The organism is Methyloceanibacter methanicus (assembly GCF_001723285.1).
Classification (GTDB): Bacteria; Pseudomonadota; Alphaproteobacteria; order Rhizobiales; family Methyloligellaceae; genus Methyloceanibacter; species Methyloceanibacter methanicus.
The window spans coordinates 111267-167906 of record NZ_LPWG01000011.1 but is presented as its reverse complement, the minus strand read 5'-3'; the positions used below and the strand labels follow the sequence as shown (position 1 = coordinate 167906).

General features: G+C 63.6%; 53 protein-coding genes and 4 pseudogenes (2 of these 57 running past the window's edge). 26 read left to right on the top strand and 31 right to left on the bottom strand.

Translation table 11 applies throughout. The features are described from left to right. The 3 genes from AUC68_RS08280 to AUC68_RS08270 form a co-directional block, all read right to left on the bottom strand. Positions 1–516: the 5' end (the start) of a hypothetical protein gene (locus AUC68_RS08280; protein WP_069437202.1), read on the bottom strand. Its footprint begins 1449 nt before the window's first position; the window shows 516 of its 1965 coding nt (coding positions 1–516); it begins with the start codon at positions 514–516; its stop codon lies off the left edge, out of view. Positions 517–534: 18 nt separating this feature from the next. After that, positions 535–1323 (bottom strand): MotA/TolQ/ExbB proton channel family protein, encoded by a 789-nt coding sequence (locus tag AUC68_RS08275; RefSeq protein ID WP_069437201.1) that lies wholly within the window; start codon positions 1321–1323, stop codon positions 535–537. A 233-nt stretch (positions 1324–1556) separates the two neighbouring features. Next, positions 1557–3065 carry a bifunctional aminoglycoside phosphotransferase/ATP-binding protein gene (locus AUC68_RS08270; RefSeq protein ID WP_083240556.1) on the bottom strand — a complete coding sequence of 503 codons (1509 nt, stop codon included), beginning with the start codon at positions 3063–3065 and terminating at the stop codon, positions 1557–1559. 380 nt (positions 3066–3445) lie between these two features. On the opposite strand from AUC68_RS08270, the gene AUC68_RS08265 reads away from it, so the two are divergent. Continuing rightward, entirely contained in the window at positions 3446–3913 is a 468-nt protein-coding gene (locus AUC68_RS08265; RefSeq protein WP_158008277.1) for a MarR family winged helix-turn-helix transcriptional regulator, read from the top strand. After that, positions 3910–4299, top strand: a complete 390-nt coding sequence (locus AUC68_RS08260; RefSeq protein ID WP_069437198.1) for a YidH family protein — start codon at positions 3910–3912, stop codon at positions 4297–4299. The genes AUC68_RS08265 and AUC68_RS08260 overlap by 4 nt, the downstream gene beginning before the upstream one ends. On the opposite strand, the gene AUC68_RS08255 is transcribed toward AUC68_RS08260, so the two are convergent. From AUC68_RS08255 to AUC68_RS17690, 3 genes and pseudogenes are all read right to left on the bottom strand, one after another. Then, positions 4294–5649: an alpha/beta fold hydrolase gene (locus AUC68_RS08255; RefSeq protein WP_069437197.1), complete on the bottom strand. Its 1356-nt coding sequence runs from the start codon at positions 5647–5649 to the stop codon at positions 4294–4296. The two genes, AUC68_RS08260 and AUC68_RS08255, sit on opposite strands and share 6 nt — an antisense overlap. 303 nt (positions 5650–5952) lie before the next feature. Beyond that, positions 5953–7470 carry a glycoside hydrolase family 15 protein gene (locus AUC68_RS17695; protein WP_342027476.1) on the bottom strand — a complete coding sequence of 506 codons (1518 nt, stop codon included), beginning with the start codon at positions 7468–7470 and terminating at the stop codon, positions 5953–5955. A gap of 3 nt (positions 7471–7473) precedes the next feature. Then, positions 7474–8189, bottom strand: a pseudogene (locus tag AUC68_RS17690) (glycoside hydrolase family 15 protein); the annotation flags it as partial. A 271-nt stretch (positions 8190–8460) separates the two neighbouring features. Between AUC68_RS17690 and AUC68_RS08245 the strand changes: the two are divergent. Together AUC68_RS08245 and AUC68_RS08240 are read left to right on the top strand one after the other, a co-directional pair. Beyond that, complete coding sequence (locus tag AUC68_RS08245; protein ID WP_083240598.1) at positions 8461–8739, top strand: TetR/AcrR family transcriptional regulator; 279 nt, start codon at positions 8461–8463, stop codon at positions 8737–8739. Beyond that, a complete protein-coding gene (locus AUC68_RS08240; protein WP_141701163.1) occupies positions 8706–9029 on the top strand; it encodes a hypothetical protein in 324 nt (107 codons plus the stop codon). The genes AUC68_RS08245 and AUC68_RS08240 overlap by 34 nt, the downstream gene beginning before the upstream one ends. Positions 9030–9405: 376 nt before the next feature. Here AUC68_RS08240 and AUC68_RS08235 read toward each other — a convergent pair whose 3' ends face one another. From AUC68_RS08235 to AUC68_RS08225, 3 genes are read right to left on the bottom strand one after another with little or no spacing between them, the layout of a single operon-like run. Then, entirely contained in the window at positions 9406–11829 is a 2424-nt protein-coding gene (locus tag AUC68_RS08235) for a fatty acid cis/trans isomerase (protein ID WP_069437194.1), read from the bottom strand. A gap of 11 nt (positions 11830–11840) precedes the next feature. Further along, a complete protein-coding gene (locus AUC68_RS08230; RefSeq protein WP_069437193.1) occupies positions 11841–13685 on the bottom strand; it encodes a glycoside hydrolase family 15 protein in 1845 nt (614 codons plus the stop codon). 12 nt (positions 13686–13697) lie between these two features. Continuing rightward, positions 13698–14465 carry an SDR family NAD(P)-dependent oxidoreductase gene (locus AUC68_RS08225; protein ID WP_069437192.1) on the bottom strand — a complete coding sequence of 256 codons (768 nt, stop codon included), beginning with the start codon at positions 14463–14465 and terminating at the stop codon, positions 13698–13700. A gap of 194 nt (positions 14466–14659) precedes the next feature. Here AUC68_RS08225 and AUC68_RS08220 point away from each other — a divergent pair, with 194 nt between their 5' ends. The 4 genes from AUC68_RS08220 (at position 14660) to AUC68_RS16965 (ending at position 17387) form a co-directional block, all read left to right on the top strand. Then, a complete protein-coding gene (locus AUC68_RS08220) occupies positions 14660–16084 on the top strand; it encodes an FAD-dependent oxidoreductase (protein WP_069437191.1) in 1425 nt (474 codons plus the stop codon). 118 nt (positions 16085–16202) lie between these two features. After that, positions 16203–16706: a DUF4339 domain-containing protein gene (locus AUC68_RS08215; RefSeq protein ID WP_069437190.1), complete on the top strand. Its 504-nt coding sequence runs from the start codon at positions 16203–16205 to the stop codon at positions 16704–16706. Further along, the gene (locus AUC68_RS08210; RefSeq protein WP_158008276.1) at positions 16595–17164 is read left to right on the top strand and encodes a hypothetical protein; all 570 of its coding nucleotides are present in this window, start codon (positions 16595–16597) and stop codon (positions 17162–17164) included. The genes AUC68_RS08215 and AUC68_RS08210 overlap by 112 nt, the downstream gene beginning before the upstream one ends. Positions 17165–17225: 61 nt before the next feature. After that, entirely contained in the window at positions 17226–17387 is a 162-nt protein-coding gene (locus AUC68_RS16965) for a hypothetical protein (RefSeq protein WP_193407080.1), read from the top strand. A 59-nt stretch (positions 17388–17446) separates the two neighbouring features. On the opposite strand, the gene AUC68_RS18180 is transcribed toward AUC68_RS16965, so the two are convergent. The 3 genes from AUC68_RS18180 to AUC68_RS08200 all read right to left on the bottom strand — a co-directional run bounded on the left by AUC68_RS18180 (position 17447) and on the right by AUC68_RS08200 (position 19632). Beyond that, positions 17447–17578: a hypothetical protein gene (locus AUC68_RS18180; RefSeq protein WP_280138542.1), complete on the bottom strand. Its 132-nt coding sequence runs from the start codon at positions 17576–17578 to the stop codon at positions 17447–17449. A 136-nt stretch (positions 17579–17714) separates the two neighbouring features. Continuing rightward, positions 17715–18944, bottom strand: a complete 1230-nt coding sequence (gene hemA / locus AUC68_RS08205) for a 5-aminolevulinate synthase (protein WP_069437188.1) — start codon at positions 18942–18944, stop codon at positions 17715–17717. Positions 18945–19245: 301 nt separating this feature from the next. Further along, the gene (locus AUC68_RS08200) at positions 19246–19632 is read right to left on the bottom strand and encodes a response regulator (RefSeq protein WP_069437187.1); all 387 of its coding nucleotides are present in this window, start codon (positions 19630–19632) and stop codon (positions 19246–19248) included. A 629-nt stretch (positions 19633–20261) separates the two neighbouring features. Here AUC68_RS08200 and AUC68_RS08195 point away from each other — a divergent pair. The 3 genes from AUC68_RS08195 (at position 20262) to AUC68_RS08185 (ending at position 23624) form a co-directional block, all read left to right on the top strand. Next, a complete protein-coding gene (locus AUC68_RS08195; protein ID WP_083240555.1) occupies positions 20262–21731 on the top strand; it encodes a porin in 1470 nt (489 codons plus the stop codon). 295 nt (positions 21732–22026) lie between these two features. Next, the gene (locus AUC68_RS08190) at positions 22027–22812 is read left to right on the top strand and encodes an ATP-binding cassette domain-containing protein (protein WP_204376989.1); all 786 of its coding nucleotides are present in this window, start codon (positions 22027–22029) and stop codon (positions 22810–22812) included. Further along, entirely contained in the window at positions 22809–23624 is an 816-nt protein-coding gene (locus tag AUC68_RS08185) for an ABC transporter permease (RefSeq protein ID WP_069437184.1), read from the top strand. The genes AUC68_RS08190 and AUC68_RS08185 overlap by 4 nt, the downstream gene beginning before the upstream one ends. Positions 23625–23640: 16 nt before the next feature. On the opposite strand, the gene AUC68_RS08180 is transcribed toward AUC68_RS08185, so the two are convergent. The 6 genes from AUC68_RS08180 to AUC68_RS08160 form a co-directional block, all read right to left on the bottom strand. Next, positions 23641–24393: an ABC transporter ATP-binding protein gene (locus AUC68_RS08180; protein WP_069437183.1), complete on the bottom strand. Its 753-nt coding sequence runs from the start codon at positions 24391–24393 to the stop codon at positions 23641–23643. After that, complete coding sequence (locus AUC68_RS08175; protein ID WP_342027473.1) at positions 24353–24901, bottom strand: ABC transporter permease; 549 nt, start codon at positions 24899–24901, stop codon at positions 24353–24355. Before AUC68_RS08175 ends, AUC68_RS08180 begins: the two co-directional genes overlap by 41 nt. Then, positions 24871–25101, bottom strand: coding sequence for a hypothetical protein (locus tag AUC68_RS18365; protein WP_342027472.1), 231 nt, complete (start codon positions 25099–25101; stop codon positions 24871–24873). The genes AUC68_RS08175 and AUC68_RS18365 overlap by 31 nt, the downstream gene beginning before the upstream one ends. Positions 25102–25148: 47 nt before the next feature. Further along, the gene (locus AUC68_RS08170) at positions 25149–26138 is read right to left on the bottom strand and encodes an ABC transporter substrate-binding protein (RefSeq protein ID WP_244500445.1); all 990 of its coding nucleotides are present in this window, start codon (positions 26136–26138) and stop codon (positions 25149–25151) included. Positions 26139–26433: 295 nt separating this feature from the next. After that, positions 26434–27114 carry a response regulator transcription factor gene (locus tag AUC68_RS08165; protein WP_069437181.1) on the bottom strand — a complete coding sequence of 227 codons (681 nt, stop codon included), beginning with the start codon at positions 27112–27114 and terminating at the stop codon, positions 26434–26436. Continuing rightward, positions 27111–28706 (bottom strand): sensor histidine kinase, encoded by a 1596-nt coding sequence (locus tag AUC68_RS08160; protein WP_069437180.1) that lies wholly within the window; start codon positions 28704–28706, stop codon positions 27111–27113. The genes AUC68_RS08165 and AUC68_RS08160 overlap by 4 nt, the downstream gene beginning before the upstream one ends. A 532-nt stretch (positions 28707–29238) precedes the next feature. On the opposite strand from AUC68_RS08160, the gene AUC68_RS08155 reads away from it, so the two are divergent. Then, complete coding sequence (locus AUC68_RS08155) at positions 29239–30144, top strand: hypothetical protein (protein WP_069437179.1); 906 nt, start codon at positions 29239–29241, stop codon at positions 30142–30144. A gap of 159 nt (positions 30145–30303) precedes the next feature. Then, positions 30304–31242, top strand: coding sequence for a pyrroloquinoline quinone biosynthesis protein PqqB (pqqB, locus tag AUC68_RS08150; protein ID WP_069437178.1), 939 nt, complete (start codon positions 30304–30306; stop codon positions 31240–31242). On the opposite strand, the gene AUC68_RS08145 is transcribed toward pqqB, so the two are convergent. The 10 genes and pseudogenes from AUC68_RS08145 to AUC68_RS16770 form a co-directional block, all read right to left on the bottom strand. After that, the gene (locus AUC68_RS08145; RefSeq protein WP_069437177.1) at positions 31239–31895 is read right to left on the bottom strand and encodes a CHAD domain-containing protein; all 657 of its coding nucleotides are present in this window, start codon (positions 31893–31895) and stop codon (positions 31239–31241) included. The two genes, pqqB and AUC68_RS08145, sit on opposite strands and share 4 nt — an antisense overlap. 35 nt (positions 31896–31930) lie before the next feature. Beyond that, a pseudogene (locus AUC68_RS18690) lies at positions 31931–32236 on the bottom strand (CHAD domain-containing protein); the annotation flags it as partial. A gap of 96 nt (positions 32237–32332) precedes the next feature. After that, positions 32333–32941: a thiamine phosphate synthase gene (locus AUC68_RS08135; RefSeq protein ID WP_069437447.1), complete on the bottom strand. Its 609-nt coding sequence runs from the start codon at positions 32939–32941 to the stop codon at positions 32333–32335. Positions 32942–32952: 11 nt separating this feature from the next. After that, on the bottom strand, positions 32953–33741 hold the full coding sequence (locus AUC68_RS08130; RefSeq protein WP_069437175.1) for a thiazole synthase: 789 nt from the start codon (positions 33739–33741) through the stop codon (positions 32953–32955). Between the two features lie 27 nt (positions 33742–33768). Further along, the gene (thiS, locus tag AUC68_RS08125) at positions 33769–33966 is read right to left on the bottom strand and encodes a sulfur carrier protein ThiS (protein ID WP_069437174.1); all 198 of its coding nucleotides are present in this window, start codon (positions 33964–33966) and stop codon (positions 33769–33771) included. Beyond that, a pseudogene (locus tag AUC68_RS08120) lies at positions 33944–34963 on the bottom strand (FAD-dependent oxidoreductase). Before AUC68_RS08120 ends, thiS begins: the two are co-directional and overlap by 23 nt. A gap of 69 nt (positions 34964–35032) precedes the next feature. Next, entirely contained in the window at positions 35033–36781 is a 1749-nt protein-coding gene (gene ggt / locus AUC68_RS08115) for a gamma-glutamyltransferase (RefSeq protein ID WP_083240596.1), read from the bottom strand. Between the two features lie 59 nt (positions 36782–36840). Next, positions 36841–40461, bottom strand: coding sequence for an error-prone DNA polymerase (locus tag AUC68_RS08110; RefSeq protein ID WP_083240552.1), 3621 nt, complete (start codon positions 40459–40461; stop codon positions 36841–36843). After that, positions 40458–41969 (bottom strand): Y-family DNA polymerase, encoded by a 1512-nt coding sequence (locus AUC68_RS08105; RefSeq protein WP_069437445.1) that lies wholly within the window; start codon positions 41967–41969, stop codon positions 40458–40460. The genes AUC68_RS08110 and AUC68_RS08105 overlap by 4 nt, the downstream gene beginning before the upstream one ends. Then, positions 41926–42765: an ImuA family protein gene (locus AUC68_RS16770; RefSeq protein WP_158008274.1), complete on the bottom strand. Its 840-nt coding sequence runs from the start codon at positions 42763–42765 to the stop codon at positions 41926–41928. Before AUC68_RS16770 ends, AUC68_RS08105 begins: the two co-directional genes overlap by 44 nt. A gap of 452 nt (positions 42766–43217) precedes the next feature. On the opposite strand from AUC68_RS16770, the gene AUC68_RS08095 reads away from it, so the two are divergent. The 11 genes and pseudogenes from AUC68_RS08095 to AUC68_RS08045 all read left to right on the top strand — a co-directional run bounded on the left by AUC68_RS08095 (position 43218) and on the right by AUC68_RS08045 (position 51566). Then, positions 43218–43952, top strand: coding sequence for a class I SAM-dependent methyltransferase (locus AUC68_RS08095; protein WP_204376987.1), 735 nt, complete (start codon positions 43218–43220; stop codon positions 43950–43952). A 226-nt stretch (positions 43953–44178) separates the two neighbouring features. Then, positions 44179–44745, top strand: coding sequence for a L,D-transpeptidase (locus tag AUC68_RS18175; RefSeq protein ID WP_069437171.1), 567 nt, complete (start codon positions 44179–44181; stop codon positions 44743–44745). Positions 44746–44995: 250 nt separating this feature from the next. Further along, positions 44996–45169, top strand: a complete 174-nt coding sequence (locus AUC68_RS08085; protein ID WP_069437444.1) for a Flp family type IVb pilin — start codon at positions 44996–44998, stop codon at positions 45167–45169. 169 nt (positions 45170–45338) lie between these two features. Further along, complete coding sequence (locus tag AUC68_RS08080; protein WP_244500444.1) at positions 45339–46022, top strand: DUF1007 family protein; 684 nt, start codon at positions 45339–45341, stop codon at positions 46020–46022. Then, entirely contained in the window at positions 46019–47128 is a 1110-nt protein-coding gene (locus AUC68_RS08075) for a nickel/cobalt transporter (RefSeq protein WP_158008273.1), read from the top strand. Before AUC68_RS08080 ends, AUC68_RS08075 begins: the two co-directional genes overlap by 4 nt. Positions 47129–47254: 126 nt before the next feature. Then, positions 47255–47915: pseudogene (locus tag AUC68_RS08070) on the top strand (peroxiredoxin). 60 nt (positions 47916–47975) lie between these two features. After that, complete coding sequence (locus AUC68_RS08065; protein ID WP_069437169.1) at positions 47976–48401, top strand: NUDIX domain-containing protein; 426 nt, start codon at positions 47976–47978, stop codon at positions 48399–48401. 65 nt (positions 48402–48466) lie between these two features. Further along, positions 48467–49516 carry a ferrochelatase gene (hemH, locus tag AUC68_RS08060; RefSeq protein WP_069437168.1) on the top strand — a complete coding sequence of 350 codons (1050 nt, stop codon included), beginning with the start codon at positions 48467–48469 and terminating at the stop codon, positions 49514–49516. Between the two features lie 60 nt (positions 49517–49576). Beyond that, entirely contained in the window at positions 49577–49963 is a 387-nt protein-coding gene (locus AUC68_RS08055; protein WP_069437167.1) for a hypothetical protein, read from the top strand. A gap of 148 nt (positions 49964–50111) precedes the next feature. After that, positions 50112–51098 (top strand): SPFH domain-containing protein, encoded by a 987-nt coding sequence (locus AUC68_RS08050; RefSeq protein WP_069437166.1) that lies wholly within the window; start codon positions 50112–50114, stop codon positions 51096–51098. A gap of 12 nt (positions 51099–51110) precedes the next feature. Beyond that, complete coding sequence (locus AUC68_RS08045) at positions 51111–51566, top strand: NfeD family protein (protein ID WP_069437165.1); 456 nt, start codon at positions 51111–51113, stop codon at positions 51564–51566. Positions 51567–51576: 10 nt separating this feature from the next. Here AUC68_RS08045 and AUC68_RS08040 read toward each other — a convergent pair whose 3' ends face one another. Then, entirely contained in the window at positions 51577–51810 is a 234-nt protein-coding gene (locus tag AUC68_RS08040) for a hypothetical protein (RefSeq protein WP_069437164.1), read from the bottom strand. Positions 51811–51950: 140 nt separating this feature from the next. Then, positions 51951–53465 (bottom strand): glycerol-3-phosphate dehydrogenase, encoded by a 1515-nt coding sequence (gene glpD / locus AUC68_RS08035; RefSeq protein ID WP_069437163.1) that lies wholly within the window; start codon positions 53463–53465, stop codon positions 51951–51953. 151 nt (positions 53466–53616) lie between these two features. Between glpD and AUC68_RS08030 the strand changes: the two genes are divergently transcribed. Then, the gene (locus AUC68_RS08030; RefSeq protein WP_069437162.1) at positions 53617–55272 is read left to right on the top strand and encodes a B12-binding domain-containing radical SAM protein; all 1656 of its coding nucleotides are present in this window, start codon (positions 53617–53619) and stop codon (positions 55270–55272) included. On the opposite strand, the gene AUC68_RS08025 is transcribed toward AUC68_RS08030, so the two are convergent. Further along, positions 55269–56210, bottom strand: a complete 942-nt coding sequence (locus tag AUC68_RS08025) for a KpsF/GutQ family sugar-phosphate isomerase (protein WP_425283221.1) — start codon at positions 56208–56210, stop codon at positions 55269–55271. The genes AUC68_RS08030 and AUC68_RS08025 overlap by 4 nt on opposite strands. Positions 56211–56522: 312 nt before the next feature. On the opposite strand from AUC68_RS08025, the gene AUC68_RS08020 reads away from it, so the two are divergent. Beyond that, on the top strand, positions 56523–56640 hold the 5' portion of the coding sequence (locus AUC68_RS08020) for a hypothetical protein (RefSeq protein ID WP_069437160.1). It continues 428 nt past the right edge of the window; the window shows 118 of its 546 coding nt (coding positions 1–118); its start codon is at positions 56523–56525; the stop codon falls past the right edge of the window.

Sequence of the window (56640 nt, the reverse complement as noted above, 5' to 3'; positions counted from 1 at the left end):
GACCAGTGCGAGCAGCTTCTCGTTCTCTTCTGTGAGGCGTGCGACCTCCGCTTTGAGGGGTTCGACTACCGCCCGGAGTTCTTCGACCTCCGCGGTCAGCTTCTCATTCTCCTCGCGGAGGCGTTCGTTCTCCTCCCTCAAAGGCGCAAGCTCCGCCTCCAGCTCGGCGACTCTCGCCTCCAAGCGCCTGATCTCGCTGAAGGCCTTGTTGATCAGCCCTCTGAGTTTTGCCAGAACCTCCGCGCGCAGTGTCGTCGTGGCTGTGATCTTTTCGAGCTCGGCGCGCAGATCCTCGACGGTCTTGCTTGGGTCACCCAGTTGCGTGGAGACTTCGTCGAGCTTTGCGTCGAGCAGCTTCAATTGACGCAAGAGCTCCGCGGCATCGTCTTCGGTCGAGTCCGGTGTGTAGTAGGGCAGAAGTAGCAGCATCAACACGAGGAAGGCGCCCATCGCCTTCGTCACGACCGCCATCAGCGAGATATCGAAGGTCTCGATCGTGCGATGAGGACGGCGCATGAGTGAGCCCTACCTCGCTCACTCGTGCGTATAGACGCGATTGACGAGGTTCTTCAGGCAGTAGTCCGCTGCGCGGTTTAGCGTGAGCTCTTCCCGACGCTGCACCACATTCTGCAGGAAAACGAGGACCGCGCTGAGCACGAGGGCTATGATCGTCGTGTAGAACGCGACGGCCAAGCCGGCGGTGACCTTGTCGAAGGCGATGGCGCGCGAGTCCTTCATGCCCTCCAGCGAAATCGAGATGCCGACGACCGTGCCGATAAATCCCGTTGTCGGGATGAACCAGACGAGAAAGCGAGAGGTCTGGTAAGACAGGTCGACGCGGTGGGTCATCAGATCGAGCGTGCTCGTGAAGATCGCCACGGTCTGATCGAGAGACTTGCTCGTCATGAGCTGCAGAACCGAAAGATCCAGCAGTCTCGGCAGGAACGCGTACTCGTCCGCCTTCAGTCCGGCGACGCGGCGCCGGATCGGGCCCAGCTCGTCGATCTGCAGGATGGTGTTGTCGTCCTCCGGCAGCAGCTTCATGCGCAGATAGACGCTCTCGCGCGACGTGGCGCGCCAGCGCGCCCAAAGGTCACCGAGCCCGACCGCCGTCATCACATACATCAGGTTCTGGATGGTGAAGGGATAAACGGGCCAGAAGAACGACTTGTCCGAATAGTCGAACAAGAACACGGCCATCTCGGAATTCAGGCCGAGCAGCGGGGCGCCGATCGCAATGAACAGGCACGCGAGCGCGACGGCGACCGCAATCGCCGGCAGCGACCCTCTGAAAAGACGTCGGTCGGACGAACCCTCAGCCATTTGCTGGCTATGTCCCCAAGCACCCGTGGCCCCGCGCAACCTCAGTTTGCCGCAGAGATCATGGACGGGCAAGCCTCCCCTCCGGTTCGGAACACTGCCAACGTGCCGCGCATGATAGCGTTGAGGGTGGCAACAGGGTAGCGAACGCAAGAGGCCGATGCAGGATACCAAAGAGTCCGCGAAACCTGGCCGACATGCGCTCTCCTCTTAAGGGGGCGACCGAGACCCGGGGTCTAGTCCCTCAGACGGTTCAAGCAGCGTTCGACGACCACCGCCACGGAACCGCTGGCATCGATACGGTCAAACGCCATCGGTCCAAGGTCATAGGCGAGTTGTTCACGAACGACGTCCGCGGTCGCGTCGGACACATCGCCGACCCGATCTGTGACGCGCTCCGTCAGGACCTCGGCCGGTGCATCGAACCAGAGCCCGGCGAATGCGGCGCCGTGATCTTGTGCGACGGCGGCAATCGCCTCGCGCTCTGCGGGCCGCGCATGGACCGCATCCACGATGACCGATCTGCCGGCTTCGAGCACAAGTGCCGCCCGCTTTCGGCACAGGGCATACACGAGGTCCGAGATCTCTTGTGTGTAGGCTCTTTCGGGTAGCCGCGCGGTGGGGGCCACGCCGAACAACCGTTTGCGCTCCGCGTCGCTCCGCACAATGACCGCACCGGGAAACGTTCCGATCCGCGGCGCGATCGCACGCGCAAGGGTCGATTTTCCGCTCCCCGAAAGGCCACCCACGGCAATGAGCGAGGGGAGTCGGGATCGAGAAACCGAAGCGCCAAAACGGAGATAGTCCCGTGCCTCCTCTTGGGCCGAGTTGGCGTCCGAGAGGGCGGTCAGTTTGGCACGCAAGAGCTCGACCTTGCCCCGGATCACCGCACGCAACGAGAGGAACAAAGGCAGCGCGGCAAGGCCGGCGAGATTTCCCGTGCCGCCGTCGTCGAGATAGCTGTTGAGGACGGCGTTGGCATGGACGCCGAGACCATGCTTGCCGAGATCCATGAGCAGGAAGGCCAGGTCGTAGAGCACGTCGATGGTCGCCAGACTGTCATTGAACTCGAGCGCATCGAACAGGACCGGCCTGCCGTCGATCTCGACGATATTCCGAAGGTGCAGGTCGCCGTGACAATGCCGAACGAAGCCGGTCCTGGCCCGCCGCTTCAGAAGCGGCCCAAGTCTTTCGAACGCCGAACGCGTCCGCCGCACCAAGTCCTCGGCCAGGTCTTGCGGAACGATGCCGGGAACGCATCCCTTCAACACGTCTTCGTGCTCGGCAATGATCTTCTCGAGCGGAAGAACGGCCTGGTCAATCGTGAGGATGCGGTCGGCCGAGCGATGGAGGGCGGCGATCTCCAAGGCCGTCTCCCCCATGGCCACTATGGAGAGGCGCCCCTCGCGCGCCATGCGGTCATAGAGGTGCTCCTGGCCGAAGCGGCGCATGACCAACACCCATTCGACCGTCTCGCCATCGCCCCGAAGGCTCAGCGTCCCGCCGGCGTCGCGTGCCAGGGGAACCACCTCCAAATAGACCTCGGGTGCCGTTCGGCGGTTCAAACGGAGTTCGTTGAGGCAGGCCTTGTGCCGCTTCTCGAGGGTCGAAAAATCGAGAAACGGGAGCTTCACCGATCGCTTGATCTTGTAGGCAAAATCGCCCGCGAGGAACACGAACGAGGCGTGCGTCTCGATGCGCTCGACCGTGGCGGGCGCGGGATCGTAGGCGCCGGCCCGGGACATGAATTCTACGGCTTCGTCCTGTTCCAAAAGCGTGCGGCCCGCCAGTCAGTTGCGCTGCCGTTTCCTTAGCACAAGAGCCGATGGGGGACCGCACCGCTTTGGCAGCCCCGAAAGCCTCGGCCGTCCGGCACAATCCTGTTGGTTAGGTCGGTTTGGTCGTCGCCTTGCCGGCCGGGTTGCCGGGAAAATAGCGTTTGCCGATCGGAACAAGCACGCCCGCCATCAGGACGACGAAGCTCTGTGTGTGTTGCGATGGGCGCGCCCGTTTCCGGCGCAAATCGCCAAGCCCGGAGTGTTGGCAAAAGCCGTAAAAGTACTTGACTGCTCAAGTATTCATACGGTAGTATGTGGGCATGAACGAAACGACGAGAGAAGATGCCGTGCTGGTTTTGCTTGATGTCGCCGCCAGGATCGAGCGGCGTCTGGACAATGCGCTTTCGATGACGCGCGGGATTTCCTTCAGCGAGTACAGGCTTCTCAAGGCGCTCGCCGGCGCCGGGACGCGGGGTGTGATGCGTGTCGACCTGGCCGAGGCCGTGGGGCTGACCGCATCGGCCGTCACGCGCGCCCTGAGGCCCTTGGAGAAGATCGGCGTTGTTGCCACGGAGAAACACGAGCGGGACGCCCGGTGCAGCCTGGCGACGTTGACGCCTGCCGGTGCGGAGCTGTTGAGCGACGCGGAGCGTGTCGTTGCCGACGGGCTCGACGCCATTCCGATGAAGGGGCTGTCATTGGAGAGGCTCGTGGCTTTGCAGGCGGAACTCGCCAAGCCCCGGCAAGCGCCCGCCCGGCGCGGCATGATCCGGGCTCATAGGGATCCGACGAGCGGCCAGGAGGGGGCATCATGATCAAATCCTATACGGACCATGCGGCCAATGAGCGGACCTTTCTGGCTTGGTTGCGAACGGGCGTCGCCGTCATCGCGTTCGGATTTCTGATCGACCGCTTCGATCTCTTCGTGGTCACCATGTCCGATGCGGTGTCGATCAAGCCGGAGCACCGCGCGCAGCTCGAGAGCATGTCGAGCCAGCTTGGCCATGGCACGGGCCTGTGGTTCATCCTGGTGGGGATCATCTTCATCGTCGCCGCGACGGTCCGCTTCGTGCGGACCCGCGCGCTGATCCTGGACGAGGAGGTTCACACGCCCGGGTACATGATGGAATTCATCCTGGCGGTGATTCTCGCCGGGCTCATTGTCGTCGCCAGCATTCCGCTGGTGGTCAGCGCCCTATAGGAACGGGCTGAACGACGCGGCGCTCGGCCGTACGGGTGTCGTGACCTTGGCACAGAGCCGCGGGCGGAAATAGCATGTGCCGTTCGACTGGCCGGCATTGGCGCCAATGCCCTCCTGGGCGAGTTCGGACTTGGCGCCAAGATTGAAGCGGTACTCGACGGCGGCATCCGGCGCCCACCCGGAACAGGTGACACGGACGACGCCGCGATAGGTTTCGTCGCACTTGTTGCGAATGCGGAATGTCTTCCCCTTCGGCGAGAGCTGAATGCGCAAGCAGTGTGGGGGCAGCTTGCTGCAGGCCGAGTTCACGCCGCCCGTGTGTGTACCCAATTCCGCGATCCACTGCTTGCGAATCCTGGCCGCCGTATCGAGATGGCCGATCACCTCTGCAATGACGGTCTGCGGCGCATCGAGCATTAGATTATGGCCAGCGGTGACCGTGCGCATGCGGTAGGGGCCGTCCATGAAATTGCCCGTTGCGATCGCGGAGGCGCGGCTGAAGGCTTGGTCTTCCTGGCCCCAGAGGAACAAGGTCGGCGGTCTGACCTTGCCGGCGGGATCCAGAGACCGGAACTCGAAGGCCCGGTACCAATCCAGGGCGGCGTGCAAAGCGCCGGGTTCGCTGAACACGCGGCGGTATTCGGCCACCTGTTCCTTGGGATGGCGCGACCACTTCCAGTGGCCCAGCAGCGCCGCACGATCGAATCCCATCACCAGTTCGGGAATCACCGGCAGGCGATAGAACAAGACATAGCTGCTGGCCGGCCATTGCGGGCTCGGGGTCGACAAAGCCTCGGAGAGTGCCAGCGGGTGCGGCATCGACAGCGAGGAGAGGCTGAGAATCCGCTCTGGATACCGGTCGGCGAGTGTCCAGGCGATTGCCCCGCCGAAATCGTGGCCGACGACGTGGAACTTCTCGAACCCGGCGGCGTCGGCGATCGCGAGCACATCGTTGGCGAGTTTGCCCTTGGTGTACTCGTTCTCGAACTGGGGCCTCGCCCCCGGGCTGTAGCCCCGCTGGTCGAATGCGATGGCCCGATAGCCTGCTTTGCGCAGCGCGGCGAGCAAGGGTTCCCACATGATCGAGGTTTCCGGGAAACCGTGCAGCAGGATGACGCCTTCGCCGTCTCGATTTGCGCTGCCGGCAATCCGGGCCCGGAATGTCATGTCATTGGCCCGGATTCGCACCAAGCCGTCCTCGGTCCCGTCGAACAGGGGGAGGGCCTGAGTCATCTCGGCATGGCAATCGGGGCATGTCGGCGCGAGGACAAGCCGGTCGATCGCGTAAGCGGCCGTGAGCGGCAGGAGCGCTAAGGCTGCGATCAACCAGACTTTCTTCAAGTAGATCATAGGACTTTCTGGCCCGTCTGAGCGTGCTGCACAAGTGTAAGTTCACGAGAGTCCATGACGAATCACCACGGAAGTGTAAACGCGCAACACTTTACGTCCCGCCTCGGCGGATGATGGCCTCGTCTGTTGTCGGCTGCTTGGCCTGCGTGGCGGCACGACAGACACACCTCTCCGGCGATTCATGCATGGGCAGCTAAGCGGGGACCGTGGCCGGTTCGCCTTCGACGGCGACTTCGAAGTTCCGGCCTTCCCAGGTCCCGCTCTCTGGCCAGTAGAAGGTGAATTCGATCGTGTCGCCTGGGCTTAGCGTGTCTGTCGGCAGCTTGGCGACGTGGACTCCGAGAAGGGTGTCCTCGGTATCGATGTCGCGAATGTTGCGCCAGCCGTTGATGCCGAAATGGATGAGTGCGGGCGCCGTGACCGCGACATACAACGCCCGGTTGGCTGAGATCCGGTTTGGGCGGTAGCGCGGCCCCCAGATCTCGTAATCGAGCTTCGGCCGGACGCGTGGTAACGGGCCCAGGCGGCTTGGGGCCGGTCGACCGGGCGTCCCGCCGCCAGGCTGTGGCACAACTTGGCGAATTCGGCATGGGTCCAGACCAGCGGCATGGCCGAACCGCTCGGTTTGCCGGGATAGAGGCCGTGCGCCGGAATCGGGTCGGAGTCCCAGACCTGCTCCGGCATGAGGCCGACTTCGTTCGACATGGCCATCATCGCCTCGATATAGGGCATGACGTCTTCACCGGCACAGAGCGCGTAATGGCCGCGTTCGCCGGTCAGGAGCGGCCAGCCTCGCCCATGCCCGGCGCCATCGAAACCGGATCCGTCGGCGTGTTCGCCATAGCCGTCGTCGTTGTAACGGTGCCAGACCGGCCCCGCGGGCGTATCGGTCTTCAACAGATGATCCATGACCGCGATCGTATCGGTGATGAAGGGATTGTCGGCGGCGCGCAGCCCGTAGCGGACGAGTTGCAGGCAATCGGTGGAGACCTGACCGCTGGCCGGCAGGTTGGGGTCTTGGGAGAGATTCTTGATGACCACGGGCGCCGCGCCGGCATTGGCCGTGCCGAGGACGTCGAGCGGCACCGTGCGGATGAAATAGCCCTTCACGCCGAGCTGGTCGGCGAGCGGCGTCCCGCGCACGAAGGCCCAGTCCTCGAGCTTCGCATTCCAGTGGTCCGCCACGCGCAAGACATGGGCCTTCGCCGCCCCGTCGAGATGTCCGGCCGCTTCGACCAGGGCCGAAATGGCCACGGCGATGGTGAACATGTTCAGCCCGGAGTCCTCCTCCCAGCGGTCCTGGTCGGTGGTCGGACCCATGCGGCAGATGAAGCCTGCCGCACGCGCAATCATGCTCTTGACGGGGATGTCGTCGAGCGCGCCGTGACTTTCCAGAGCGGCCGCCAGCAGGATCGGGAAGGCGGCCTCGTCGAGCTGGACGCCTTGCCAGAAGGGACGGCCGCCGAGCCATTGGTTCTGGAACCAGTGACCGTCCTGATGTTGCGTGGCCATCAGATAGCGCAGCACTTCCCGCGCATCCCGGAAGGAGCCCATGGCGACAAGCGCGCCGGCCGTCTCCACGAGATCGCGCGGCCAGACCAGGTGATAGCCGCCGCGGCTGGTGCTGGTGTCGCCCCATGGCACCGAGAGGCTGGCAATAGCGGCGCCGCGAAAGGTCTGGTCCTGGTGGACCTTGATGACCGTGGCACTGAGCGCGAGCCGGTCGTCGATGCCGCCGCCGAAGGTGGCCGGCCGCCGTTCGCGCAGCCAGTCCTGCCAGGCTTGGACGTTCTCCTCTACTTCTTCCTCGAAATTGTCCATGAGAGCCGAGGCGGAGAGCGTGGCTGCGGCCTCCTTGCTGGCGGCGAAGCCAAGCGAGAGCAGGCCTGCCGGCGCGAGTTCGCCCATCAGCGTCACCGCGCCGGGACCGGCTTCGTCGAAGGTCCAGGTCATGCGGCCATTGCGGTCGAAGTCCTGCCAGCCGTCGCTCACGCCGAGGCATCCGGCCGAGCGGCGGCCAAGAGCGTCCGACCCGTTCGGGCCCGTGGCGGTGAGGGCGAGGGCGAAGGGTCCTTGCTCGGCCCAAAGGACGTTGCGCCCGTCATGGGTGGCCACATAGCCCATATTGTTCTGGGCATCGTCGCCGAGCCGCGCAGCCAGCAGCACATAGGGCTTCAGGCTCGCGTCGCCCTCCAGCTTGTAGCGGATCAGCAGGACGTCGCGCCGCTGGGACGGCGATACTTCCGCGGTGAACGTGAAGCGGGGATGCCGGTGCACCACGGTCGCCGAGGGGACGCCGGGTGCGGCCAGGGTCACCGTGTAGTCCCCGTTGCGCCGGAGCTCGACCCAAAAGTCCTTGTCGTCGGCGACGATGAAGCCGAGATCTTGATCTGCGGGATGTCGACGCGCGGGTAGTACAGCTCGGTCACGATGCCTTGGGCGAGCGTGTACCAGAGCCGGGACGAGCCGAGGCTTCGGCCGACGATGTCCTTGCGGGCCGGAGCCCAGGTCGGCGTGCAGGGGCCGTTGGGTGCTTTCATTTGGGTCTACCGTTCGTTCGGGAATACGCGGGTGGCCGGAGGTCGCTGACGCGGATGTCAAACACGCATCGTGATCGAAGACCGCAATACTGGCAACGAAGTCCTTCGATAAGATGACACTTCGACGATGGGTGCGCGGACGACCCGGGACGGCGTGACGTTCGCGCCGACGAGCCGCCGGCGGGGTCGGCCCGCAGGGTGGCGCAGCCTGCTGCGGCGCAATATTGACCGCTCGGTCACGTATTCGCACTATGCGGCCCGAGGGGATGCGATGGGCCGCCCAAGAGAGTTCGATATCGATAAGGCGCTCGACCGCGCCATGGGGGTGTTCTGGCAGAAGGGCTATGAAGGCGCTTCGCTGCAGGATTTGCTTCAGGCGATGCAGATCGCGCGCGGCAGCCTCTACAAGGCCTTCGAGGACAAGCACAGCATCTATCTGGCCGCGCTCGACCGCTACGACCGGACGGAAGTCGAGACGGGCACGGCCTTCCTGAGCGATCCCGGCGCGGCGACGGTATGGCGAAAATTCGGACCATGCTGGAGGCCGTGAAATCCGACAAGATGCGCCGCGGCTGCTTCATGTGTAACGCGGCCATCGACCGTGCGAGCTTCGATGCGGAGGTCGAGGCCAAAGTGGGCGCCATGCTGCATCGTCTGCAGGAGGCGATCGCCACGGCCCTCAAACAGAGCCGGCACGGCCAGCGCTGGTCCGGGAAGCGCCGCAACGCCACGGCGGCCTCGCTCCTGAACGCCTATATGGGACTGCGGGTGCTGGCGCGCGCCGGATACCCGGCCAAAACGCTTCAGGACATCATCGACAAGGTTTTGGACGGCGTCTAGCGGCGCAGGACACGCGGCTCGGCGGCTCACGACGTCATCACGCTTTAGTTATAGACCGAACGGTCTAAAAACACGCGCATGTGAGCGTTTGTTAATTGAACGAGCGGTCCCAAACCCAATATCACTGGTCGTACGGAAACACGAACTCACACGAAGGAGTACGACAATGCTGAAGACGATCCTAATTTCCCTGGCTTTGGTCACTGCCGGTGTTGCCCCCGTGGCGGCTGAAGGCTTCCCGAATCCCTATCTGACCACGATGGACCGATAGGCAGTGCAAAGAGGGTGATCGCTTATTCCCCCCGGGCGATCACCCTCCTTTTTTCGTTGTCCGGTGGCTGTCCCAATCAAGGCAACACCGCAGGGCGTCACCCGTCTAATAGACCGAGTCGAAAAGGTCGTAATAGGACAGGTCCAAATAGCCCGCATAGATTCCGCGGTGCTTCTCGTTCCAATGGGTGAACCAGTCATAGGTCTCCCAGAACCTCGGGCTGTTGCGCAGAATGCCGTAGCGGTCTCGCAGCCGGTTCCAGTCTTCCAGACTCTGAACGTCGCGCAAGCCGCGCAAGAAGTCCCCGGACTGTTCGAGCGTCATCTCCAAAAAGTAATTGGGGAAGCCGCCGATCAGGGTCGGATAGATGCTCATCGTATACAGGTGCGGCAGTTCCTCTCCGTCCTGGAACAGGATTGTATCCTGGGTCTCGTAAACGCGATTGGCGATCAGCGAGTAGACGCGCGCGTGGCCTTCTGGATCGTTGAGCCGCAAGAGAATGACGCTCGGCAGGAAGCGCGGAAACTTGTAGGCCTGCGTTTGGGTGAGAAGCGAGGCGGCGGCAACCCAGTCGTCGTAGCTCTTGATGGGTGCGTCGAGGGAGACTTTCGGCTTCTTGTGCGGATTCAATAGGTCCGGCGGTCCGCTGACCTTCTCCCCCATATGCTCTTGAATATCGTCAATGAGGCTGAGCAAGGGGTCGCGCTTCGATGTCTTGATCTGTGTCGGCTGTTCTTCCCCGGCGAAGGGCTCCAGCGCGAGCGCAACCTGCCCCAGACCCCGGGTCCAGTCGTCCCGGTATTTTTGGCGTTGGGCCTCGGGCAGGAGGAGAAGGAAATTGTCCTCGAACTCCTGGCGCAGGTAGTTGAAGAAGATCAACGTCTCGAGCTTGGGAAGGTCGCCGGACCAATATTCGAAATTGGCAACGGTATCGTAGTAGATGCGTTCGAACCCGCTATAGTCCATGAGCCAAAGCGTGCGGGGGATGCCGCCTTGCCGTCCCTTCATGACCGAGACGTTCGATTCGTGGCGCAGCACGGTCAGCCAGGCATTGGGGTTCTCTTTGTCCCCGTTCCAGATCGCGTCGATCGTATATCCGTCGGGCTGAAGCCTCTCGAGCGCGGCACCGTAGGCGGATTCGTACTCATCGTTGCCGATGAGCGACCGGTCCATGAAGTTTTCCCAGGTCTCGAGCCCGAGCTTTGGATCTTTTACGGACACGTCGTATTTCGGGTCGACGAAATAGACCCAGAACTGATCCTTCACCGCGTAGGTTGCGGTCTGACCGAGGCAGACCGGGCCATAGGTGATCCCCGACACGATCAGCTCCGAATTCTCCAAGAGGAAGCGATAGCGCGCCTCGACCGGGATGTCGTGATAGACGCGGAAAGGATTGCCGAGGTCCCAAGGCGCCTCGCGTGGATCGTCGAGCTTGGCTTTCTTGTCCCATGCGCGATGGAAGAACAGCTTCTGCAAGCGATCGATATCCGTGTTGTTCAGCTCCCAGACGAAATGATTCTTCTGGATGCGCGGCGCGGTGACCTTCTTCAGGCGGTAATAGAAGCGATCGACCCCGGCATATTTATAGGGATTGGTGTAGGGGAACGGCGTGTCGATAATCTCGACAGGCGCCGGCGGGTTCTCGCTCGCGTCGCCCGGGGCCGACTTGGAGCGCACAAGCTTGAAATAGTCGCCGGGGCTCTCTTCCAGCACGATCATGGCCAGGAACATATGATCGAAGATGTAGCGGGAGACGAGCCGAGAGCGATCGTCGTCCGCGTTGAAGAAATCCTCCCAGGCGCGCACCGCCTTCGGGTCGGCCACCATGTCCGCCTTGCGACGCTCGGCGTCCGTGGGCCCCGGCGCATTGCCGGCGATCCAGGCGCGCAGCGTGGCGAGCTCGGTTTCCTCGAGGGCCGGTAGGCCGAACGGCATTCCGATCGCCGGGTTCTTTTCAATTCTTGCCGCGAGCGCTTGCGATGTCGCCGGGCACTGATGGTCGTAGCGCTTGGCATAGAGCGGCATCAGAACCTTGCGGGAGAACCCCGGCGCATTGTGTTTCGCGCCCGCCTCGACCATCTGAAACAGCATCGACCGGGAGAGATTTTCGCTCTCCGATCCGTCGCGCGCTAGCACCGGATAGAATCCACGCTTGCGCCACTCGGCCGTCGTCTGCACCACGTTCATGCCGGTGCGCGAATAGTCTCCCAGATGGCTCGAATAGGGGTTCTGGCCGAAGCCGCCGCGCTCGAGACCGCGGAACGAAGTGAGCTTCAGGTTGCACGGGGAGCCGAGGCAGCCATGGCAGGCTATGCACCGCTTGTTCAAGAGCGGTTGGATGTCGTCCACGTAGCTTGGAACGGTGCTCTTTGCATGAGCTTGCGCGGTTTCTTCTGTGGAGCCGGTGTGCGCGAAGAGGGTGGCCGCGCAGAGCAGGACCAGCGCTGCCGCGACGATGCCTGAACCGCCGCCCAGGCGGCGCAGGCGCGATGGCCAACTTTTTGGCTCCGTATCCGCAGGCGTCGTCACACGTGCTCCGTCTATTGCGCGGCCTCGGCTTTGGCGGCGGTCTTCTTGGTGGCGGTGAGGTTTTCCTTGTCGCAGCGCTGCTCCACGGGTCTGCCGTTGCGTCCGAGATTGCAGGCGCTGTTGACGAGTGCGAGGTGAGAGAAGGCTTGGGGGAAGTTGCCGCACAGGCGTTTCGTCGCGGTGTCGTACTCTTCGCTCAAGAGCCCGACATCGTTGCAGAGGCCGAGCAGCCGCTCGAACAGCGCAACGGCGTCCTTCTCGCGGTCCATCATCAGATAGGCATCCACGAGCCAGAAGCTGCACGCGAGGAACATGCCCTCGCCCGGAGGCAGCCCGTCGTCCGCTTTGGTCGTGTCGTAGCGCTGGACGAGGCCATCCTTCATCAGAGTCTTCTCGATCTGCGCGACCGTGCCCACGACTCGCGGATCGGTGCCCGGCAGGAAACCCATCGCCGGAATGAGAAGCAGGCTCGCATCGACCTCCGTGGCCCCATAGGACCGCACGAAGCTGTTGAGATCCTCGTTGAAGCCCTCCTCGCAGACTTGATCGTGAATGGCCTGTCTCGTCTTGCGCCAACGCGCGAGGGGGCCTTTGAGTTTGAAGCGTTCGGCGCTGCGGATGGTGCGGTCGAACGCGACCCAGGCCATGACCTTCGAGTACACGAATTGCTCAGGGCCGCTGCGGACTTCCCAGATGCCGTCGTCGGGTTGATGCCACATGTCCTCGAGCTGTTCGATGATCTCAAGCTGCAGGTCCCAGCCCGACTGCAACGGGGCGAGGCCGCCTTTGCGAGCCTGGTGCACGGCATCCATCATCTCGCCATAGACGTCGAGCTGGACCTGATGGTGTGCGGCATTGCCGATCCGCACGGGCGTGGAATTCTCGTAGCCCTTCAGCCAGGGAAGTTCCACCTCGTACAGCCTGCGCTCGCCAGCAATGCCGTACATGATCTGCATCTGCTTCGGACTGCCGGCGACGGCACGCAAGAGCCAGTCGCGCCACGAGCGCGCTTCGTCGTAATAGCCGGTGTTCATAAGGGCGAGCAGGGTCAGGGTCGCATCACGGACCCAGCAATAACGGTAGTCCCAGTTGCGCGGTCCACCGAACTGCTCGGGCAGCGAGGTGGTCGTCGCAGCGACCACACCGCCGGTCGGTTCGTAGGTCATCGCCTTCAACGTAATGAGCGACCGCTTGACGATGTCGGCGTAGGGACCCTTGATCGTGCATTTGGACGTCCAGTCCGTCCAAAACTTCTCGGTTCCCTTGATCAGCGACTCAGGCTTGAACTCGACCGGTTCGGCAATCCAGGACTCGGTGTAGGTGAGTGCGAACGACTCGGTCTGGCCTTTCTTCACCGAGAACGAGCCTTTGGTCTTCATGTTTTCGCCGCGCAGTTCGACGGAGGATTGCAGAACGATCCGGCTCGGCCCGGCGATCAGGCGCAAGCGCCCGTCCGGCATCGTGGTGACCCATGGAACCGCCTCGCCATAGCCGAAGCGTACAATCAGCTCGATCCCGAATTCGACCGTGCCTTCTTCGCCGACCACGAGCCGGATGACATTGGGATGCTTTTCGCACGGATACATGAAGTCGATGAGAGTCGCCGTGCCGCTCTCCGTCTCGAATCGCGTCTCGAGAATCAGGGTGTCGGGGCGGTACCGGCGCGTGACCTTCGCCTTAGGGCAAGTTGCAGCGATCTGCCAGCGTCCGTTGTTCTCGTCGCCGAGCAGAGCCGCGAAGCAGGCTTCGGAATCGAAGCGCGGCAGGCATAACCAGTCGATGGAACCATCCAGCCCGACCAGCGCCGCCGTCTCGCAGTCGCCGATCAGAGCGTAGTCTTCGATGGGGAGCGCCATCGCGGTGCGCCTCTAAAGCCCGGGGCTCGATTGCATCAAGCCGCCATCGACCATCACGGACGTGGCGGTCATGTAGCTCGCCCCGTCTCCGGCAAGGAAGGAGACCACGGTTGCGATCTCCTCCGGCTTGGCCATCCGGCCGAGAGGAATGGCCGCATCCAGCTTCTTGAGCTTCGCAGGGTCGTCCATGGTGCTCGTATTGATCGGCGTTTCGATCGCGCCGGGCCCGACGCCCACGATCAGAACGTTGTGCGGCGCGAGTTCGACGCCGGCGGTGCGCGTCAGCATCCGCATACCGCCTTTCGAGAGGCAGTACGGCGTGTTGCCCGGCATCGGCCAGTCCTCATGTGTCGAGGTGATGTTTATGATCCGGCCGCCGTCGCCTTGGCTGATCATTTGCTTGGCTGCGAGCTGCGTGGCGAAGAACGCGCTCTTGAGATTGATCTTGAGGACCGCGTCGTATTGCTCCTCGGTGGTATCGAGGACCGACGTGCGCGTTTCGATGCCGGCATTGTTCACCATGACATCCAGGCGGCCGAATTTGGCGACCGCGGCCCCGATCAGCTTTTCCAGATCCGCGATCTCGCTGACATCCGCGTCGACCCCGATGCACTGGTCTCCCAGCGCGGCAATCCTTTGTTCGAGTGCGTCCGTTGCCTCAGGGTGGGCGACGTAGTCGATCACGAGTTTTACGCCATGTTTGGCGAGCTCAAGAACGATCGCCTTGCCGATTCCCGTATTGCCGCCGGTTACGATCGCGACCTTGTTTTTCAGGGGCATTGACGGTCTCCATTCAGGGAAGGATTTTCACAATCCACTAACGCTGTAACAGGAACGACACGAACACGACGTCAAATGATCGGTGTCCAACCTAGACATCGCGGACGGCATCGGCAACGGTGCTGATCGGCAAATCCAATCGAATCAACGGGCCCATCACCTGGCCGTCCGACTCTGACGTTTGAGAGGTCATCATGTCTGCCCAATATGACGTGATCGTTGTCGGCAGTGGCGCGGGTGGTGCGAGTGTTGCCTACAAGCTGACCCTTGCGGGAAAGCGCGTGCTCCTCCTTGAAAAGGGGCCCTTCCTGCCGCGCGATGCGTCCACCCTGGACGTCCGCAAGGTCTTCGTGGAAGGCGTCTTCAAGAACCGCGTCCCTTGGCTCGACAGCAAGGGGCGCGATTTCGTTCCGGGCGAATTCTACAACGTGGGCGGCAAGACGAAATGGTATGGTGCGGCGTTGTTTCGCTTTCGCCCCGGGGAGTTCGAGGCCGAGCCGGACTTCGACCTGCTCGGTTGGCCCTTCGGATACGCGGAGCTCGAGCCGTACTACGACGAGGCGACCGAGCTCCTGCGCATCACCACGTTCAAGAATGAGCCGCAGCTTCAGGCGTTGCTCGATAAGATCACTACGGCCGATCCCGGATGGGAGCTGCATCCGCTGCCGCTTGGCCTGTCGCACGACATCGTCAACCATCCGGAGGAGGAAAAGCACTTCGACGGCTTTGCCTCGCCGTCCGGACTGAAGTCGGATTCCGAGCGGAACCTGATCGACCACGTTCTCGACAAGCCGAACTTCAAGCTGATCGCCGGCGATCCCGTCGCCGCTCTCGTTGCCGCGCCTGGGGACGCCCGCAAGATCGTCGGCGTCCAATGCGCGGATGGGACGACCTACGAGGCGAACACGGTGGTGCTTGCCGCGGGCGCCATGAGTTCGCCGCGCATCCTGCAGGACCATCTGCATTCCAGCGGCTTTGCGCTGGAATGCGGCGATCTATTGGGTGGCAATTTCAAGATGCACATCAACTCCGCGGTTCTCGGCTTTTCGCCGTTCGTGGATCACGACGTCTTGCGCAAGACGGCCGTGCTCTACAACGACCGCTTTCCGCATTCCTCGATGCAATGTCTTGGTTGGATCGATGCCGAACTCCTCGCGGCGCAGGTCCCGCCCGAGGTGCCCGGTTTCGTCGACAAGCTTATGGGCAAACGCGCGATCGGGTTTTGGGCCACCACCGAAGATTCCTCGAGCCCCGAGAACCGCATCATCTCGGGCGGTCCCGGCGGCCGATCCATCATGGACTACAGTCTTGATCGAATCCCCCACTCGGTGAAGGAACACCATGCGTTGATCGATGCCTGGATCGAACGGCTTCTGGGGGCGGGTCTCGTCGGCTTCGACAAATATATGGGAATGGCGGGCACGGCCCATGCACTCGGCAGTATGGTGACAGGCACGGACCCGGCGCGCTCGGTTGTCGATCCCCACGGCAAGGTGCACGGGATGGAGAGCCTCTATGTCGGCGACGGGAGTCCGTTGCCGCGCGCAAGCCGTGTGAACCCGTCTCTGACCATTTATGCGTGGGGACTTCGCTTGGGTACCCATTTGGCGGCGAAATAGCCCTGCGCCCAAATAGTGACTTCCGCCCTTGGGTATCGGGGCGCTACTTTCGGGCCTCGACGGCGGATTGCGGGGGATGCTAAGGCATCCCTGTTTTTGAGGCTTTGGGGGAGGGCCGATGCAGGACGCAGGCGTGAACGAGAACAACGCGGAGCCCGCGGAAGCGAGCTGGTATTTGAGCCGGGAGGGGCAGCAGCATGGGCCTCTCTCCGACCGCGAATTGTCCTTGTTTGCCGAGGGGGGCAACTTCAAGCCGGGCGATCTTCTGTGGACGGCCGGGCTCGATGAGTGGAAGCCGGCGGACGAGATCTTTGGAATCGGGCAGCCGGCAGAGGCCGCGACGGCAGAGACGCCGGCGTCCGAGCCTGATCTGGCGGACGCCGACCTTGTTCCCGATGCCGACAATGCCGCCGCACAGGCGGACGGTGTGGCCTCCGATACCTCCGCGTCCGGCTCCATCGAGAGCGCCGAGACCGCGCTCCGCCACCACGACGGGTTCGACGACGACCCTTGTTCGACGATCCCCTTGCGGGCGACCCGCTCGACGATCATGTGGGCGCGCTTGCCAAGGCCCTCAGCGGCGAAACAGAGCCCCGCAAGCTCTCGTTTCAGGAGCAGCTGATCGCCGATATCAAATCCTTCGGCGGATTCTGTGCTTATCTGTGGGCCGTGTTCATCCTATTGACCCTGCATGCGGTCGTCGGCAGTGCCGAGTATGGCGTGGGGATGAGCTTCTTCCTGCTGACGACCGTCAATGCGTTCTTACTGGTCCGAACGATGCCGCTGGCCGAGCGCAGCAGCTTTTTTCAAAATCTCAAACACAAGCCGCTGATCCATTCGATCGTCATCAAGACATTGATCTTCGTGGCGGCGCTTGTGCTGGCCTATGCGGTGGAGATGGCGCTTCTCGGTCTCGCCGGCATTGGCGACGGTCTCTTCAGCCTTGGCGGCGGGCCGGGGGGCATGCTGGCTTGGTGGCTCATCTTCTGCCTCACCCTGCTCCCCTATTTCGCGTTCCGCGAAGTTGAGGCTGCGGTCGGCGCCGATATGATGGGCAAGCTCTTGTTCGGCAGACTGTAGAGCAACGATCGCTGTCGCTTGGCGCGCGCGTCGCGGGCGCGGCCCGGAAAAGGATCAACGCATGCCAATCATTATTCTGCTGCTGCTTGCCGCCATGGTGGCGACATTCGGGTTTTGGGGAACACTCAAAGGCATTATCGGCGCGATCGGGGTGATCGTGTTGTTGTGCCTGCTTATCCTTCTGCTCGTGTCCTTCGTTGCTGCTTGGATCATGCGGCGGTAACGGTTTGGCGCGGGCCGTCGCCAGTCTGGGGCCTGCGCCTAATAGTCTGGGGCCTGCGCCTAATATTTGTAACGCTTGCCGGTGATGGCGAAGTCCGCCTCGTCGAACTGGTATTTTTGGAGCACGCTGGCTGTCGCACTGATGGCGCGGCGGCAGGCTTGATGTGCTTCTTCCCGTTCGGCCGCGGACAAGGTCTCGCCGGCCTCGACGCGTTCGGCCGCGGCGAAGCATGTGTCGCCATCGGCTGGGACGCCACCGCAGCCCCATGGAGGCCTCCAACAGCGCTTGCGAAAAGGGCGATCCCGATCAGCCTCCGGGCACGCATGGCTACTCCGCCGCAAGCCTCACATATTGTCCGTTCGCGACGGGGCAAGCGGCCCAAAGCTCGCTGAGCGCCCCGACGAGATAGGCCATCTGCGCGTCGCTATGGACGGGGGAGGGCGTGAGCCGCATCCGCTCGGTGCCGCGCGGCACGGTCGGGTAGTTGATCGGCTGCACATAGATTCCGTACTGGGTGAGCAGCGTGTCGGTCACCGCCTTGCAGTGCACCGGATCGCCGATCATCACGGGCACGATGTGGCTCGGGTTGTCCATCACCGGCAGGCCGACATCCGCCAGCATCGTCTTGAGCGTCTGGACGCGCTCGCGGTGCCGCGTGCGCTCGACGTCCGACCGCTTGAGATGGCGGATCGAGGCGAGGGCGCCGGCGGCGACGGCCGGTGCCAAGGAGGTGGTGAAGATGAACCCCGGCGCGTAAGAGCGGATGGCATCGCAGCAGGCGCGGCTCGCGGCGATGTAGCCGCCCATGACGCCGAATCCCTTCGCAAGCGTGCCATTGATGATGTCGACGCGGTCCATTACGCCTTCCAACTCGGCGATGCCGCCGCCGCGCGGCCCATAGAGGCCGACCGCGTGAACCTCATCGAGATAGGTCAGGGCGTTGTACTTGTCCGCCAGGTCGCACACTTCGCCGATCGGGGCGATGTGGCCGTCCATGGAATAGACACTCTCGAAGGCGATCAGCTTCGGCGTGTCCAGCGGCACGGACTGCAAAAAGCATTCGAGATGCTCGAGGTCGTTATGCCGGAAGATGTGGCTTGGGCCCGCCGCCATGCCGGATGCCCTCGATCGAGCGTGGTTCTTCTCGTCCGAAAAGATCTGCAGGCCGGGAATGAGGCGCGTCAGCGTCGAAAGGGTCGCGTCATTGGCGATATAGGCCGACGTGAACAGAAGGGCCGCCTCTTTGTTGTGGAGATCGGCCAGTTCCTGTTCGAGTTCCACATGGTAGTGCGTGGTGCCGGAGATGTTGCGGGTTCCGCCCGAGCCGGCGCCGACTGCATCGATCGCCTCGTGCATCGCAGCGCGCACCGTCGGGTGCTGACTCATGCCGAGATAGTCGTTGGAGCACCAGACCGCGACGTCCCTCGTGCCGCTTTCGGTGAAGTGATCGGCGACAGGAAATGCGCCGCAGCGCCGTTTCAAATCGGCAAAAACGCGGTACCGGCCTTCTTGATGCAACGATTCAAGATGCTGGCGAAATCGATTCTCGTAGTCCATGTGTCTCCTGTCCCTAGACCATTGGCGTTCGCCAACGCCACCCAGCTATTGGCCGAACAGAATGGAGATCCTGAGCAGTCCGGCTGGCACAAGTTCTTGTAGGGCTTGCGTAAAGTCCTAGCCGTTGCTGTAGGCGCCCTTGCTAACTATCCCAATCCAGGCGTCGCCACAAGGAGAACGGGCCGTTCCGGTGCCGACCCAATGTCGCATGCATTTCACAAGTGTGTTTGAGCCAGCTCAATTTCGGCCACTCCTGGCCCCCGGCGGGCTTCCGGGTCCCGCGCGTGGGAGCGGCGCGGTCTCAGCCTGAACGCTGCTGGAGGGTCTCCCGTATGGCCTTGATGAAGACCCGCCGCGAAAATGGCTTCTGGAGCACCCGCCGGCGTCTATAGGGCGCCGCCAGGTCGGAGGGGCTATAGCCCGTGGAGAAGATGTAAGGGAGCCCGCGCGCATCGAGGGCATCGGCGACCGGGTAGACCAGTTCGCCGGCAATGTTGAGGTCCAGGACCGCGGCGTCCACGGGCTGCTCGCTGAGGAGCCTCAGGGCTTGTCCAACCCGGCTCGCCGGGCCGACGACTTCGCAATCGGACTCGATCAGCATGTCCTCGAGCTGCAGGGCGATCGGAGCCTGGTCCTCAACGACCAAGATGCGCAGCCCTTTCAGGGGCGGGTCCTTCTGAGACGACATGCCCTGTCTTGTCCTGTCCTGCGGTCGCTTGCCCTGTCGTCTTCCACCGACCGGATCCGTTGGTTTGGACCAAGGCCCTGATTCCGATTGGATTGAGACGCAATACCGACCCGAGCGGCTTCGGGGACGTGGCCCGAACCTCCACTCCTAGCCCAAGCCGCGGCCGCTCGCGACCTGAAATTTCACAACTTCTGAGGCGTAACGGATTGACTCAACCAGTTGCGTCCGGCCTGCATCGAAATGCATCCGGAATTGGATACGAATTGTGCACAACCGCGCGCCAGTGTCCGGCGTCGACCCCGATTTGGGCCGTCCGGAGACTCGCGGGCCGCCTTTGCGGCAAATCCACTACTCTATTGATTATAAGCCATTAACTTGGATTCTGAAGGGCCACAATGCCGCTCGAAAGCAGCCCGGCCTCTCGTGACCTAAATGTCACAACCGCGGCGAAAAGGGGCTCGCCCGCTTTGTTAGCAATTTACCTTCCAGGCGTATCGCGTATAAGCAGAGATTAGAACTCTTGGTTGGCGGATTTTGCCGGTATTTTTCGGCCAAGCACCGTCAGCATAGCGCTTAAGCGTCACGGAACGAGAGTTTTTGGATTAGTCAATTTGGCAGGGAAGGTGGACATGGAGATGTTTGGGGGACTGACAAGAACATCCAGCCGCATTGCCATTGCGGCTGCGCTTGGACTTGGGGTTTATGCTCTGAGCGCGAGCCCGGTGAGTGCGCAAGGTTATGGGGGCAATTGCTGCGCGGATTTGGAAGAGCGCGTAGCGGAGCTTGAGGCGACGACGGCGAGCAAGGGGAACAAGAAGGTTTCGCTGACGATCTCGGGCTGGGTCATCAAGGCGATGAACTGGTGGGACGACGGCGATCTGAGCTCGTTCTACGTTGGCGACAAGAGCTACGACCTTGGGAGCCGGTTTGCGATCACGGGTTCTGCGACGATCGCGCCGGGGTGGTCTGCTGGCTACAACATCACGGTGAACACGATGGGTTCGCAGTTTGGTGTTGCGGGCACGGGCGCGGCCTCGAACCAGGTGAACGAGAACGCCGGCACGTTCGGTTCGATCTCGACGCTGTACTCTTACGGCTACATCAAGAGCGACGATTACGGCGCGATCAATATCGGTCAGCTGAGCCCGGCATCGGACAATGCCGCGGTTCTTGCGGATATTTCCGGTACGGTGATCGAGTCGAATGCGGTGTTCTTCGAGGGCGCGAGCTTCTTCCTGCGTCCGGAAGGCGGCCGGGGGACCTATACGGGTCTGAACGCGATCACGTGGGCCAGCTTCATCCAGTGCTCGGGTCTTGCGGCTGGTGCTGCGGGTATCGGCGCGGACTGCTTTGGCGCTGCGAACGACGCGATCCGGTACGACTCGCCGACGTTTGGCGGTTTCCGGTTCGAGACCTCGTACGGCAAGAACGACCTGACGGGTCCCGCGTTCACGACGACGCCGAATGCGGCGTTCTGGGATATCGCCCTGTTCTACAACAACGACTGGGGCGACTTCAAAGTGTCGGCGGCCTACTCCTACACGTGGCAGGAGACGGCGATGGCGACGGCTGTGAACCCGAACACGGGTAACGACAGCGGTTCGCTTCATCAGGTTGGCGCGACGCTGATGCACGCACCGTCCGGTCTTGGTATCTACGGTCTGTATCAGCACGAGCAGGCTGGGAACATCCCGGACACGAACACCTGGTACTTGAAGCCGTTCGTGAAGCGGACGTGGAACCCGCTTGGTGCGACGATCTTCTACGGCGAGTACGGTCAGTACAACGACATGTACGGCTCGATCTGGGGCGTCGACCAGTGCGCCACGATGGGTAACGTTGCGGGCACGCGGACGGGTAACTTCTGCGGCGCCAATGCAGCCAACACGCTGTTCGTGACGGGCTCGGAAGTCGAGCGCTGGGGTCTTGGCGTTGTGCAGGAGATCGACGCGGCGGCCATGCATGTGTTCGCCCGCTGGCAGAACCAGGGGATCGACCTTGACTTCGCCGGTGTGAACTCAGTCAACCAGCGCCGGAACGTGAACCAGAGCTTCGAAGACTGGAACCTGTTCCAGCTTGGTGGCATCATCTTCTTCTAGGCCACGGGCCCGGACGACAGATTGCGGAAGCCGCCCTTCGGGGCGGCTTCTTTTTTGCCCGCGTCACCCCCTCCCGCGCGTCCCCGCCCAGCCCCAAACCGCCCAATACCGCCCAGCACAGCCCCCCTGGGACTTGACCGCAAAGCCCCGAAGCGACGCCTCCCGGCGAAGCCCGTGCCGGCATCCGTACCGGGCCGGGTGCTTGTGCAAGCGGAAGCCACCGGCTATTCCTGAGGCGAGGAAACGCATGACGCACGAAGCCCGGACAAGGGCCGCGAGAGTCCCGAGGGGACGGATGACTATGGACGACACAGCAGCCGGAGATCCTAGAACGCCGCAGCCGGTCTTATCGGTTCAGAACGTGTCCTATTGGTATGGGGACAAACGGGCGCTGGACGACGTGAGCTTCGATGTCTACCCGGGACGGGTAACGGCCCTTCTTGGTCCGAACGGCGCGGGCAAGACCACGCTGTTCTCGCTGATCACGCGCTTGTTCGATGCGCCGTCGGGGCGCATCGAGATCGACGGCCGTGCGGCGAGCGACTGGGGCTTCAAGGTGCTGGGGCCCTTGGGGGTCGTGTTCCAGCAACCCACTCTCGATCTCGACCTGTCGGTGCGGCAGAACCTCCGCTATTTCGCGGCGCTCCGCGGTTTGGCCCGGCGCGACGCCGATGAGCGCATGGAGAAGGCGCTGACCTCGCTCGACATGCAGGAACGCATCGGCGAGAAGGTGCGCGCGTTGAACGGAGGTCACCGGCGCCGGGTGGAGATCGCGCGCGCCTTGCTGCACAGCCCGAAGCTGCTTCTTCTGGATGAGCCGACGATCGGTCTCGACGATCCGACACGCGAGGCCATCGTGCGCCACATCCACGACTTGGCAGTTGCCGACAATATCGGCGTCCTGTGGGCGACGCATCTGTTCGACGAGGTCGAGAGCAAGGATGCCCTGGTGGTCATCGACAAGGGGCGGGTGGTGGCGCGCGGCGATGTCGCGGGGATCGAAAAAGAGACGGGGTCCGACAGTTTGGCGGAGGCGTTCCGGCGTCTCACCGGGGACCGGGTCGAGGAAGTTGCCGCATGACATTCTTGCATTATGTCCGCGCCTTTCGCGGGATCGTTTGGCGCGAGCTGTTGCGGTTTTTGCAGCAGCGGGAGCGGTTTCTTGCGGCGCTCGTCCGTCCTCTGATCTGGCTGATCATTTTCGCGGCGGGTTTCCGGGCGGCGCTGGGCATCTCGATCATCCCGCCCTACGAGACCTACATTACGTATGACGTGTACATCACGCCCGGCCTGCTGGCGATGATCCAACTGTTCAACGGCATGCAGAGTTCGCTCTCGATGGTGTACGACCGCGAAATGGGGTCGATGCGGGTTCTGCTGACGACGCCGTTGCCGCGCTGGTTCCTGCTCGTTGCGCGCCTGTTCGCCGGGGTCCTGGTTTCGCTGTTCCAGGTCTACACGTTCCTGTTCGTGGCATATCTGTGCGGCGTGGAGTTGCCCCCTTGGGGCTATGTGGCCGCGCTGCCGGCCCTGATCCTCACCGGCATGATGTTCGGTGCGCTGGGCATGCTGCTGTCCTCGACGATCAAGCAGCTCGAGAATTTCGCCGGCATCATGAACTTCGTGATCTTCCCGATGTTCTTTGCCTCCTCGGCGCTCTACCCCTTGTGGAAGATGCGCGAGGGCAGCTGGATCCTCTACGAGATCTGCTTCTACAACCCCTTCACCTGGGCGGTGGAGCTGATCCGGTTCGCCTTCTATCAGAAGATGAACTGGGAGGCGCTCGCCGTCGTGGCCGGCTGTACGGCGGTCTTTCTGGCTTTGTCGGTGTGGGCCTATGATCCGTCCCGCGGCATTCAGCAGCGCAAGGCGATGGGGCCGGCCGGAGGCTAGGCCGACCCGCGCATCCTCACATGCCCGCGAAGTTCACCGGAAAGCGCCGGGCGAGATCTGCATGGAGGGACTCGATCATCGCGGCCGTGCGTTCGGCTTGCGGCACGTCGATCGTTTCCACGGCGAGGACGTGGGTGGGGCGTGGAGCCATCATTACGAGCTGATCGGCCAGCTGGAGCGCTTCCCGCGGATTGTGTGTAACCATCACCGCTGTCGTGGGCCGCGCGGACCAGACCTCGAGCAACAGGCGCCGGAGCCGGTCGGCGGTTCGTTCGTCGAGCGACACGAACGGCTCGTCCAGGAGGAGCAGGTCCGGTTCGGTCGAGAAGGCACGGGCCAGGGCCGCACGGCGCGCCAGACCCAGCGAGAGCTCCTGGGGATAGCGAGTCAGCATGTCGGCGACGCCGACGGCCTCGGCCAGGTTCTGGAGGTCGGATTCGGTAAATCCCGGTGCCGCAACCAGTTCGATATTCTGCCGGACCGTCCGCCAGGGCAGCAGGCGTGGCTCCTGGAACATGAAGCCGAGCCGCGCATGGGGCGGCATGTCGATTTCGCCGATGTAGTCCTCGTCGAGACCCGCCACGACGCGAAGCAACGTGGTTTTGCCGCAGCCGGACGGTCCCATCAGCACCGTCATGCTTTCCGGTTGCAGGTCGAGCGAAAGGTCTCGAATCGCCGTCAGATGCGAGCCGTCAGCCCCGACATGGGTCTTTTCCTCGATGCGAATCTTAAACCGGCTTGTTTCGCCAGCGTGTCGTGTATCTTTCAATTGGCTGTACCAGTAGATATTCGATCGCGAGCATGACGGCCACGAAGGCCAGCGTATAGCCGAGAATGGCCGTCACGTTGAAAAGCTGAAAGTTCAAGTGAAGCTCGAAGCCCACGCCGTTCGGGCGGCCGAGGAGCTCGACCACGAGAACGATTTTCCAGATGAGGGAGAGACCCGTACGGGAGGCCGTGGCGAAATAGGGCTGAAGCTGCGGCAGGGTGACGTTCCGGAACTTGCTCCAAGGCGTCAGGCGGTAGGCCCGCGCCATTTCGTCGAGCCCGGGATCGAGCGCCCTCGCGCCCTCGCGCAGTGTCACGATGACGTTGGGGATTTTGTTCAGCGCGACTGCGCCGATCGCGGCGGCCTCGTTCAGGCCGAACCAGACATAGGCCAGAATAATGATCACGAGCGCCGGTAGATTGAGCAGCACGATCAGCCAGGGATCGAGAATGCGGTTCACGGCGGGCAATTGTCCCATCAGCAGGCCGAAGGCACTGCCGATGACCATGCTACGACGAAGGCCGCGAGAACGCGCCAAAGCGTGATGCCAAGCTGAAAGATGAGGTTGCCGTGGAGCGACTCCTCGATGACATAGTTCACGACCTCGACGGGCCCCGGCAACAACCGGCTCTGGGCGAAATACGCCGCGAGGAACCAGACGGCCAAAAAGAGGACCACGGACAGGATCGAGACCCAGGGTCCACGCATGTACCAAGCAACTTGCTGGCGCGCCCTCGCCCGTGCCTCCACCGTGGTCACTGCGCGGACCCGTGCCAGAAGGTCCCGGGCGCGAGTTCAGTGCCCGCGCCCACCAGCTTGGTCCCACCGAGTTCGCGCAGGAACTGGTACAGAATCTTCGCGTCCGCCTCTTCCGAGGTGATCTGGCGTTCGGGAATGCCTTCGCGGAACCGGCGCCGCAGGGCCTCGAACGTCGCGTCGTTGAAGTTCGGATCGTTCGCACTCATCACGGGCTTCAGACGGTCCCATTCCGCGTCGGAGGTTGCCAGCAGTTCGTTGGCCTTGGCCGCGGCGCGGACGAAGCCGTCGATTGCTTTCGGGTTCTGCTCCGCCCAATCGGCGTTGAAGACATAGCCGAGCATGGCGACTTCGCCTTTGGCGCCAAGCTCCCGGACGACATCTTCAAGGCCGATGAGCTGCGTGAATCCGACGGCCTCAAGTCGCGCGGCATAGGGCCAGAAATTCAACACGGCGTCGATCTGACCTTGCTTGGCCCGTGCGGCCAGCAGGGGCGGCGCCCCGAATTCCTGGGTGGTCTCGGTCCGAAGATCGATATTCGCCGTGCGCAAGGCATAGGCGACGATCAGGAGCCAGCTCTTGTCGAGCGGGCCGCCGGCGACACCCAGGGTCTTGCCCTTGAGATCGGCCAGCGTCTTGATGGGCGAATCCGGGGGAACCATGATCGCGCCCAACGCCGTCGAGAAGGGAACGAAGGTGAAGTCGGCTCCGCTGGAGCGTTCCCGCGAGACCCAAAGCCAATCGGTCACCACGAGGTCCAGCGATCTGCCCTGAAGCCCGACGGCGGTCGCTTGCGTGCTGGCCAGGGGAACGATATCGAGCGCGATCCCTTCGGCTTTATCGAAGCCGTTTTCCTGAATCGTATCCATGACCCAGCTCACCGTGCCGAACTTGAGCACGCCGATCTTGATCGGCGTGGTGTCGTCCGCGCGGGCGGGAATGCAGCTCACCAAGGCGAGGCACAATAAGGCTAGCAGGCGTGTGCGCAACGGGGCTCCTCCAAGTGTCATTCTGCTTCAGGTTCTTGAGATGTAGGGCAGGCGTTGCGCACGCGAGGCAACAGTCGCGGACAGGTGCGCAAGGCCGTGACCTGCTGGTAAGGCCTGAAATCGTTATGGCGCGTCGTCGGCGAGTGGCGAGGCATAATCTACAAGATGCGCTGCGCTTCGCAAGTTTCCATTGGGATGCGGCCAAGGGTTCCAGCCAAATTGCCATTTTTCTTGAAAAGATTGCCATTAGGGGCTCAGGGCGGTGCTGCGCGGGATCTATGGCCGCCAGTTCCCATCAGGCCGACGCCTTCAAGCGGTAGCCGTGGCCGCGCACCGTCTCGATCAGCGGCTCCCGCTCCTTGGTATCGATCTTGCGCCGCAGGCGGGCGATATAGACATCCACGACATTGGTCAGCGGGTCCTCGCTGTACCCCCAAACCTGGTTGAGGATGCGCGTCCGCGAAAAGACCCGGCCCGGCGAGCTCATCAACAGCTCCAGGATGGCAAGCTCCTTCGCGGTGAGTTTGATCGGCTCGCCGCCGCGCGTCACTTCCAGCAGTTCGCGGTCGAGCTCCAGGTCGCCCACGGTCAGGACATTCGACCGCTGCGTGAAGTTGCGCGAGCGCCGCACCAATGCCTCGATCCGAACCAGCAGCTCGTCGAAATCGAATGGCTTGGTCAGGTAGTCGTCGGCACCGATCTTGATGCCTTTGATCTTGTCCTCGACGGCGTCCATGGCGGTCAGCATCAGGATCGGCGTGTGCTGTCCGCTTTGGCGGAGGCGCTGGCACACGTCGTAGCCGTGCATGTCCGGGAGCATGAGATCGAGAATGATCACGTCGAAATCGCCGGTCTTCGCAAGATCGATGCCGTCGCCGCCGTTCTGCGCCACGGTGACCCCGTGGCTCTCGGCGCGCAGGCCGCGATCGATGAAGTCGGCGACGCGCGGCTCGTCTTCCACCAAGAGTACGTTCACGCTTGGCTCCCCTCGGCTTGTTCCGGCACGCTTACCAGAACGGTCGTTCCTTCCCCGGCCTTACTTTGTAACTCAATTTTCCCGTGATGTGCTTCCACGATTGCCTTGGCGACCGGGAGGCCGAGGCCCAAGCCCTCGTCGTTGACCTCGGCGGCGTTGCCTGCTCTTCGAAAGCGCTCGAAGACGTTTTCCAAGTCCTCTTGTGGAATTCCAACGCCCGTATCGGCGATCTCGATCGTGACGGTCCCATTCCGGCGCGACAGGCCGACATTGACCTGTCCCCCGGCGCGGGAGTAGCGGACGGCATTGTCGAGGAGGATGAGGAGGAGTTGCCGCAGGCGCGCCGGATCACCGTCGATCGTCTGGTGCGGGGTGTCCTCCGCAAACGCAACGCCGACATCCTTGTTCATGGCCATGATCTTGGCGTCGCCCACAACGCTTCCGACCAGTTGCGTGAGGTCCACGGGCCGGATCTTGAGCTTGGCTGCGCCGGCGCCTTGCCGGGCGATGAAGAGGAGGTCGCCCACCAATACGGACAGGTGTTTGGCCTGCTCCACGACGCGCTCGATCGAATGCTTGTACTCGGCGACGCGCTTGTTGCGGCCCCGCAGCGCGATCTCGCCTTCGCCGCGAATGACGGTGAGCGGGGTGCGCAATTCGTGGCTGATATCGGCAAAGAAGGCGCGCCGTGTCTCGTCGATTTTCCGCAAGGACTCGTTCGCCTGGCGCAATTCCTCGGTCCGCTCCTCCACGATGGATTCCAGATTGTCGCGCGCGTCCTGGAGTGCCTTTTGGTGGTCCTGGAGGTCTCCGGCCATGTTGTTGAAGCTCCTGGCGAGCTCGGCGAACTCGTCCTTGCCGGAAACGGCGATGCGGTAGGACAGATCGCCCTCCGCAAGCTTGCGCGTCCCGTGCAGGAGCGCGGCCAGGGGCGCACGCAGGCCCCGGATCAGCACAATCGCAAGGCCGAGCGTGATCAGGACGGCGAGGGCGGCATGGATGGTGCTGATGCGCTCCAGCCGGGTCAGGAGCTGCGTTGCCGCCGCATCGATCCGCAGAACCTCGGCCGTCTCGTCGGCGACGGCAACCTCGATGAGTTCGTTGAGTTCTCGATCGAGCCCGCCCCTGAGGAGCTCGACGAGATTCTGCCAGGCGATGTCCGGGCGCCCACGGCTTCTGAGCTGGTCCACCTCCGCCAGCTGATCCAGCACGATCTGGTACTCTTTCCGGATGGCCGCCAGCCGGTGGACTTCGGCCATCTCGGCCTTGCGCTCCTCGGGGCCCACAATGGCGAGTTCCCGGCGCGACAGCTCCTCGAGGGCCGACATGTCCGACTCGATGACCTTCTTCAGGTAGGCCTCGCCCAGGGGCCGGTCGGACAGCCCGGTGAGGAGCGTATCGGTCCAGGCCTTGAAGAGCTGCTGGCTGTGCCGCGAAAGTTGGAGTTGCCGTTCGAGCTGTTCATGCGCGATTCGAGAGCGGATCAAATAGCGATGCGATTGTGCCACACCCCAATACGAAAATGCCGCCGCCGACAATGACATGGCCAGCAACAGACAAGCGGCGATCAGAAGCTTCGTGCGGTATCGCATAGGATGCGTGGTCTCATTTGGCGGGCGCGGAAGACCGGGGCGGCCGCGCCCAGGCTGGTGGCGTGGCTGGTCATTTTCTAGGCACTTCCAAGCAACTAGCCGTCGAAATTACACGCTATCAGGAAATGCGACACCCCGTATTGTGCTCATCGATCAGAATCGTCAGCCTTCTTCTTGCAGATCGTTTTCGATTTGGGGTTCAAGACCATTTTGCAATCGTATTGCCAAATGTTCCCGATCTGCCTGCATCACGTACCTCTTTAACAATCCATTCATTTCTCTGCCTGTGTTCGCTAGGTTAACTGCATTGGCCGCCGGATCGGTGGCCGTGGGGACAAAAGTCCCACTCCCCAGATTGGGGCTTTGACCGGAGTGCAGGGGAACGCGTCGAGATCGGCGTCGTTGCACTCTTAGGAACGTAGGTTTGCGGTCAAGGTCACCTGGCAGAGCAAACGGCGCAAGAGCCGGGCCTGTACTTTGAGGGGTGGGGTCAGCAGGGAAAGATCGGGGGCGAATCTTGCGAAACAATCTCATGACGACGAGCGCTCTGGCGCGCGTGGCCGCGCTGGCCGGACTAGCGGTAGCGGGCTTCACCTTCAGTAGCGCGACACCCGCGCTCGCCGAGTTCGAAATTCAAGAGCCGGGCGTCGAGAAGGGCGAGATCGAGGCGGAGTACCGTGGCGCCGTGCACTTCGGCATCAAAAAGGGCGAAGACGACGACGACGGTGGGGATGACGACGATGACGATGATGACGGCGGCGTCATCGGCGCCCTTGAGGAAGAAGAAGAGGCCCCTGTCCGTCAGAGCCACGATTTCGAGATTGAGTACGGCGTTACGGAACGCTTCAAGTTCTCTGTGACCTTGGGAACCGACGAGCCCATCAACGACAGCTACGGCTTGAGTTCCGTGGAGCTCGAGGGGCAATACGAGATCATCGAGCGTGAAGAAGGCGAGGACGGCATTGGGCTGGCCTTTGCCGCAGGCTACGGCTTCGCCACGCGCAGCGGCGAGGTCGATGAGATCGAATTTGGTCCCGTGATGGATTATGCCAACGGTCCGTTGCTCCTGACGATTAATACGTTCTTCGCCGGTCAGATCGGCGACGATGCCGAGTCCGATGGGCTCGGCCTGGAATATGGCTGGCGCGCCGAATACGAAGTGTTCGAGCACTGGGGCATCGGCGTCGAAATGTTCGGCGAGGTCGAAGACCTGTCCCATACCGGTCCATGGCAGGAACAGGAGCACAGCATCGGCCCGACCATCTTCTGGAAACCTGGCGACGACGATGACGACGACGACGGTCTGGAGCTTGACGACGACGACATGGTCGCCGGTCCGCCCGAGATGGAGATGTCGTTCAATGTCGGTGTTCAGTTCGGTCTGACCGACGAAACCTCCGACTCCGCGCTCAAGTTCCAGGGATCGCTGGAGTTCTAAGGCGCACACACCCTATTCGGCCTTGGGTAGCGGCCTCGCCGTGTCCCAAGGCCGCTTCGAGCTTTCCACTCCTGGCTATCGTCCGGTCTTCGTCATTGTGACGGGGACCGGACATTTGTCTTGACGGGTGCTACCCGCAGACGCCATGGATGCATTGTCATGCATATCAAAGTCATCGGTGCAGGCGCGGGCGGTGGCCTGCCACAATGGAACTGCAACGGCCGGAATTCGGCCGATGCGCGATCGGGTCTGTCGACAGTCAAGCCGCGCACACAAGCCTCGGTTGCGGTCAGCGCCGACGGGCGGCAATGGGTGCTGTTGAACGCGGCGCCGGACTTGCGTCAGCAGATCAACGAGACGCCGGAACTCCAGCCGGATCCGGACGGACCGCCGCGCAACAGCCCGATCAAGGCGGTCGTGTTGACGAACGGCGATGTGGACGCCGTCGCGGGGCTCTTGTGCCTGCGCGAGAGCCAGCCGCTCACGATCTACGGCAGCGCCCGGGTCCTCGACGTGCTGGCGGGCAACAGCATCTTCGACGTACTCAATCACGAACTCGTCGCGCGCAAGACCATGACGCTCAGTTCGGCGTTCGCGGTCGAAGGGCCGGACGGACCGGTCGGATTGACCGTCGAGGCCTTTGACGTGCCGGGTAAGATCCCGCTCTATCTCGAGGACGAGGAGAAGGGGACCGGCGGCAGCTTCGGCACCGAAGTGGGCGATACGGTCGGTCTCAAAGTCACCGAGGACGCGACCGGCAAGTCCTTCTTCTTCATTCCGGGCTGTTCGGGGCTCGACGATGCGCTGCGGGACCGTCTCCAGGGCGCCGCGCTTCTGTTCTTCGACGGGACGCTCTACCAGAACAACGAGATGATCGACCAGGGTCTCATGCAGAGACCGGCGATCGCATCGGGCACAATGAACATGTCCGGGCCGAACGGCACTCTGGCCGTGATGGAGCCCCTGGGGATCGCCCGGAAGGTCTTCATCCACGTGAACAATTCCAACCCGGCGCTGCGGGACGATTCCCCCGAGCGCGCGGCCGTGGAGGCGGCAGGGTGGACCGTGTCCTATGACGGCATGGAGGTCGAGCTCTAGCTTTGACCGCCGTAACCGGTCTGGTGCGGAGTCGCGGACCGGGCGTTGTCTATCGCCACCACATTGTCATCTTGATGCGCGGGCTGAACGGGCTTCAGGGCGCCAACCGCGGCGGTCGTCCAATAAGCGTGGATGCGGTCCGCGAAAGGCCTGGGCTTTTCGACGAAGAGCCGCTGTCCCCGAATCTTGGCATCCTTCCGCAGCGCTTTCAGGCGCATCTTGCAGCGCTTCAAGAAGCCGGAAATGTCGTCGGGATTTCCGAACGCCATGGTTGGGGCCGTCGCGAGATGCATCAGATTTGCGATGTCGTGGTCGTCGCCGAGGGTTTGGGAGAGCGCGCGCGCGGCGTCCGCCCGGGCACCTAATTCGGAGGGCCAGCACGGCGTGAGCAATTGCATCTGCCGCCAATGCCGCTGGACGCTCTTGCGCCAATCGTGAACGACCTCTGAGTCCTTCGATCGGAACGCCGACTTGAACTGTTCCCGCGCGCGGTAATAGCTGAGTTCCAGGCCCTTCGAAATGGGCGTGAAATCGTCGGGGTAGACGACGAGACGCGCGAAGCGGGGCCGAAGCTCCAGAAGCATTTCCAGCGATTGAGCGGCGGAGCTTTGCTCGAGATTACGCTCGGCGCCTTGCGGCGTTCTCGCAGCCAAGCGCGCATCTCCTCGATGAGAGCATCGCCGAGGCCCGGTTCCGTATTGCTTTCCAGCGCATTCAGCGCATCGAACAGGGCATGGGCATCGCGCGCGGCGGCCAGGCCCTTGCCGATACGGGCGACGCGCCGGTTCAGGTCGGCGTAGAGGGGCTCGGGCATGCCCGGCCGGACCAGAATAAGCAACGAGCGCAGGCGCTTGAAGCACTTCCGCGCGCTGTGGACCCCCTTATGGCGGTCCGGCGGCGTGGCCAGCGATGTGTGGGCGATGTCCAGCTCGGCCAAGGCAACAGAGCGCAGCGCCTCGCTCACGGGCAAGGCAGGGTCAAGCTGGTAACTCATCGATCCCCCGCAAGTGTAAACCTTCGATGACAATTTTTCGGGCGCGGTCGCCAAAGGTCAAGCCCTATCGCCCGGCTGTCCTTGTGAAAGTGGGTCCTAGCGTTCGCGCAGGGACTGTGTGCAGGACAGCCAGGCCTCCGTCCGCCGCACCGGGTCGTCGTGTGCGAGGATGTCGGTGATGACGGCCACGCTGTCCGCGCCGGCCGCAAACACGCCTTGGGCGCGCTCCGGGGTGATGCCGCCGATGGCCACGAGGGGACAGGCGATCCGTTCATTCCATGCGCCGATGCGGTCAAGGCCCTGGGGTGCCCAGGGCATCTTCTTCAGAAGCGTGGGATAGATGGGACCGAGTGCCACGTAGTCGGGCGCGGCGGCGAGCGCGGTCTCGAGTTCTTCCTCGCTATGGGTGCTGATGCCTATCCGGATCTTCGCACGGCGGATCGCGCCGAGGTCCGCACTCGCGAGATCCTCCTGGCCCAGATGCACGAAGTCTGCACCGGCGTCGATGGCCTCGCGCCAATAGTCGTTGACGACAAGCTGGCAGCGCGCCTTCGCGCAGAGATCGCGCGCTTTGACGATTTCCGCGGCCACCACATCGGAGGGCTCGTCCTTGATGCGGAGCTGGACGAGCTTGATGCCTGCGGGCAGCAGCCGCGCCAGCCACCGCGTGTCCGGGACGATCGGGTAGAAGGGATCGAGCGGGATCACGTCGCCTGTCAGGACACGTTGTCGATCTTGAAGAACGGGGTGCCGACCACCGGGGTCGACGGCGAGGCCATGTCGCGCGGTTCCACGATCCCCGCCTCGAAGGCCAGCCGGCCGCCCTCGACCGCGCGTGCAAACCCGCGCGCCATCTTCACGGGGTCGCCGGCTTTGGCGATGGCCGTGTTGAGCAGGACCGCGTCGTATCCCATCTCCATGGCTTCCGCGGCATGGGACGGTGCTCCGAGACCTGCATCGACGATGAGTGGCGTTGTCGGGAAAATAGGCGCGCATGGTCTGAAGCGCGGACGTGTTCGCAATCCCCTGGGCCGAGCGATGGGCGATCCCCACGGCATGAGCACGTCGCAGCCGGCGGCGACCAAGCGCTCCGCCACGCTCAAATCCTCGGTGGTGTATGGCAGCACATCGAAACCGTCGGCGTTGAGCTCCGCCGCCGCTTCCACGAGCCCGAAGACCTCCGGCTGGAGCGTGTCGTCGTTGGCGATGACCTCGAGCTTGATCCAGTTCGTCCCGAACAGCTCGCGTGCCATCTGCGCGGTCGTAATGGCTTCCTTGGCGGTGCGGCAGCCCGCCGTGTTGGGGAGGACCTTGCGGCCCAGCTCCTCGATCAGCCCCCAGAAGCCCTGGCCTGTCTTGGCGCGGGCGGATTCGCGCCGCAGCGATACGGTGACGATCTCCGCGCCGGAGGCTTCCACCGCCTGACGCAACAGGTCGGGCGAGGCGTAGCCGGCCGTGCCGAGCAGCAGGCGCGAGGAGACTTCGGTGCCGTAGAGCTTGAACATCAGCGATCCTGTCTTAGCAATCCTGCCTCAGCCGCCTTGTCGCGGGGCCACGATCTCGATCTCGTCGGCCTCGGACAGCCGGGTGCGCGCGCGCGCGGGCGCCGCCACGAAGCAGCCGTTGACCGCCGTCGCAATCTTCGCGTCGGCAAAGCCGAGCTTTCCGCACAGCTCGTCCAGGTTGCCCGCGTCCGTCGTGAAGCACTCACCGTTGACCAAAATCTGCAATGAAGACCTCCGGATGGGTGACGCCGGTCTCCAGATAGTGCGCCACCAATTCGGCCATGACCGGCGCCAGCAAGAAGCCGTGCCGGTACAAGCCATTCACAAAGATATAGCCCGAACTCGTGATAATCCTAGGCCGGTTGTCGGGAAAGGCCGGCCGTACGCCCGCGTCGAGGCTCAGGATTTCCGCCTCGCCGAAGGCGGATCGAGCACGTAGGCGGCACTGAGCAGCTCCAGGGCCGACCGCAGCGTCACCGGGCCGCCGTCCTCGCGCTCGATCGAGGTGCGCCGAGCATGAAGATATTCATGCCCGTCTCGTCGTTGCCCCAGGGCACGAGATAGAGCGGAAAGCGCGGATGGAGCAGGCGCACCGGGCGCTCGATGGCGATTTCCGGAGCGCGGATGACAATGCGCTCGCCGCGCACGCCGCGGAGCGTCGGCAGCATGTCCTGAGCGCCGAGGCCCCGGCAATCGACCACGAAATCCGCGCCGGCCGGGACCTCGCCCGCACCGAACTGAACCACGGCACCTGTGTTCCGCACTTCGTTCAAGAGGAAATTCAGCGCCGCGCCGGGGTCGAGATGGGCTTCGTCCGCATAGAACAAGGCGGTGTCGAATCTGGGTGCCAGCCCAGGCTCGAGCTGTTCCAGCTGGGCCGCGTCGAGACGGCTTGCGCCTTGCGTCATGCGCTCGAAGCGATCGAGGAGTTTGCGGTCGCGCGCAGGCGCTACCACAAGGCTTCCGGCTGAGACGAGATCCGGGTAGACGGCCTGCCACAATTGAGACCCCGCATACCGAGCTCGCGGATTACGGGTTCGGCGCTTTCTTCCTCGCAGCGCGGGGCGAGCATGGCGCCGGCAAAGGGGCTGCAGGCGTCCGTGAAGGGTTCGGCGGACTGCTCCGCGACAATCACGCGATGGCCTTTCCGGGCGAGGGTCAGCGCTTGCCAGAGCCCGGTGACTCCGGCGCCGCGGATCGCAATTTTGTAGGGGCCGGTCATGATGTTCTATTCGCCTGCGTTTGCGTGCCGACAGAGGCATAGCGCGTCACGCGCGCGGTTTCCAAGCGCTCAGTCGCCGAGTGCGATACCATCGCGGCGCGGGTCGGCGCCGCCTTCGAGCCCGTCGGGCCTGAGAGCGATGATGTGCAGTCCGCTGGTCATGGGCATGCGCGTCACCTTGTGGCCCTTCGCCGCGAGCGCTTCTGCGAGATCGTCCCATTCGGGCGCGATCTCAAGCAGAACGCCGCGCGGGGTTCCGCCGAAATTGATCAGAGCGGCGGCTTCGGCCGGGTCCAGGCCCCAATCGATCATCGCGACGACCGCCTTCAAGTTGAAAGGGATGATGCCGGGGCCGCCCGGCGACCCCAGCACATAGTCCAGATCGCCGTCGGGGCCGAAGATCAAGGTCGGGTCCATGGAGCTGCGCGGCCGTTTGCCCGGCTCGACACGGTTGGCGATGTCGGCGCCGTCCTTGTCCCTGGGCAGGAAGGAAAAGTCCGTAAGCTGATTGTTGAGGAGGAATCCGCGCACCATGCTGCGGGCACCGAAGGCGAACTCAATGGTCGTGGTCATCGAAAACGCATCGCCTTGATCGTCGACCACAGACACATGGCTGGTGCCGCCCTTTTCCTTCGTGGCGTCACGTCCGAACGCCTGATCGATGTTGGGCGGCGTCCCGTGGGTCACGCTTTCGGCGGCACGTTCAGGGTCGATCAGCGCGCGCCGCGCCGCAAGATAGTTCTTGTCGAGCAGGCCCTCGACGGGGACGGCGACGAAATCGGGATCGGCGAGATAGCGCGCCCGGTCCGCGAAGGCGAGGCGCTCCGCTTCAAGGATGGCATGGGCCGCGCCCGCATCGATCGGGTTGGTGCCCAGGTCGAACGGTTCGATAAGGCCGAGAGTCTGGCCGACCGCGACGGCGCCGGACGAGGGCGGCCCCATGCCGCAGACGGAATAGCCGCGATAAGGAACGCACACGGCCGGCCGCTTCTTCGTGCGATAGGCGGCGAAGTCGGCTTCGCTGAGCGTGCCCGCGCCACGCCGGTCGTTCTGCACGGTTGTCGCGATATCGGTGGCGATGGGCCCCTTATAAAAGGCGTCGATCCCCTCGCGGGCGATGATTTCGAAGGTCTGGGCGAGGTCTTCGTTCGTCAAGAGATAGCCTGCCGGGCGTGGTCTGACGTGCTCGTCGAAGAAATAGGCCCGGGCCGTGGCATCGAACGTGTTGGGGTCGGCATCGCCCAGCATCTTTGCGAGCCGCGCGGTGACGGGAAAGCCGTCGCGGGCGAGCTTGATGGCGGGTTTGAACAGGTCGGCCCAAGGCAGCTTGCCGTAATCGTCGTGGACGCGCTTGAGTACGGCGAGCACGCCAGGCACGCCGACGGAGCGCCCGCTATGCATGGCGACCGGGCGCGGCAGAGGCTTGCCGGCCGCATCCAGAAAGAGATCGGATGTCGCGCCCGCCGGTGCGATCTCCCGGCCGTCATAGCTGGTGAGGGTCTCTTGCGCGGCGTCCCAGTAGAGTACGAAGGCACCGCCTCCGATGCCCGAGGATTGCGGTTCGACCAGGGTCAGCACCGCTTGCGCGGCGATGCCCGCGTCGATGGCGGCGCCGCCTTTGCGCAGCATGTCGAGCCCGGCCTCCGCGGCGAGCGGGTGCGCGGCGACGATCATGTGTTTCTCGGCTTTGACGAGCGGCTTTTGTGCCAGACCGCTTGCACCTTCCGGCAGATCGAGCGCGTAGGCTTGTCCGGTCAGGAAGAAGAGGGCCGTCAGGGCGGCCAGAATTCGATGAGACAGTGGATTTGGATGCAGCATGCGGCGCAGCATATCCACTTTGGCCGCGCTCGCCAGTCACGCGTCCGTTAGCCGCGCCGTCAATGAAAGTCGCGGGATTTTGGCAAGATGTGCGACTTGGGAATGATGCGGGCATCGCGCGGGTGGCAGCGGGGGTGCCAGCGCGGATGACGGGCCTCGCCCTGGCCGCGCGGTTCGCCGCTTTCGGGACGTTTGACGTGATCGGCGGCGGCAAGCGGCGGCATCAGGCCGGGCTTGGGTTGCGAAGATCGCCATGAGCCCGGCTCGGGCCGGCGCACTTCATCGGCATTTGCGAGCGCGGCCTCCAGCGTCTCGCCGTCTTCGGACAGACGATCCAGCCAATGATTTTTGTCTTCGAGCCGCTCGGCGACCACATGGATAATGTCCTCGTGGCGTTGGACACGGCCATGGATCACCACGAGCCGCGCGCCCATGACGACGTTGCGCATGCGCTCCAGCACCGTGGGCCAGATCACCGCGTTGGCGACGCCCGTCTCGTCCTCGATGGTCATGAACACCACGCCGGAGGCCGAGCCGGGGCGCTGACGCACCAGGATCACGCCGCCCACACTCACCCGCGTGCCGTCCGTCATGGCCTTGACCTGGCCGCACGAGACGATACGGGCGTCCGTCATTTGCGCGCGCAGAAACGTCATCGGGTGGGCTTTGAGCGAGAGCCGGAGCGTCCGGTAATCGTTCACCACGTGTTCGGGCAACGGCATGGCGGGGAGCGTGACTTCCGGCTCGCGGCCCATCTCCGTTGCATCCGCATGTTCGAACAGCGGCAGCGGGATCTCCTTGGGCAGACCGCGCACGGCCCAGAGGGCTTGGCGCCGGTCGAGCCCGATCGAGCGGACCGCATCGGCACATGCGAGCCGTTCGATGCCGGCGCGGTCAAGGCCGCTGCGGCGCCACAGGTCCTGGATGTCCGCATAGGGACGGCCGCGCCGGGCCACGGCCTGATCGGCATCCGTCTCGCGAAACCCGTCGATCTGGCGGAAGCCGAGACGGAGGGCGCATTTTATTTGCGCTACCGGCCTCTGGCCTACTTGAGCGCGTGTTGTTTGCGCTACCGGCCTCTGGCCTGCTTGAGCGCGTGTTGTTTGCGCTACCGCGCTTTGCGCCTTTTGAGTGCCGCGATCCTCTCCTTCGTCATTGCCGGGTTTGACCCGGCAATCCATTCCATTGGCGTCGTTGTTTGGGAGAGGGAGCGGCGTGGATGCCCGGATCAAGTCCGGGCATGACGAGGAAAGGGCAGTCTCCAACGTGCAATCCCAGTGGCTATGGTTGATGTCGGGCGCACGCACCTCGACACCGTGCGCGCGGGCGCAGGCCACGATCTGGGCCGGTGCGTAGAAGCCCATGGGCTGGGAATTCAGCAGCGCGCAGGCGAACACGTCCGGGTAATGGCATTTGAGCCAGGACGACACATAGACGAGATGGGCGAAGCTCGCCGCGTGGCTTTCGGGGAAGCCGTAATCGCCAAACCCCTTGATCTGGTTGAAACAGCGCATCGCGAAATCTTGTGGATAGCCGCGCGCGGTCATGCGGCCGACCATCTTATCCTGAAGCGTGCCGATCGTGCCGCGCCGCCGGAATGTCGCCATGGCGCGGCGCAGCTCGTTCGCCTCGTCGCCGGTGAACTTCGCGGCCACCATGGCCAGGCGCATGGCCTGTTCCTGAAACAGGGGCACGCCCATGGTCTTGCCGAGTACTTGATGCAGTTCGTCCGGCGGTCCGTGATCGGGGTGGGGCGAAGGGAACGCGACCGGCTCGGCGCCGGAGCGGCGGCGCAAATAAGGATGCACCATGTCGCCTTGGATCGGCCCGGGGCGCACGATGGCGACCTCGATGACGAGATCGTAGAAGCAGCGCGGCTTCAGGCGCGGCAGCATGTTCATCTGCGCGCGGCTTTCCACCTGAAACACGCCGATGGAATCGGCGCGGCAGAGCATGTCGTACACGGCCGGGTCTTCGCGCGGCACGGTACCGAGCGTGAGCGCCGTGCCGTAATGCTCCTGCAGAAGCGCGAAGGCCTTGCGGATGCAGGTGAGCATGCCGAGGCCAAGCACATCGACCTTCAAGAGGCCCAGCGCGTCGAGATCGTCCTTGTCCCACTCGATAACGGTGCGGTCTTCCATGGCCGCGTTGCCGATGGGCACGAGCTCGGACAGCGGCCCGCGCGTCAGCACGAAGCCACCCACATGCTGCGACAGATGCCGGGGAAAGCCGATCAGCTCATGGGCCAGCGCAAGACAGCGGGCAAGACGCGGGTCGGACGGGTCGAGCCCCGCCTCGCGCACATATTTATCCGGCAGGCCTTTGTTGCTGAGACCCCAGATCGTGCCGGCGAGGGTGGCGACCGTGTCTTCCGACAGTCCCAGCACCTTGCCGACCTCGCGCACGGCCGAGCGTCCCCGATAGGAAATAACCGTGGCGGCCAGCCCTGCGCGGTCGCGGCCGTAGCGCGCGTAGATATATTGAATCACCTCCTCGCGGCGCTCGTGCTCGAAGTCCACGTCGATATCGGGCGGCTCGCGGCGTTCGGGCGACACGAAACGTTCGAACAGAAGATCGATCTCGGTGGGATCGACATTGGTGATGGCGAGGCAATAGCACACGGCGGAATTGGCGGCTGAGCCGCGCCCCTGGCAGAGAATGCCGACGGACCGCGCGTAATGCACGATGTCGTAGACGGTCAAAAAATAAGGCGCGTAGTCGAGCTCCTCGATGAGGGCGAGTTCCTTCTCGATCGTGCTGCGGACGTGATCGGGGATGCCGCCCTGGAAGCGCCAGGCGGCGCCTTCCCAGGCCAACGCTTCCAGATGGCCTTGCGGGGTCTTGCCTTCGGGAACTGGTTCGTCCGGATATTCGTATTTCAATTCGTCGAGAGAGAAACGGCACGCGTTCGCGATCTGGACCGTGCGTTCCAGCGCGTCCTCATAGCCCTTGAAGAGCCGGGCCATTTCGGCGGGCGCCTTCAAATGCCGTTCCGCATTGGCCTCAAGACGAAAGCCTGCTTCGGCAAGCGAACATTTTTCGCGAATGCAGGTGAGCACGTCCTGGAGCGGGCGGCGTTTGGGCGCGTGATACAGCACGGCGCCGGTGGCGATGAGCGGAATGCGCGTACGGGCGGCGAGCTTTGCGGCTCTTTCGATCCGTATACGGTCATCGCCGCGATAGCTGTGATGCGCGGCGAGATAGAGCGGGGCCTTCAGGGCGCTTTTGAGACGCAAGAGCTCTTTTTCGAAGCGGGCATCGTTCGTGTCCATCTCGCCCCTTAGCGCGATGAAGATCAGGCCGTCCGCATGCGCCGCCACGTCGTCGAGCGTGAGGAGGCATTCGCCTTTCCCGGCGCGGCGCTGGCCAAGCGTGAGAAGAGAGCACAGCCGGCCATAGGCCACGCGGGTCGTGGGGTAGGCGAGAAGAGACGGAGCGTCCTGTAAAATCAGCCGTGCGCCGACGATGAATTGGATGCCGGCCTCTTTCGCCGCGAGATGGGCCCGCACCACGCCGGCAAGCGTATTGGCGTCCGCAACCGCGACGGCCGCATGTCCGAGCACCGCCGCTTGCGCCACGAGTTCCTCGCCGTGGGAGCCCCCACGCAGAAAGGTGAAATTCGTGGTGACGTCGAGTTCGGCGTAGCGCGGTTCGGAGGAGGGCGTTGCAGACACTGTCATGGAAATACCCCATGCAGGAACCAGCGCGGGGGCTCGCCCTCTTGTTCACCCCGTTCCTGGTAAAGCCCCTCGCGGAAGACCCAATAGCGGCAGCCGTCCTCATCCTCGATGCGGTAGTAATCGCGCGTCCGTTGCGGTGTGCCGCCGTCGAAGGCGCGCCACCATTCAGGCGCGATACGCTCTGGCCCTTCCGCCTTGACCACGCGGCGGCTGACGCGCCGCCAGGTGAAGCGGGCCGGCGGTCCTTCGGGGATCTCCGCCATGACGGCCACGCTTTCCGGTTTCGCGAGGAGGAGAGGCGGACGCGGCGGCTTCTCTTGGGGATTCCCATTCCAAGCGGGGAGTTTCGCAAAGGCGCTTCGCGTCGTTTGCGCCAGTTCCGGGATATGGCTCTCTTGCGGGAAGAGGCGCCGGACCATGCGCGCGCCCAAGCGGCTGCTCAGCGCATCGATGAGTTTTTCGGGCCCCGGTTTGCGCGTGGTTGCGCTCAAGCCGGTTTGCTCCGGGTACAGATCGTCCACGGCGAGTGCCGCGAGGATCATGAGATCGACTCCGAATCCCATGTCGATCGTCTCGAGCTTCTCCTTGAGAAGGCGCACGAGATGCGACGGTGTGGCAGAGGGCGCGCTCAAGCCGGCTTCGATCGCGGCCGACGAGCCGTCCGTGCGCGCGGCCCACAACACCACACGCCTTGCCCCTGTGCCGGCACGCGTGAGCATGCCGCACAGATCGCCCGCGAGACGTTCAAGACTGGCGAGGACCCCGTCGTGAGAGATGAGCGGCTCGGCAAAAGAAAGCCGCGCCACGAAATCCGGCGCGGGCAGAAGCGGTGCGTGTTTTTCGTTCCGGGCCCCGAGCGCTTCGTCGAGGCGGTGCAGGACGCTTTCGGCGGCGTCCTTTGAATGGAAGCGCGGTTCGAGGCTGGCGCGCGGCAGATCGTAAAGCTGTCCGATGCGTTTCAGCCCCAGCCGCTGCAAGAGGAGAACCGTCTCGGGCTCAAGGCGCAAAGCCTCGATGGGGAAGGGCGCGAGCGTTTCCGGCAGCGCGTCGGATGCGGCGATCGCAGGGCTGCGGCGCGCGAAACGGGCCAGGGCCCAGGCGCTCCCGAGCGTATCGGCACACCCGAGCCGCGCACTCAGCCCAAGTCTGGCAAGACGGGTGGCAAGATCGGCCAGGAGTTCGGGTTCGCCACCGAAAAGAGGCGCGACGCCGGTCGTATCGAGCCAGAGGCCGTCTGTGCCGTCCACATTGAGGGACGGGCTGTAACGTGAGGCCCAGCGGGCGAGGGACTCTAGAAAGGCCGCATCCTTGTCCGGGGCGCCGGGCACGGTGAGCAGCGCCGGGCAGATGGCCTTCGCATCGGCCAGCCGCATGCCGGGGCTCAGCCCCTCCTGCCGGCATGGGGTGTTGACGGCCGTGAGAGCCAGCCCGTGCGCGTCGCTGCCCACAAGCGCGAAGGGTGTCCTAGCCGGTGGCGGTGTGCGGCCTGCTTGCAAGCGCTCCCGCATCAGCCGCTCGATCGGAAGATGCGGAAACCACACGCAGACCGTTCTGCGCACCGCCTTCGGCGTCTTGTTCGGCGTTTGGACGGCCGGGCTCATGATCGACCTGCACATGAAAGCCTGTGCCTTCTCTTATTGTTTGCGCTACCGGCCTCTGGCCTGCTTGAGCGCTTGTTTCTTGTGCTACCGGCCTCTGGCCTGCTTGAGCACTTGTTTCTTGCCCTACCGGCCTCTGGCCTGCTTGAGCGGGAGCCCGGCTGCGTTCGAGGGACAGGCGCCAACAGGCAGGGCCGGGAACGGCTTCGCCGATACGGGTGCCTCCGCCGAAGCCGGCGCCCGTCTCGAAAGGGATATGGGCGCTGGCCTCCGTGGCGATCCGCCAGCGCGTGAGTGTGCCGGGGACCTTCGCCTCGCCATGGCCGGTGAGGAGGAAGCACGGCGTTCCGGCGGCGCGGGCGGCAAGGCCGAGACGCCGGGCCACGAGCGGGGTTTTGATTTCGGTTTGAGCGAGCCCTGCGATCAGTGCGCCGCTTTTCAGCCCTTCCTCCAGGGCCCAGGCGGCCTCGTCCGCGGTGCGCGCCTCGACGACGAGGACTCGCGCCGGATCGAGCCCCGCCTTGATGAGGCCGGGGCCGTAAGGGCGCCCCCATTCTTCTGCCTGCCGCCGCGTCATGCACCACAGCACAAGTCCCGGATGTTGCACCTGGATCTCGGCGATCACGGAGAGTGCCAGGCCAAGGCCCGCGGGCGCGTCGCGATAGGCGTGGGGCTTGATCTCGTGCAGTCCCGCTTGGTGCAGCACGCTCAAAGGGCTGTGCGAAGGGGGCCTCTTCGAAGGGGTGTTCGGGGTGCCGGGTGCCGCGGTTGGCGGCGTTAAAGAGCAGGCGGGACGGGAAGGGGCCGCACCCGGCGCGGGGGGGATGCTTAAGGAGACGGGAACCTGCTCGAGCGCCCGGATGGATGCCCGTAGCTGCTCGATCAGGACCCTTCCCGTGAAACCGCCTGCTCTTTTCTCAACGTCAGCCGGCGGAACGAGGGCACTAAAATCGCCGTCTGGAACGTTGTTACGCATGACTGACACTCCACTCTCGTTCCTGTTTTGTTCTTACTCCCGAGTCGGGCGTGAGTCAAGAAGGAGCCCGGTGCGCGCGTCCAATTCCGGTGCGCCCGGCGCAAATGCCGCGCTTGCGCGGCCGCTTCAGCACGATCATGTAGACCTCGCAGAAGCACCACGCGAAGAGGGAGGAGCGCGGAATGAACCAGACGATTTCGGCATCCGATTGGGCCAGCGAGCGCGGCAAGAAATGGCGCGATCAGTTGCCGGGCATGGAAGCCATGATTCAGCCCGTGACGGCGCCGCTCATCGAGGCTCTTGCGCTCGACGGCCCCCTTCGGATCGCCGATATCGGATGCGGCGGAGGCGGTCCCACGCTGGCGATTTCCCGGCATGCCCCGGCGGGAAGCGCAGTTCATGGCATCGACATCTCGCCGGATCTGATCGAATTGGCCCGGGGCCGCGCCGATACGGCCGGCGGCGACATTGCCTTCCATATCGCCAATGCCGAGAGTGCGCCCCCGCCCGGCGCGCCCTATGATCGCTTGGCGTCGCGGTTCGGCATCATGTTTTTCGACAACCCGCCCGCCGCGTTCTCCAACCTCAAATCCTGGCTCGTGCCCGGCGGCCGCATCGCTTTCGCCGTCTGGGGACCGCCGGTGAACAATCCCTGGATGACGAGCTTTCGCGACGTGGCGTCCCAGATCGTCGACGTGCCGCCGCCCGACCCCGACGCGCCCGGGCCGTTCCGCTATGCCGGAGAGGAGACACTGTTCGGGCTTCTTGAGGCCGCGGGATTTGACGACTTGGACATCCAGCCCTGGCGGGACAGGATCCCGCTTGCGGGAGGGCTTCCGGCCGTGGAGGCGGCGGATTTCGCGCTCAAGGCTTTCTCGCTCGGCGACGCGCTCGCGACGCGGACGAAGCCACCATAGAAGCGGTCCGCGAGGCCTTGATCCACCGCTACGCCGCACACGAGCAGGACGGCGCCGTCCGCATGGATGCCCACGTCCATATCGTGACCGGTGTCCGACCGGCCTGAGGGCCCGCCGCCGCCGCTCCCGTGCCCCGACGGACATCCCGTGCCAGGACGTCTGTTTGGATTTTGCTAACCAGAATCGCCCCACGCTCCAGGGAGCTAAGAGAGACGGGGTTTTGGTTATGCGTATCCTCGGATTTTTGTCCGCCGCTGGGCTTGCGGCGGCGATCGTTGTCCTGCCGGCAGGCCGTGTCTCGGCCGGGCTGTTCGATTCGGTCCTATCGTCCCAACCGCAGCGGTCTCAGGTGGTCGCCCGCCATCTGGTGTCTTTTCCGCCGGGATACGAACCCGGGACGATCTACGTCCAGTTCAGCCGCGCGCGCCTCTACTACGTCCTGTCGAACGGCAGGGCCATCAGCTATCCCATTGCGACGCCCAAGGGCGAGGCCCGCTGGTCGGGCGAGACCCGTGTCAGCGCCAAGAAGGTGAACCCCGGCTGGACGCCCACGGCCGAGATGCGCCGGGAGAATCCCGATTTGCCGGCCTATGTCCCCGGCGGCCATCCGCAAAATCCGCTCGGTGTCCGGGCCCTTTATCTGGGCAAAAGCCTTTACCGGATCCACGGCACCGACGCGCCCTGGTCCGTGGGTCAGTCCGTGTCCCACGGTTGCATCCGCATGTTCAACCAAGACGTCGCCGATCTCTACCAGCGCGTTCCGATAGGAACTCGGGTCGTCGTCACATGGTAAACCGCAAGTAAACAGGAAGTAACAAATTGATTAATTCTCAGAAGAAAACGTTGGATTTGCAGGCTTTTAGAGATTCTTGTGTTTGCGAATTGTTTACCCTGGCAGTCGTGTGTTTCTGAGATCGCTTTAACCAGTGTCTAACGGGTGGCTGTTAGCTTCCTCGCCAGGTTCCAACGGCCAAACGGAGTGCGGTGCGGGGCCGATGAGTTTGAGTACTGGTTTAGAGTTCCGAATGAAAGGGAGTGTCTCCATGACTTCTATCAAGCGTTTCGTCAAAGACGAGTCCGGTGCCACGGCTATCGAGTATGGCCTGATCGCCGCCGGTATCGCTGTTGCGATCATCACCGCCGTGAATGCGATCGGTACGGATCTGAGCGATCTCTTCGGCCGTATTTCTGGCAAGCTGAAGGCTGCCGCGACTTAAGGATCAGAAGAGAGGGCCCAGTCATTCAAAGAGGCTGGGCCCCTCTTTTTTCATTTCTTGTCCGTTGTGCGTCGCCCTCTCTCGGGGCGATTTTTTTTTGCGCGTGGCGGCTCTAAAATCCTCCATAATTCCGGCATACCTCTGCCTCTTGGGTTGAGGGAGCGGAGCCTTGCCATATCGAAACTGGTGCGCGCGCAGGACTGTCCTTACGGCCGCTCTGGTCGGACAGGCCATATTCGGCTTCTCCATCGCGGCGGATGCACATCCTCATGTTTGGGCGACGGTGCGGTCCGAGGTCGTCTTTGGCCCCGGGCACAAGATCACCGGGATCAGACATGCCTGGACGTTCGACGAATTCTACAGTGCCATGGCGGTGCAAGGACTCGATACCAACGCCGACGGCACCTATGCCAAGGACGAGCTCGAGCCGCTTGCGCAAGTGAACGTCGAGTCGCTGAAGGACTTCGACTACTTCACGTTCGTCCGCCGGGATGGCGAGGAGGACTTTCTGCCGTTGAAGGGCCCGGAAGACTATTGGGTCGAATATGACGGCACGGTGCTGACGCTGCATTTCACCTTGCCTCTGGAGACGCCGCTCGATCCCGGCAGCACGAAAGTCACGGTCGATGTCTACGACCCGTCCTTCTTCGTGGCCTTCGGCTTCGCTGAAAAGGCGGCCGTCAAGCTCGCGGGATCCGCGCCAGGCTGTGCCGCGAAAGTCGCGGAGGCCGATCCGGAGGCGGCCGAGGAAGCGAAGGCCCTGACGGAATCCTTTTTCAGTCAGCTCGGTCCCACCTCCAACTATGGTTCGCAGTTCGCGCAGACCGTGACGGTGACATGCGGCGCGCAATGACACAGGCCCTTCTCGGCTGTTTGGGGCTGGTGTTTGCGGTGCTCGCGCCGTTTGCGTCGGCACAGGCTCAAGCGCCACAGTCGCCGCCGTCCGCTTTCGGCGGCCCTGCGCAGCGCCAAGCGCCGCCCCCGGCATTTGCCGCGCCAACGCCGCAGGCCGCGCCGGTTCAGGCCGCGCCTCTCAAGGGGCAGGGGGCATTCAGCGGTTTTCAGACCTGGATTATCCAGATGCAACAAAAGCTGCTGCGGCCGCTAGCCGCCGAGATCAAGAAGCTCAAGAGCGGCAATGCGTGGGGCGCCGGGTTGTGGCTCGCCGGACTCAGCTTCGTGTACGGCATCGTCCACGCGGCGGGCCCCGGTCACGGCAAGGCGATCATCTCGTCCTATGTCCTTGCCAATCGCGAGACGGTGCGCCGCGGCATCTACATCTCGTTTCTCGCGGCGGCCGTCCAGGGCCTGATGGCCGTGACCCTGGTCGGCATCCTGATCATCGCGCTCAAGGGCACGGGCATTCAGGTGAATACCTGGGTCAAGCAGCTCGAGAGCGCCAGCTACGCGCTGGTCTTTCTGGTGGGGCTCTCGCTCCTCGTCTCGACCTTGTGGCGGCTATGGCATCGCCGGAACGATACGGGCGAAGGGCAGGGGCACGCGCATCATCATCATGGTGGCGATCGCGCCGACGCCCATGCCCACGATCATCACCATCACGATCATGAGCACGAGTCCTGCGAAGCCTGCGGCCATATCGTCGCCGCACGCGATATTGCGCAGCCCATGACTTGGCGGAAAATTCTGGCTGTCGTCCTGTCCGTTGGGATCAGGCCATGTTCGGGCGCGGTTCTCGTCCTGGTTTTCGCCCTCGCGCAAGGGCTCTTCTGGGCCGGCGTGGCGTCGACCTTCGCGATGGCCCTCGGCACGGCGATTACGGTCTCGGTTCTCGCCGCGCTGGCGATCAGTTCACGGAACGTGGCGCTGGCCGCCGGTGGCGGCAATGCGCGATGGGCGGAGGTGGTCTGGATTGTCTGCTCTATCGGCGGAGCCCTGCTGGTGATGACGATCGGGCTCCTGCTATTCCTTGCCTCCCTTGGGCCCGCGCGGCCTTTCTGACCCAACCGCACGGCCGTATCTCCGAGTGTCTCATTCAAATCGCGGTTGCGGTGTAGGCTTGGCTGTCCCAAATAAAGTCCAGGCAGTCCGGCCGACCTTTCCTGATATTTCCCACGGAGGACAGACATGACGCTTCAACTGGGCGATACGGCCCCGGACTTCGAGGCCGACACGACTGAGGGCCGCATTCGGTTTCACGATTGGCTCGGCGATTCTTGGGCGGTGATGTTCTCGCACCCCAAGGACTTCACGCCGGTCTGCACCACCGAGCTCGGCTATATGGCCAGAATCAAACCGGAATTCGATAAGCGGGGCGTCAAGATCATCGGCCTCAGCGTCGATCCCGTGGAGGCCCACGAAAAGTGGAAGGCGGACATCGCCGATACGCAGGGCGCCGAGCCGACCTACCCCATGATCGGCGATACGGATCTTGCCGTTTCCAAGCTCTACGGCATGCTGCCGGCCGGCGCCGGCGATACGTCCGATGGGCGTACGGCCATGGACAATCAGACCGTGCGGAACGTCTTCGTCATCGGGCCGGACAAGAAAATCAAGTTGATCCTGGTCTATCCGATGAGACGGGGCGCAATTTCGACGAGGTGTTACGGGTCATCGACTCCATGCAGCTCACGGCCAGCACCGCGTGGCGACGCCGGTCAATTGGACGCAAGGCGAAGACGTGATCATCGTGCCTGCCGTCTCCGACGACGAAGCCAAGACGATCTATCCGGATGGCTGGCAGACCCTGCGGCCGTATCTGCGGATCGTGGCGCAGCCAAAGGATTAGCGGTTCGGCCATGGGTACCGGTCGTACCGGCAGCCCATCGCCACCGCTTGAGCCGATCCGATGGGTTTTCCCGCAACGCCAGCGCTCACGACCGACTGCGTGGTCTTCGATCCGACGGGGCGCGTTCTGCTCATTCGCCGGGCACACGAGCCCTTCAAGGGGCACTACGCGCTGCCGGGCGGATTTGTGGATGTCGGCGAGACCGTCGAGGCCGGTTGCCGCCGGGAACTGCAGGAAGAGACGGGGCTCTCGGTCGGCGACCTCCACCTTGTCGGCGTATATTCCGACCCGTCGCGCGATCCCAGAGGGCACACCGCGAGCACGGTCTTTCTCGCACGCCTGGCCGCGCCGGCGGACCCGGTCGCCGGCGACGATGCGGCCGCGGCGGAATGGGTCGAGAATTGGCGGGATGAGCGTCTCGCCTTCGATCACGCGGAGATTCTCGACGATGCCGAGACGGTCCTCGCCGCAATCTCTCAGGACTAGGCCCGGCCGGTGCGATATTCTATCTACGGGCATGCCCCGGAGCGCCAGCGCTGAGGAGTGCGCCGATGAATGAGAGCCCGACAGCGAGTGCCTTTGCCGCACCCTATGATTGCCGGTCGCAGCCGTCCGGCAAGGTCGGCGTGCTCTTGGTCAATTTAGGCACGCCGGACGACACCGATTACTGGTCGATGCGGCGCTATCTCAAGGAGTTTCTGTCCGATCGCCGGGTGATCGAGGTGAACCGGCTCATCTGGTGGCCCATCCTCAACGGGATCGTCTTGACCACGCGTCCCTCCAAGAGCGGTGAGGCCTATCGTTCGATCTGGAACGAGGAATTGGGCGAGTCGCCGCTCCGGACCGTTACGCGCTCCCAGGCCGAGAAGATCGCCGACGGACTTGGCCATCGCAACGAGGTGATCGTGGACTGGGCCATGCGCTACGGCAATCCGACGATCGCCGACCGGGTGCAGGCCCTGGTCGAGCAGGGTTGCGACAAGCTGCTCGTGTTTCCGCTCTATCCGCAATATGCGGCCGCGACCACGGCGACGGTCAACGATACGGTTTTCGACAAGCTCAAATCCATGCGCTGGCAGCCGGCGCTACGCACCGTGCCGCCTTACCCGGCCGACCCGGTCTATATCGAGGCGCTCGCGGACTCGATCCGCGACCATCTTGCGACGCTCGATTTCGAACCCGAGGTGATCCTCGCCTCCTATCACGGGCTTCCCAAGGAGTATGTGGCGAAGGGCGATCCCTATCAGTGCCAGTGCATGGACACGAGCGATGCGTTACGCACGGCGCTCGGGCCGCTGGGCGACAGGCTGATGACGACGTTCCAGTCGCGCTTCGGCCGCGCCGAGTGGCTGCAACCGTATACGGACAAGACGGTCGAGGCCCTCGCGCGCGACGGCGTCAAGTGTATCGCCATTCTCACGCCGGGCTTCGCCGCCGATTGCGTCGAGACGCTGGAAGAGATCAACGGGGAAGCCCGGGAGATATTTCTTGAGCATGGCGGCGAGGCGTTCAGCTTTATCCCTTGCCTGAACGACTCCGAGGGCGGTATTCGCGTCTTGCTCCACCTCATCGAACGCGAGTTGAGGGGCTGGGTGGATTAGAAAGAGGGTTCTGGGTCGGTGTTTGGTTCTTGTCGTTTGAGGGTCGCATTTGCTCTGCTGATGAGCGTTGCGGTGATGGGTGGCTCGGTTTCGGTGGCCGCCGAGCGTTGGGCCTATATCGACGTTGCCGGTGCGCCCGGTGACGGCGAAGAGGCGCTCGAGAATGCTCTTTCGGATCAGCTTCTGGATCGCGGCTTCACCGTGACGGGAACGCCGGCCGCGGAGGCCTATGAGATTCAAGGCATGGTCCGCCTGTTCCCGGCGGGGCGCGGCGAGGAGACGATCCGGATCGACTGGACGGTCTTCGGTCCGCAAGGCACGCGGCTCGGCAATGTGACCCAGACCAATGTGATCCCCAAAGGATCGCTCAACCGGCGCTGGGGCCCGGCGGCGGAAGCCGCGGCCTCCGCGGCGGCGCAGGACATCATGCAGTATATCGCGCAATGAGTGCCGGGTAGCACGGATATCGGCCGGCCCCTTAAAACCGGTCCCGTTCTCCCCATCTATGGTGTAATCGTTCGTAGAGGCGGCGTCCGCCGGCCACGCTCAGGGTGTGAGGCTGTGGCGACGGCGGTGTGCTTGGGGAGGATGCCGGATGTTCGGTTTCGATATTTTCGTTCTTGCGCTGCTTGTCCTTTTTGTCGTGACCGTCATCGCGGGGGTCAAGATTGTGCCGCAAGGCTACAACTACACGGTCGAGCGTTTTGGCCGGTACATCCGCACGCTGACGCCGGGTCTGGCGCTCATCATCCCCTTCATCGACCGCGTCGGGCGCAAGCTCAACATGATGGAACAGGTGGTCAACGTGCCAAGCCAGGAGGTGATCACCCGCGACAACGCGATGGTGCGGGTCGACGGTGTGGCCTTCTTTCAGGTCTTGGATGCGCCGCGGGCGAGCTACGAGGTGACCGATCTCCAGAGAGCCATTCTCAACCTCACCATGACGAATATCCGTACCGTGATGGGCTCGATGGATTTGGACAAGCTCTTGTCCGAGCGCGACGAAATCAATCATCGCCTCCTGACGGTCGTTGACGACGCAACGCATAGCTGGGGCGTGAAGGTCACCCGAATCGAGATCAAGGATATCGAGCCGCCGCGCGATCTGGTCGACGCCATGGCGCGGCAGATGAAGGCCGAGCGTGACAAGCGCGCGGCGATCCTCATGGCCGAGGGCGAGAGGCAATCGGAGATCCTGCAGGCGGAAGGCGCCAAGCAGGCGCAGATCTTGGCGGCCGAGGGCCGGCGCGAAGCGGCCTATCGCGACGCCGAGGCCCGGGAACGCGAGGCCGAGGCGGAAGCGCGGGCCACGGCGATGGTGAGCGAGGCCATCGCCTCCGGCAACATCCAGGCCATCAATTATTTCGTGGCCAACAACTACGTGGATGCACTGAAGGCGCTGGCGTCGGCCGACAACCAGAAGGTCCTGCTCATGCCGCTCGAGGCCTCGTCGGTCATCGGGTCCGTTGCCGGCATTTCGGAGATCGCGCGCGAGGCTTTCGGGGGCGGTTCGTCGTCGTCCGCACCCGACCAAGCCACTCAGGCTCCCAGGCGGGGCGGCGGATCGGTGCCGAGGGCTTAGGGACGCGACACAATGGTAGAGACGCTCGTCACACTTGGTCCCTGGGTTTGGCTCATCCTGGCGGCTGTCCTGCTCGTCCTCGAAATGCTGGCGCCCGGAATCTTCCTCATGTGGTTCGGGTTCGCTGCGCTCGTAACGGGCGTCATTGCCTTGCGGTACGACATTGCCTGGCAATGGCAGCTGATCTGGTTTGGCGGGCTGTCCCTCGTCACCGTGATTCTGGTCAATCGCTACTTGCGGCAGAATCCACCAGAGACCGACGCGCCGCTCCTCAATCAGCGCGCCGCTCAATTCATCGGGCAGACCTTCGAACTGGCGGATGCGATCGAGAATGGTCGTGGGAGCGTGCATGCGGGCGATACGATCTGGCGCGTCGAGGGACCGGCTCTGCCCAAGGGGACACGGGTCAAGGTTGTCGGCGCCGATGGTTCCGTGCTGAAGGTCGAGCCCGTTAGCGCGGACGCTTAGCCGGCCCCCCTCACGTCAGCAACGTGATGTCTGAGATCTCGTCCGGTATCGCTCCCGAAACGGTGCCGCGCTCCCAAACACCGGTGGCAATCCGCGTCCGGCCGGATCCGGTCACGCGCACATCGGCAAAGCCCGTTTGGCGCAGCTGTTCGGCGACCATCTCGTTCGGGGCCACGCTTTGCAGTAGGCCGAGTGTAATCTTGGCTTTGTAGCGCTTTCCGTGTTCGAGTGTGTAGTCCGCCATTCGTCCCCCGAAATTGTGCGTGCCGCGTGGGCCACGTCCCAGGTTTTGTGCCAAGTCTTGTGCCAGGTCGTGTGCCAAGTCTTCTCGTAAGTCTTGGGCTTCTCCTAAGTCTTGGGCTTCTCCTAAGTCTTGGTCTTCTCCTAAGTCTTGGCGAACCAGTCTTCAACCGTCTCGCGCGCGGCTTCGTCGAGGAACAGGCGAAGCTTGGTGCGGCGCAGGAGAAAGTCCTCGCCGGTTCTCGCGTCCTCGACCGATGCGGCGTGCTGCAGTTCCGCACGCGGCACGCCGGGCACGATTTCCTCGGCGAGGCCGGGTTCCTTTGCGATTTGTGTGTAGAGATCCTCGATCTTGTCGCCATAGGTGAAGGCCCAGCGCCGCCGCGTTTGCGGCAAAACGGATGCCGGTCCTTCTTGCGCGCGCGCGACCAAAGCCTCGCGATCGAGCGTGCCCCCATAGGCGGGGGCGCCCTTCGTCCAGCTCGGACCCATCTCGAGGCCGAGCGCTTGGAGGCGGGCGAGCACTTGCTCGGCTGTGGCCCGATGAGTGGTGAGCTTGCCGCCGACCAGTGAGAGGAAGCCGCCGTGTCCTTGCGCCTTGGTCTCGATCGTCACCTCGCGGCTGATGCGGCTCGGCTGCTCGTCCGGGGCGCCATGCAGGGTCCGCAAACCCGCCCAGTCGAAGACGATGTCGTCTTCGGTTGCCGGCCCGCCCGCATGGGCGAAGTAGCGATTATAGGCGGCGAGGAGATAGGTCTTCTCTGCCGGCGAACAGACGGCGCGACCGGGATCGCCGCTCTGGGGCACATCGGTGGTGCCGATCATGAGGAAGTTTCCGTCGAGCCAGGGAATGACGAAGAGGATGCGCTCGCCCTCGTCCTGGAGCGTGTAAGCGCAGGTCTCCGCCGGTTCCGGCATGGGCAACACGATGTGGCTGCCCCGTACGAGCCGGATGTCGCGCGGCGAAGGGCCTCGATATGAAGGGCCCTGCGGGATCATGGCATCCACCTCGCCGACAAAGGGCCCTGCCGTATTGACGACGAAGCGGGTCTCGATCTGTCGAGTCTTGCCCTGCTCGGACAGCGCGACCGTGTAGCCGTTCTCGCGGGGCACGATCGCGGTCACCGCGCGGCGGTTGGCGACGTCGGCGCCGCGCGTCCGCGCGTCCAAGGCCGCGCTTAGGGTCAGCCGCGCGTCGTCCGCATGGGCGTCGTGGTAGTGCAAAACCGCGTCGAGATGATCCCGGCGCAGGTGCGGGAGCCGATCGACGTCGTCCTTCGCCAGCCGGCCGCTCGCGGGCATCCCATCGCCCAGCGACAGCAGGTCGTAGAGCGCGAGCCCGGTATGGACGAACCAGGCGCTCCGGGGCTGCCAGTCGAAGATGGGGAGAAGAAACTTCAAAGGCGAGACGAGATGCGGTGCCGTCTTCAACAACCCCGCGCGTTCGCTCAAGGACTCGCGCACAAGTTTGAATTCCATGTGTTCGAGGTAGCGCAACCCGCCATGGGCGAGTTTGGACGAAAGCGAGGACGTGAGGCCGGCATAGTCCTCTCGTTCGGCCAGCAGAACCCTTAGGCCACGGCCCGCGGCATCGCGTGCGATCGCCGCTCCGTGGATACCCCCACCAACCACCACAAGATCGACCGTTTTCGGGCCCATAGTTGTTTCTGCCCTGATTTGGGTCAGCGCGTGGCCGGAAAATCGGGTAAGGTCAACGCGCCAGGATTGGTTTGCCGGGGTCGCCGTTGCGTGCCCGTCTCGCTAATCTACTAGAACTTGGAAAGAGAATCGCACGAACCAGAAGGATCTCATGGCCGATATCGTCATCGTCAATCCGCGTTTCGACATCTCTTTTTGGGGGCTCGAGCACTGCATGCCCCTGTTCGGAAAACAAGCCAATCTGCCGGTCGCCTGCCTTGGTCTCCTCGCGGCCCTCGTCCCAGACCATCATGACGTGACGCTCGTCGACGAGAATGTCGAGGACATCGACTTCGACCGGTTGGCGCAGGCGGACATGGTCTGCGTTACTGGCATGAACATCCAGGGACGCCGTCTCATCGAGATTCTCGAAGAGGTCCGTGCGCGCGGCGTCATGACCGTCGTTGGCGGCCCCATGGCCACGGTGGAGCCCGAGGCCCTGGACGGGCTGGCGGATGTCCTCTTCAAAGGCGAGGCCGACGAGACCTGGCCGGAATTCTTGGCGGCTTGGGAAAAGGGCGAACACAAGGCCTACTATGAGCAGCCGGAAAAGACCGATGTCACGACGCTGCCGGTGCCGCGCACGGATCTGCTGAAGGTCGGGCGCTATATGTTCGGCAGCATGCAGATTTCACGCGGGTGTCCGTTCACCTGCGAATTCTGCGACATCATCGTGACGTTCGGCCGGCGTCCGCGCCTCAAGACGAGCGAGCAGGTTATCGCCGAGCTCGAGGACTTTCTGCAGGCCGGCTTCAAGATGGTCTTCGTGGTCGACGACAATCTCATCGGCAACAAGAAGGCCATCAAGGCCGTGCTGCGCGACGTCATCGAATGGCAGCAGGCGCGCGCCTATCCTCTGACCCTGTTCACGGAAGCCTCTCTGGATCTTGCCGAGGACGACGAGCTCATGGAGCTCATGGGCCGCGCGAATTTCCAGAACGTCTTCATCGGCATCGAGACGCCCAACGAAGAGTCGCTGCGGGAAACCAAGAAGCTGCAGAACGTCCGGCCCAATGCGGGGTCCTTGATTGACCGTGTGCATCGTATCCAGGATCACGGTATCGACGTTTGGTGCGGCATGATTGTCGGCTTCGATCACGACGATCCGACCATCTTCGAGGCTATACCCGAGTTCTTGATCCGCGCACGCATTTCGACCGCGCTGGTGGGGCTTCTCCATGCGATTCCTACGACCCCGCTCTACAAGCGTCTCAAGGAAGCAGGGCGCCTGAACAACGAGAAAGACCACGACCAGTACGGGACCAATGTCATTCCGCTGGGTATGACGTCCGAAGAGCTCCGAGACGGCTTCATCGAGACGATGCAGTCCTGCTATGAGGTGGACGCCTATCTCGAGCGGCTGGACGCCCAGTTCTTCGACCAGAACTTCAAGTTCACCATGCACGAGCTGCCCTATTGGTCGAACTGGCGCATGGCCTGGGCGAAGCGCTGCTTCCTGAACTATGTGCGCTTTGGGGTCGTCAGTTCGCGGCTCCTGTCCCTGGTGAAGGAAGCCCCGCTTCGGGATCGCTATCGCAAGCAACTGGCGCGGATCGTCAAACAGCGCTGGCGCGAGCCGCATATCCTCTTCATCTATGCGCTGAAGTTGGCGACTCATTATCATTATGCGGAAGTCGCGCGCGCGGTCGCCGACGTCGATCCGATGACGGGCGCGATGTCCGACGCCGGCAAGCCGTTCTCGCGGTCGCGCAAAGCCGAGCCGGTGGCCGGCAAAAAGGCAAAAGAGAAAGAAGCGATGGCCGCCTAGGCCACGCCCGCGCGCAGCAGGTCGTGAATGTGGACGATGCCGACGGGCCGGCCGTCTTCCACGACGAAGAGCGCCGTGATCGCCGAGGCATTGATGATCTCGAGCGCCGCGCTCGCCATGATGTCGGGCGTCACGGTTTTCGGCGCGGGCGTCATGATGTCGGCCGCGCGGCGGTCGAGGAGCCCGTTGCCCATGTTCCGGCGCAAGTCGCCATCGGTGATGATCCCTTGCAAGAATCCGTTCTGGTCCACCACGCCGAGGCAGCCCAGGGCCTTTTCGGTCATCACCACGATGGCCTCCGACATCACCGTGTCCGCGCCTGCAAGGGGCAGATTGGGAGCCCGGTGCATCAGGTCGTCCACAAACTTCAACTTGGCGCCGAGCTGGCCGCCCGGGTGCAGCACGCCGAAATCGAGCGCGGTGAAGCCTTTGCTTTCCAGAAGCGCGATGGCGATGGAGTCCCCGAGGGCCAATTGCATCATGGTCGAGGTCGTGGGGGCAAGGCCGTGCGGGCAGGCCTCCTTGGAGCGTGGCAAGGCCAAGACGACCTCCGCGGCCTTTGCGAGCGTGGAGAGCGGATTCGACGTCACCGCGACGAGCGGTACGGCGAACCGGCGTGAATAGGACAGAATATTTTCGAGCTCGACCGTCTCTCCCGACCAGGAGAATACCAGGATCGCATCGTCGGGCGTGATCATGCCGAGGTCGCCATGGCTCGCCTCGCTCGGATGCACGAAATAGGCGGGCGTTCCCGTGGAGGCCAGCGTGGCGGCAACCTTCACGCCCACATGGCCGCTCTTGCCCATCCCGGTCACGATCACGCGGCCACGGCAGCCCCGCAGAATGCCGAGCGCGGCGGCGAAGCTCTCGGAAAGATCCGCCGCGAGGGCTTCCTGCAAGGCGCTGAGGCCCTCGGCCTCGAGCTGCAGTGTCCTCATGGCCGAGGCGACGGCCTCGCTAGGGTCTTCGGCTGTGGATAGATTCCGTTTCAAACCGGCGGACATAGGCTGGTGTTCCCCCTCTTCGGCGCGCAATTCTACCACGGAATAAGGCATTGAAAGGTCAAGCCAAGACCATTTCCAAAGGCCATTTTGGGACGCCGATAAACGCCTCGTTAACCCTGTTTCCCCTAGGCTCGGACGGTCAACGGGTCCAGGTGCGGAACTCTCGCTGTCGGGGGCCCTTCGCGCAAGCCCAGGTTTATTCGAGGTGCGTCCTTGCCGCGTCGCCATACGTCCAGCGCAGCGGGCGTGCTCGCTGCCACTTTGCTTGCCGCCGCAGCCGCACCGGCCGTGGCGCAGGACGTTCCCGGCTTGCGCGGCAGCATCGGCTCTACACCCGTGGACAGCACCACAGGCGTCGGTGCCA

Coding starts and splice junctions, on each gene's coding strand:
- AUC68_RS08275 (WP_069437201.1), bottom strand. CDS start 1,323: ATGGCTGAGGGTTCGTCCGACCGACGTCTTTTCAGAGGGTCGCTGCCG.
- AUC68_RS08270 (WP_083240556.1), bottom strand. CDS start 3,065: ATGTCCCGGGCCGGCGCCTACGATCCCGCGCCCGCCACGGTCGAGCGC.
- AUC68_RS08260 (WP_069437198.1), top strand. CDS start 3,910: ATGATCAAATCCTATACGGACCATGCGGCCAATGAGCGGACCTTTCTG.
- AUC68_RS08255 (WP_069437197.1), bottom strand. CDS start 5,649: ATGATCTACTTGAAGAAAGTCTGGTTGATCGCAGCCTTAGCGCTCCTG.
- AUC68_RS17695 (WP_342027476.1), bottom strand. CDS start 7,470: ATGGACAATTTCGAGGAAGAAGTAGAGGAGAACGTCCAAGCCTGGCAG.
- AUC68_RS08245 (WP_083240598.1), top strand. CDS start 8,461: ATGGGCCGCCCAAGAGAGTTCGATATCGATAAGGCGCTCGACCGCGCC.
- AUC68_RS08240 (WP_141701163.1), top strand. CDS start 8,706: ATGGCGAAAATTCGGACCATGCTGGAGGCCGTGAAATCCGACAAGATG.
- AUC68_RS08230 (WP_069437193.1), bottom strand. CDS start 13,685: ATGGCGCTCCCCATCGAAGACTACGCTCTGATCGGCGACTGCGAGACG.
- AUC68_RS08225 (WP_069437192.1), bottom strand. CDS start 14,465: ATGCCCCTGAAAAACAAGGTCGCGATCGTAACCGGCGGCAATACGGGA.
- AUC68_RS08220 (WP_069437191.1), top strand. CDS start 14,660: ATGTCTGCCCAATATGACGTGATCGTTGTCGGCAGTGGCGCGGGTGGT.
- AUC68_RS08215 (WP_069437190.1), top strand. CDS start 16,203: ATGCAGGACGCAGGCGTGAACGAGAACAACGCGGAGCCCGCGGAAGCG.
- AUC68_RS16965 (WP_193407080.1), top strand. CDS start 17,226: ATGCCAATCATTATTCTGCTGCTGCTTGCCGCCATGGTGGCGACATTC.
- hemA (WP_069437188.1), bottom strand. CDS start 18,944: ATGGACTACGAGAATCGATTTCGCCAGCATCTTGAATCGTTGCATCAA.
- AUC68_RS08200 (WP_069437187.1), bottom strand. CDS start 19,632: ATGTCGTCTCAGAAGGACCCGCCCCTGAAAGGGCTGCGCATCTTGGTC.
- AUC68_RS08195 (WP_083240555.1), top strand. CDS start 20,262: ATGGAGATGTTTGGGGGACTGACAAGAACATCCAGCCGCATTGCCATT.
- AUC68_RS08190 (WP_204376989.1), top strand. CDS start 22,027: ATGACTATGGACGACACAGCAGCCGGAGATCCTAGAACGCCGCAGCCG.
- AUC68_RS08185 (WP_069437184.1), top strand. CDS start 22,809: ATGACATTCTTGCATTATGTCCGCGCCTTTCGCGGGATCGTTTGGCGC.
- AUC68_RS08175 (WP_342027473.1), bottom strand. CDS start 24,901: ATGGTCATCGGCAGTGCCTTCGGCCTGCTGATGGGACAATTGCCCGCC.
- AUC68_RS18365 (WP_342027472.1), bottom strand. CDS start 25,101: ATGCGTGGACCCTGGGTCTCGATCCTGTCCGTGGTCCTCTTTTTGGCC.
- AUC68_RS08160 (WP_069437180.1), bottom strand. CDS start 28,706: ATGCGATACCGCACGAAGCTTCTGATCGCCGCTTGTCTGTTGCTGGCC.
- AUC68_RS08155 (WP_069437179.1), top strand. CDS start 29,239: ATGACGACGAGCGCTCTGGCGCGCGTGGCCGCGCTGGCCGGACTAGCG.
- pqqB (WP_069437178.1), top strand. CDS start 30,304: ATGCATATCAAAGTCATCGGTGCAGGCGCGGGCGGTGGCCTGCCACAA.
- AUC68_RS08130 (WP_069437175.1), bottom strand. CDS start 33,741: ATGTTCAAGCTCTACGGCACCGAAGTCTCCTCGCGCCTGCTGCTCGGC.
- ggt (WP_083240596.1), bottom strand. CDS start 36,781: ATGCTGCATCCAAATCCACTGTCTCATCGAATTCTGGCCGCCCTGACG.
- AUC68_RS08110 (WP_083240552.1), bottom strand. CDS start 40,461: ATGACAGTGTCTGCAACGCCCTCCTCCGAACCGCGCTACGCCGAACTC.
- AUC68_RS08105 (WP_069437445.1), bottom strand. CDS start 41,969: ATGCGGGAGCGCTTGCAAGCAGGCCGCACACCGCCACCGGCTAGGACA.
- AUC68_RS08095 (WP_204376987.1), top strand. CDS start 43,218: ATGAACCAGACGATTTCGGCATCCGATTGGGCCAGCGAGCGCGGCAAG.
- AUC68_RS18175 (WP_069437171.1), top strand. CDS start 44,179: ATGCGTATCCTCGGATTTTTGTCCGCCGCTGGGCTTGCGGCGGCGATC.
- AUC68_RS08085 (WP_069437444.1), top strand. CDS start 44,996: ATGACTTCTATCAAGCGTTTCGTCAAAGACGAGTCCGGTGCCACGGCT.
- AUC68_RS08075 (WP_158008273.1), top strand. CDS start 46,019: ATGACACAGGCCCTTCTCGGCTGTTTGGGGCTGGTGTTTGCGGTGCTC.
- AUC68_RS08065 (WP_069437169.1), top strand. CDS start 47,976: ATGGGTTTTCCCGCAACGCCAGCGCTCACGACCGACTGCGTGGTCTTC.
- hemH (WP_069437168.1), top strand. CDS start 48,467: ATGAATGAGAGCCCGACAGCGAGTGCCTTTGCCGCACCCTATGATTGC.
- AUC68_RS08055 (WP_069437167.1), top strand. CDS start 49,577: ATGAGCGTTGCGGTGATGGGTGGCTCGGTTTCGGTGGCCGCCGAGCGT.
- AUC68_RS08050 (WP_069437166.1), top strand. CDS start 50,112: ATGTTCGGTTTCGATATTTTCGTTCTTGCGCTGCTTGTCCTTTTTGTC.
- AUC68_RS08045 (WP_069437165.1), top strand. CDS start 51,111: ATGGTAGAGACGCTCGTCACACTTGGTCCCTGGGTTTGGCTCATCCTG.
- AUC68_RS08040 (WP_069437164.1), bottom strand. CDS start 51,810: ATGGCGGACTACACACTCGAACACGGAAAGCGCTACAAAGCCAAGATT.
- glpD (WP_069437163.1), bottom strand. CDS start 53,465: ATGGGCCCGAAAACGGTCGATCTTGTGGTGGTTGGTGGGGGTATCCAC.
- AUC68_RS08030 (WP_069437162.1), top strand. CDS start 53,617: ATGGCCGATATCGTCATCGTCAATCCGCGTTTCGACATCTCTTTTTGG.
- AUC68_RS08025 (WP_425283221.1), bottom strand. CDS start 56,210: ATGAGGACACTGCAGCTCGAGGCCGAGGGCCTCAGCGCCTTGCAGGAA.